A 57,671-nucleotide genomic window follows, 5' to 3' on the forward strand; every position below is an offset into this window, starting at 1 on the left:
ACTCAGCAAAGGTACTGGGCCGGTTTTATGACGGCATTGAGTTCAGGGGATTTGCCCACAGCACGGTGGAAACCCTGGCAGCCCATGCGGGGGTGCCGGTGTGGAACGGCCTGACAGATGACTACCATCCCACGCAGATCCTGGCAGACTTTCTCACCATTCAGGAAAAACTGAAAAAGCCACTGAACCAGGTGAGTTTTGCATATGTGGGAGATGCCCGCAACAATATGGCCAATTCTCTCATGATTGGGGCCGCCAAAATGGGCATGGATTTCCGGGCGGTGGCACCCGCCAGCCTGTTTCCTGAAGCCGGCCTGGTGGCAGAAATGAAAGCGGTGGCAGCAGAAACCGGCGGCAGCATTTCCCTCATTGAAGATCCCCTTGAAGGCGTAAAGGGGGCCGATGTGGTCTACACCGACGTGTGGGTTTCCATGGGAGAAGAAGATCAGTTTGCCCAACGTATTGAACAGCTGCTGCCTTATCAGGTGAATGCAGCCCTTATGGCAGCCACTGGAAAACCGGAAAGCCTGTTCATGCACTGCCTGCCGGCTTTTCACGACCTGGAAACCCAGGTGGCCAAAGACGTTTACGAAGCCCATGGATTAAAAGAGCTGGAAGTCACCGACGAAGTGTTCCGCAGCCCGCAGTCAGTGGTCTTCGATGAAGCCGAGAACCGGTTGCATACCATTAAAGCCCTCATGGTGGCCACCCTGGGACCGGTGGTGGAAGAATAACAGAAAGAAAAAGGAGCGATGGTTTCATGGAAGGCATTATTTATTTTGAAGACGGAACCCTGTATCGGGGAAAAGGATTTGGCCGGGGAGGCACCGCTGTGGGTGAAATGGTGTTCAACACCGCCATCACCGGTTACCAGGAAATTCTCACCGATCCCTCCTATGCGGGGCAGATCATCACCATGACCTATCCCCTCATCGGTAACTATGGCGTGAATATGTCGGAATCAGAGTCTGACAGCATTTATGCCCGTGGAATGGTGGTGCGGTCCATCTCCAGCCACCCTTCCAATTATAAGAGTGAATCCACTCTGGCAGAGATGATGCAAAAACTGGGTATTCCCGGCGTTTCCGACGTGGATACCCGCAGCATCACCCGAAAAATACGCTCTGAAGGAGCCTTGAAAGGGGTTATCTCCACCGAAATCACCGATGTACAGGGCTTGGAACAGTTATTGAAGGCCACCCAGCTGAAGGAAGACTGGATGAAGGTGGTGGGAGTGCGAAAGGCCAAACATCTCCACGGCGAAGGCTGCCGCGTGGCCCTGCTGGATCTGGGCGTAAAGGGAAACATGGTTCGAGAACTGCAGAAACGGGAATGCGACATTATGATGTTCCCCTATGGTACCAGTCTGGAAGTGATTGAGGCGTATCAACCCCACGGCCTGCTGGTGAGTAACGGCCCCGGCAACCCTGAAACAGCGGTGGAAGGCATTGAGCTGATTCGCGGATTGATGGAAAAACTCCCCATTTTTGGTATCTGCATGGGGCACCAGCTGCTGGCCCATGCGGTGGGAGGCAGTACCTATAAAATGAAATATGGTCATCGGGGAGGCAATCACGGCGTCTACGACAGTCAGCTGGACCGGGCCTACATCACTTCCCAAAACCATGGCTTTGCGGTGGATGCCGCCAGTGTGGAAGCCAAAGGCATGGTGATTACCCACACCAATTTAAATGATCACACCGTGGAAGGCATGGAGCACAAAGAGCTGCCCATTTTTTCCGTTCAGTTTCATCCGGAGGGAGCTCCCGGCCCCACAGACACCGAATATTTATTTGACCGATTTGTGACTCTTATGAAGGAGCGAAACCAATGCCTTTAAATCCAGCACTTAAAAAAATACTGATTCTGGGCTCTGGACCCATTGTTATTGGCCAGGCTGCCGAGTTTGATTACTCCGGCACCCAGGCCTGCAAGGCCATCAAGGAAGAGGGCATTGAAACGGTGCTTCTCAACAGCAATCCGGCCACCATCATGACCGATACCCACATTGCTGACCGGGTGTACATTGAACCCATGACCATGGAAAGCATTCGCCAGATTCTGGAAAAGGAAAAGCCCGACGGGATCTTGGCGGGTTTTGGCGGGCAGACGGCACTGAACCTGGCCATGACCCTGCAGGAACAGGGGGTGCTGGCAGAGATGGGCACCCAGCTGCTGGGCGCCGAGTCGGAAACCATCCGAAAGGCAGAAGACCGGGAAGCCTTTAAAGAGCTGATGGAAGAGATTGGAGAACCGGTGGCCCTCAGTATCATTGCCACCAATCTGGAAACCTGCGAAGCCTTTGTGAAAGAGGCGGGACTGCCGGTGATCATTCGGCCTGCCTACACCCTGGGAGGAACAGGGGGCGGCATTGCCACCACCTGGGAAGAAATGCTGGAAATCTGCCAGCGGGGGATGAAAGCCAGCCCCATCGGTCAAATTCTGCTGGAGCAGAGCGTGGCCGGCTGGAAAGAAATTGAATATGAGGTCATTCGTGATCATAAGGATAACTGCATCATCATCTGCAATATGGAAAACATGGACCCGGTGGGGGTGCACACCGGCGACAGCATTGTCATTGCGCCCTCCCAGACCCTGCGGGACCGGGAATACCAGATGCTCCGCCAGGCTTCCATTAAAATCATCCGCAGCCTGAAGGTGGCGGGGGGCTGTAACATTCAATTTGCCCTGAACCCGGAAAGCAGCGAATACGTGGTCATTGAGGTGAATCCCCGGGTAAGCCGTTCCAGTGCCCTGGCTTCCAAGGCGGTGGGTTATCCCATTGCCAAAATTGCTGCCAAAATTGCCATTGGCTATTCCCTCAACGAACTGAAAAACACCGTCACCGAAGGTTCCAGTGCCTTCTTTGAGCCGGTGCTGGATTATGTGGTGATTAAGTTCCCCAAGTGGCCCTTTGAAAAATTCCGGTCTGCCAAACGCACCCTGGGCACTCAGATGAAGGCCACCGGAGAAGTGATGGCCATTGCCCGCACCTTTGAAAGCGCACTGCTGAAAGCCATCACCTCCCTTGAAGGCAACTTCACCGGTCTGCGTCTGGCCCAGATGTCTGCTCTATCCCAAGAGGCGCTCATGGAAAAAATCATGGCCTGCGACGATGAAAGAACCTTCGCCCTGGCAGATGCCCTGCGACGGGGCATTACCATCGGGGAGCTTCATGACATGACCAAAATGGACCCCTGGTTTTTGCAGGGACTGCAGCATATTGTGGACATGGAAAAGCGTTTGGCCCAGGAAAACATGACCCCCACCCTCCTTCATGAGGCAGAGGCCATGGGCTTCATTGATGAAGAAATCATGGACCTGTCCAGCATTGACGGCCAGGAACTGCAGCAATACCGGGACGCCCACGGCATCTTCCCGGTGTTTAAAATGGTGGACACTTGCAGCGGTGAGTTTGAGGCCGCCACCCCGTATTACTACTCCTGTTATGAGGCAGAAAACGAAAATCGGATCAGTGACGGGAAGAAAGTGCTGGTCATCGGTTCCGGCCCCATTCGCATCGGCCAGGGAATTGAGTTCGACTATTGCTGCGTTCACGGTGTCTGGGCACTGGAGGAAGCCGGCTACCAGTCCATTATGATGAACAACAATCCGGAGACGGTGAGCACTGACTTCGACACCGCCGACAAACTGTATTTTGAAACCCTCCATGTGGATGATGTGATGAACGTAATTCGCCAGGAAAACCCGGACGGTGTGATTCTTCAACTGGGGGGGCAGACTTCTGTCAACCTGGCACCGGCTCTTTATCAGCGGGGTGTCACCATACTGGGAACTTCTTTTCCCTCCATGGATCTGGCAGAAGACCGGATGAAATGCAACCAGTTTCTCCAGCGGTATGGCTTGGCCACCCCTGTGGGAGCCACAGCCCACACCGCATCGGAAGCTGCGGAAAAAGCGCAGGCCCTTGGATTCCCTGTGATTGTACGTCCTTCCTATGTGATTGGCGGCCGGGGAATGCAGATCATCAGCAATGAAAATGAGCTGGCAGTTTACCTGTCGGAAATGGCCGCCCTGAACATGCAGTATCCCCTTTTTGTGGACCAGTATCTGTCAGGCACAGAGGTGGAAGTGGATGCGGTGGCCGACGGTGAATCGGTGCTGATTCCCGGCATCATGGAACATATTGAAAAGACCGGTGTTCACTCCGGTGACAGTATTTCCGTTTATCCCACCCGCAGCCTGACCCCGGAAGTGCTGGCCAAGCTCCAGGCCATGACAGAAACCATTGTAAGAGAAATGAAAGTGGTGGGACTGGTGAACGTTCAGTACGTGGTTCGGGATCAGCAGCCCTATGTGATTGAAATCAATCCCCGGGCTTCCCGCACCGTTCCCATTCTCAGCAAGATCACCGGTGTTCCCATGGTGAAGCTGGCAGTGGAGGCCATGCTGGGGAAAAAACTGAGCCAGATGGGCTGGGGAACAGGCATTCTTCCGGTGAAACACTATCATGCGGTGAAGGTGCCCGTGTTCTCCGCAGAAAAGCTGACAGATGTGGATATGGCTCTGGGGCCTGAAATGAAATCCACCGGTGAGGTGCTGGGCCTCGATCCCGTCTATGAAATTGCTTTGCTGAAAGGATTTCTGGCGTCGGGCATTCGCATGCAGGAGACCGGCGGAATCTATTTCTCTCTGAGCCAGCGGGAAAAAGAAGACGGCATGAAGCTGGCCCGCAGCTGGCAGGCCATGGGATTCACCTGCTATGGTTCCAATGGAACCGCGGCCTATCTTCAGTCCCAGGGAATCCACTGCACCCCCCTGCCGGAAGAAGAACTGCTGGGTGCCATTCAGGATGAAACCATTCAGATGATCATCAACACCCCCACCCAGGGGCAGATGGCCGGCAGCCGGGGGTTCCAGGTGCGCAAGCTGGGTATCCTGTACAAGCTGCCCACCTTCACTTCACTGGATACAGCGGCGGCCTACCTGCAGGCCATGAAGGTCTACCACAGGCTGCCCACCCTGCAGTACCGGCGCCTCAACGAGTATCTGGAAATGAAACCGGTTTGAAGCGCATAGCCTCATGAACAGGACTCCTGCTCGTCACGTTGTTTCTCATCATCTCTCACCGCCTGCCGGCGATTCCGGCGGGCGGTGGTTTTTTTGTGACTGTTGTTGTACAATAAGAGGAATGAATACACAGTGAGCTGCCAGTGAAGCAGTCAACCGTGAAACGGGAGGCAACCCCCTTGTCCAAAGTCATTGCCGTAGGTTGTGGCCGTTACGACCTGGCCGCCGTCACCATTAAACTGGAAGCTGCCCTGGAAGCCCTTGGCGGCATCCATCACCTGATTCCCCGGGGAAGCCGTGTTTTTCTGAAGGTGAATCTTCTCACAGGGCGTCCGCCGGAAGAAGCGGTGACCACCCACCCGGTGGTGGTACAGGCGGTGGCGGCCCTGCTGAAAGACGCGGGCATGGAAGTGGTCATTGGTGACAGTCCTGCCGGCCCTTTTACAGCTGCCCGCATGAAACAGATTTACCGGGTGACGGGAATGGAAGCGGCGGCCGCCGCTGCAGGCGTGTCTCTCAATGAGAACCTGGAAGCGGCCATGATTTCTCATCCTCAGGCCCATCGCTTAAAGCAGTTTGAAATGATGACTGCGGTGCAGGAAGCCGACACCGTGATATCCCTGTGCAAAATGAAAACCCACAGCATGACTTTGATGACCGGAGCAGTGAAAAATCTCTTTGGAGTGATGCCTGGTTTAACAAAGGCGGCTCTGCATTTTCGCTTTCCCCAGCTGGCAGATTTTGCCCATGCCATGGTGGATATTTGCGAGAAAGTCAATCCGGTGCTTTCCATCATGGACGGCATTGAAGGAATGGAAGGGGCCGGCCCCTCAGCGGGAACGGTTACCCCGGCAGGCGTGCTGCTTCTTTCCACCAACCCCCACCAGCTTGACCTGGCCGCCGCCAGGTGGATGGGCATTTCCCCCGACCAGGTACCGCTGCTGGCGGCTGCACGGGAACGGGGTCTCTATCACCCCGGTGATGCAGCATCTGTTCCTCCCGGTGGCGCGATGACAACCCAGTGGGTGAGCCTGACACCGGAAGCAGCGGCGGTGAAACCCTTTCAGACCCCTGTTATCCATGAGCCGGACTTTCTGCGGCGGTATCAGCAGGTGCCCCTGTTGGGGCCGGGGCTGGCGGCCGTCAGCAACCGGTGGCTGCGCCCCAGACCCGTTGTCATCCCTGAAAAATGCATCAGTTGCAGTGAATGCAAGATTATTTGTCCGGCAGCGGCCATCACCATGGTTAACCGCCGGCCTGAATTCGATCTGACCAAATGTATTCGATGCTTCTGCTGTCAGGAAATTTGTCCTGCAAAAGCCATTGAAATCTACCGGTCAGCTTTGCTGAAGAAGATGGCCCCCTGACCAACTACCCAAGGAGAACCGCCATGACAAACGAATCACACGGCCCGACACTCACCCTGCAGGCCCATGCTAAAATCAACCTTTCGCTGGACGTCCTTCATAAACGGCGTGATGGATACCATCACCTGTGCATGATCATGCAGGAAATCAGCCTCCATGATGAAGTGCACCTGAGGCTGACACCTGAGCCGGGAATCCGGCTGACCACCAACGCCGGTTTTCTGCCCGTTGATCAGGGCAACATTGCCTGGAAGGCGGCGGAAAGACTGGCCCGGGGAGCCGGTGTATCACTGGAAAGCCAAGGAGTGGCCATCCACATCGACAAACAGATACCGGTCGCTGCGGGACTGGCCGGCGGCAGCGCCGATGCCGCGGCAGTGTTGAAAGGGCTGAATGCCCTCTGGCGGCTGGGACTCAGCCTGGAAGAACTGCAACTGATCAGCCTGCCTCTGGGGGCAGACATTCCCTACTGCCTCATGGGTGGCACGGCCCTGGCCGAAGGCATCGGTGAACGGCTGACACCCCTCACCCTGGCAAAACCTTTTTGGGTGGTGCTGGTGAAACCACCGGTGTCTGTTTCTACCCGGGAAGTTTATGAAGCCCTGAAACTGGATGAAATTGAAGAGCGGCCAGACACCCTGGCCCTTATTGAAGCCCTGGCCCAGGCGGACAGCCTGACCATGGCGGGTGCCATGGCCAATGTACTGGAAACAGTCACCATTCCCCAGGTGCCGGAAATCGGCGAGTTAAAACGCCGGCTGCTGGCCTTGAACGCCACAGCCAGTCTTATGAGCGGCAGCGGGCCCACTGTTTTTGGACTTTTCAAAGATCAGGAAAAGGCCCGGTCTGCCGGGGAAAAGCTGAAACGACTGTACCGGGAAGTGCATGTGGTGCATACTCTCAGGCGGTCACAATGAACAGGGCCACAGGATCATGGCCAGGGGAGGTAACCATGACAAAAAAACACATTCTCGTTCTCTTCGGCGGTGCTTCTTCCGAGCATGAAGTGTCGCTGATGTCGGCGGCTTCAGTGCTGCGGGCCATGGATCGCAGCCGCTATGAAGTGCTGGCGGCGGGCATTACCCCGGAAGGCTTGTTTGAGCTTTATGAAGATCAGGCAGGTATCAATACGAATCACTGGGAAGGATTTCCCTACCGGCGTTTTGTGCACGATCCCCGGCGGCCCCGGTTGCTCTTTTCTCCGGGAGACGGCGGTGTTTATCTGCAAAATGAAGGGCGCGTCCAGCCGCTGACGGTGGATGTGATATTTCCTGTTCTCCACGGCCCCTTCGGCGAAGACGGCCGGTTACAGGGCCTGCTGGAAATGTGCGGTATTCCCTATGTGGGCGCCGGCGTGTTGTCGTCGGCAGTGGCCATGGATAAAGGCATCGCCAAACGCCTCTTTCATCAGGCGGGGATCCCCCAGACACCCCATGTGGAAATACGCCTTGACCCCCGGCAGCCGGCGATTCATGAGGCAGTGAACATGGTGGAAAGTCGACTGGATTATCCGGTTTTTGTGAAGCCGGCCAACCTGGGTTCCAGTGTGGGCATCAGCAAGGCAGTCTCCCGGGATGAACTGGAGAATGCCCTGCGACTGGCAGCTGCCTATGACCCCAAGGTGCTGGTGGAACAGGCGGTGGACGCCCGGGAAATCGAGTGCGCCGTGCTGGGCAGTCGGAATCCGGTGGTCTCTGTACCGGCAGAAGTATTGCCCTCCCATGATTTTTATGATTACGAAGATAAATATTTTTCCGGCACCAGCCAGACCCAGGTACCGGCAAACCTGACACGGGAGATGACGGAGCGGGTGCAGCAGATGGCACTGCAGGTTTATCAGCTGCTGGAATGCGAAGGCCTGGCCAGGGTAGACCTGTTTCTGGAGCGGAACACTGACAGACTGCTGGTGAATGAGATCAACACCATGCCCGGATTCACCCACATCAGCCTTTACCCCAAAATGTGCGAAGCTTCCGGCATCCCCTACTCCCAGTTGATACACCGCCTCATTGAAGACGCTCTGGAAAAAGAGAGTGCTGTGGCGGTCAGTCCAATAGGCTGTCATCCAGCAGCAACGCCAACGAACTGAAGTCCGGTGGTGGCAGCAGCGATACGCTCCGGGTATCGTTCTGGTATGCACTATTAATTTTTTGACTGGAGGACATTCTATGACCGACCGAAAAAAAGTGATTCTATCCGATGTGTCCCTGCTGCTGGTGGCGGCCATGTGGGGCGGCGGTTTTTCCTTTACCAAAAATATTCTTCAGTACCTCACGCCGCTGTACTTTCTGTCGGCCCGTTTCACGCTGGCAGCACTGGTACTGGCGGTAATCTTTTTTCCAAAAGTGAAACAGGCCACCCGGCAGGATGTGAAAAACAGCCTTTTTGTAGGGGTTTTCCTCACAGTTGCCTTTGTGGCCCAGACGGTGGGACTGCTCTTTACCACCCCGGGCAAGCAGGCCTTCATTACCAGTGCCTATGTGGTGATGGTGCCTTTTCTCAGCTACCTGGTAAGCCGGCGCAAACCCCTTCGAAAGGAACTGGCAGGTGCTTTTCTCTGCATGGTGGGTCTGGCCATGCTCTCCCTCACCCGGGACATGCAGGTGAACCTGGGAGATGTGCTGACACTCATTTCGGCAGTGGGCTTTGCCGGTCATATCGTGGTCATTGGTGTGTTTGCCAACCGGGTGGATACCGTTGTGATGAACGTGTATCAGTTTCTTTTGGCAGGAATCAGCTGTCTGGTGCTGGCATTGGTACTGGAGCCCTTTCCCACCAGCTTTGGATTCCCGGCCCTGTATTCACTGGCCTATCTGGTACTCTTCTCCAGCATCGGTGCCTTTATGATTCAGGTGACAGCCCAGAAATACACGTATCCCACCCATGCCGGCATTATTCTCAGCATGGAAGCCGTTTTTGGCGCCCTCTTTGCGTTCATTTTCTGGCAGGAAATCTTCACACCGGTGATGCTGGCCGGGTGTGCCGTGATCATGATCGCCATCTTGATTACTGAAGTGGATCTGAAGAAAAAACCGACCGAATTACCGACAGAAATGCCGGTGATGAAGGAAGGCGGGTGATTCCGGTGAAATCAGTGAGTTACGTAAATCTGGGAACCATGTCTTATCAGCCGGCCTTTGAACTCCAGGGAGCTGTCAACCGCTACCTGCAGGCCCATCCCGAAGAAACCGGGTTCCTCTTTATGGTGGAGCATCCTCCAGTGTTTACCCTGGGGCGCAACGGCCAGACAGAAGACTTTCTTTTTCCCATCGCAATGGTCAAACAGCAGGGATTCGAAGTGGTGGAAAGTAACCGGGGCGGCAACGTCACCTACCACGGGCCCGGCCAGCTGGTGGGCTACCTGCTCATCAATCTGGAGCAGTTTAAAAAAGATGTCCAGTGGTATGTCTGGTCCCTTGAAGAATGGGTGATTCAGACTCTGGCCCGCCTGGGAATTGCGGCGGATCGGAAGCCGGCCTACCGGGGCGTCTGGGTGGGTGATGAAAAAATATGTGCCCTGGGAGTGGCCATCAAGCGATGGCGTACCATGCATGGCTTTGCCCTGAACCATAAGACCAACATGGATCACTTTGCACTAATTAACCCCTGCGGAATCACCGAGTATGGCGTGACATCCCTTGATAAACAGGGAATTGTCATCGACCGGGAACAACTGGTGCAGGAGATGCTGCAGATTTTCGAAGATCTTTTCCAGTGCACCCTGGAAAACACAACCCTTGAAGAGGTGAAAGCCCGTGTCAACATTACGGAAGCCTGAATGGCTGAAGAAAAAAATGCCCAATAAAAAAAGCCTGGACAGCATGCAGGAAATGGTGCGTCATCTGCGCCTTCACACTGTTTGCGAAGAGGCCAACTGCCCCAATGTGGGAGAATGTTTTGGCAACAAAACCGCCACCTTTATGATTCTGGGAGAAACCTGCACCCGGGGATGCCGCTTTTGTGCCGTTGGCAAAGGGGCAGTACTGCCCCCCGACCCGGAAGAGCCCCGCCATCTGGCGGAAGCTGTGAAAGAGCTGGGGCTGAAACATGCAGTGATCACTTCCGTCACCCGGGATGACTTGCCCGACGGTGGCGCGGCCCACTTTGCCGCAGCCATTGAGGAGGTGCGCCGCCTGAACCCCCACACCACCATTGAAGTCCTCATTCCCGATCTTCAGGGAGATGAAAAAGCCCTGCAGGTGGTGCTGGATGCCAAGCCGGAGATTCTTAACCACAACATTGAAACTGTCCCGTCGCTCTATGCCAAGGTGCGGCCGGAAGCCAGCTTTGACCGGTCGGTGGAACTGCTGCGAAGGGTGAAGGCTTACAACCCTGCCATTTTGTCCAAAACCGGTATCATGGTGGGGCTGGGAGAAACGCCGGCAGAAATGACCACTGTCATGGAACGTTTGGTGGCCGTGGGCTGTGATATTTTCACCATCGGCCAGTACCTGCAGCCTTCCAAGGAACATTTACCGGTGGAAGCATATGTGACACCGGAACAGTTTGAAGCCTACAAAGAGGAAGGCCTGGCCCTGGGCCTGGCTTTCGTGGAAAGCGGCCCCTTTATTCGCAGCTCCTACAACGCCGTTCGGGCGCTGGATGCCGTCAGGCAAAAAACCTCCCAACTAAAATGAAGCACGTCACAATCAAAAAGTGCCTCTCCATTAAAATCAGGAGAGGCACTTTTTAATATTGGTTATTCAGCGGTTTCTTCGGTATCAGCAGCCGCTTCTTTGTGAGTGCCGCAGCAGCCGGAAAAATCCATTTTTTCCAGAATGTCCGGCACCAGGTCCACCAGCTTTTCCAGGCCGCCCCGGTTGTTGATGGGGAGCACTTCCACCTGGCCGTCACGAATGACCAGTACAGCGGTGGGAATGGCCCGGGCGCCGACGCCGCTTCCGCCGCCGGTTCCTTTGTTGCCTTTTTCATCGGTGCCGTCGCCGCCGCCCAGGCCCAGGCCGAAGGAGATGTTCAGCAGGGGAATAAGGGTGACACTGCCCACTTGCATGGGTTCGCCCACAACAGTCTTGGAGGTGAAGAATTTCTCCAGCTTTTCAAAAAGAACAGATGCATTTTCACTTAAATTAATGGACATGGGTGTTCCTCCTTTTTCTTGGTGGTTCATTTTGGTAGTTGGTAGTTGGTTAGTGGTTGTTGTTGACGGGTGATGGTGACTGTCTTGCACTATGATGATGAAGCTCCATGTGATGCGGCGGAGGCTTCTGATGTCCTGGAACCGGACTTGTTGCGGTGTTTTCTCAGCAGCGGCCACCAGATCCGGCGTACCGGTTTCGCCAGAATCAACTGCAGGGCGGCGGCGAGAAAGGCGATGGGAACCAGAGAACCCTTGATGTTGCCGGATACATCCACCAGGCTGTCATGAAAGACAGGTTGCAGTTGAAGGGTCTGGTGGGGCCAGACGGCAAAGAGGGCCATGAGAAAGTTGTTGATCACGGCGGTCTGGTAGGGGTCGGGAAGTCCATACACCACTTTGATGCGAAAGATCTGGGGTCGCAGGGCTTTCCAGATTTTTTGAAGAAAGCGCCGGATGGCGGCAAACAGGTCCCGGGTGAGGGCCTCCCGCAGGTGATCCAGTGCCTCTGAAAAGCTGAGGGCAGGTTTCTTCCGGGGCGATTCTGAGGACACGGATGGTGCACCTGTTGCCCCGGTGGCTGTCTGGTTGTTGGTGCCATCTTTCGGTGCTTTCTCTTTTTTGGCAGCCGTCATGGATATTTTTTTAGAAATACCGGCAACTGTCACAGTTGTCTCAAGGTGCCTGAAATCATTGGTGAAAACCTTCAGACGAAGCAGTCCCCAGAAAAGGGAAACCTGCCCCTTGCCTTCCTTCGTATCCTCAGCATATCGGCCTGACGCCTGGTAGCCAATGGGAGCCACCAGCACCAGCAGGATCAAGGCCAGTACAATCAATAACAGCCATAACAGTATTTTCAGTAAAATCATCAGCATCACCTGGCCAGGAGGGCCTTCCCTTTCTGGCGGAGAAACCGGCCGGTTTTTTGTTTGATCTGGTTCACCATAAAGCGGGTGGTCTTTTCAGTGATTTTCGCTCCCAGTGACAGACCAGGGAGCCACTGCACATATCGGGTGGTGTTACGGGCAATGTGTTTTTGAAGTTTTAACAGGGTGCCGGGAGTCAGGGTGCTGTTCCCGCTTTTCAGGTAATCTGTCAGCCACTGCTCCTGGAGTAACATCAGGGCCGGAGGAATCGCCGGAGGTTCATCGCTGCTCAGGGCCGTGAAAAGATGACGAAAGACAGTGACGGCGGCGCGGCAGTGAGGGCACTGTTCCAGATGACCTTCATAAAGAAGTTGCTCCGCGGGAGAGAGGGCTTCATCCAGATAACTTTGTGCCCAACGTTCCTGCAAACGGCAGCATGCGTGGGGTGATGGTTTCATCCTGCTCCCTCCTTTGGATTGTAGTGAGTTCCTTTGTCATTTTCCTGCTGCTGCAGAGCGGCCCGCAGTGCCTGTCTTCCCCGGTGGAGGTAGGTTTTTACCGTTCCCAGAGGTTCCTGCATCTCCTGGGCAATGGCTTCATAGCTGAACCCTTCTCCGTGGCGCAGATGTATGGCGGTGCGCATCTTTTCCGGCAATTGAAGGAGGGTGTGGCGCAGCAGCTGGCGGGTTTCTTTTAGAAGGATCTGGTCTTCCACCTGTTGGGGATCAGGCAGCAAATCCTCCAGCGTGCTTTCGGTTTCATCGGTGACCCACTGCAGTGAAAGGGACGGGGCAGGCTTTTGCCGCAGGTACGAGACGCAGGTATTGGCAGCGATGCGGCGCAGCCAGGGGGCCAGGGGACGGCTGGCATCAAAGGTGTGGATGCCACGAAAAACTTTCAGCCAGGTTTCCTGCATCAAATCCAGTGTATCTTCACGGGATTGGGTATAATAAAAGCAGGTACGATAAACCAACGGGCCGTAAGAGTGCATCAGTGCCCGAAATCCTTCCGGATCATTGGCCTGGCATTTTTGTATCATCATGTGTTCAGTCATACTCACGTGCAGCAGCCCCGCTTTCCCTGACGGCACCCGGGTGCGAAAGGTCCCTTTACCATCCTATACAAGGATGTGTCAAAAAAGTTTCGTTGATGATGGAAAAAAATAAAATTTATTTTGTCGATGAGTTGAAGTTTGAAGGAGGCCGGTTCAAATGGGAAATGAAACACTGGTTGTTGCCGGTGGCGTTGCCGCCGGAATGAGTGCGGCGGCAAAAGCGAAACGGGAAAATCAGAATCTGACAGTCCGGGTGTATGAAAGAGGGCCCCATGTAGCCTATGGACAGTGTGGCCTGCCCTATTACCTGGCGGGGCATCTGGAAAGGGCAGAAGAGCTGGTGGTGAGACAGCCGGCAGTTTTTCGGGAACAGGGAGTGGCAGTTCACCTGTTTCACGAAGCACTGGAACTGGATACAAAGAACCAGCGAATAGTGGTGGCCAATCGCATCAGCGGCAGGCAGGAAAAAGTGGCCTATGACCATCTGGTGATTGCCACGGGAGCAGACCCGGTGATGCCCGCTATGCCGGGCACGCATCTGCCGGGTGTGCTGCCTCTGAAAACCATTCCCGATGCCGAGGCCATTCAACAATTCCTTTCAGACCCGCAGGTGAAGCAGGTGGTGCTGGTGGGGGGCGGGTACATCAATGTGGAGATGGCAGAGGCCGCCCTGGCAAGGGGGAAAAAAGTGCGCCTGATTCAGCGGCCGGGGCAGGTGCTGAACCATATGGATGAAGATTTTGGCAAGGCAGCGGGAGAAGTGCTGGAACGACACGGGGTTCGGCTGCATTTGAAGGAAACGGTGCAGGCACTGGAAGGGACTACCCGGGTGAGCCAGGTGGTGACTGATCAGGGTACCTACCCGGCTGATCTGGTGATCATTGCCCTGGGAGTGAGACCCAACACCCGCTGGCTGCCGGCAAATGAATTTCATCAGTTGTCCAACGGAGCCCTGGTGACAGATGCTTTCAGCCGCACCAACCGGGATCACCACTTTGCCGCCGGCGACTGTGCCGGTGTGTATCACCGGATTCGAAAAGAACAGGTTTACCTGCCGCTGGGAACCACCGCCAACAAGCAGGGGATGATCGCCGGTGCCTGTATTGCAGGTAAACCGCAGCCTTTTGGAGGAATACTGGGTACGGCCATTGTGAAAGTGATGGACCGAACATTTGGCAAAACCGGCATCTCGGAAAAAGAAGCCCGGGCATTACACCTTCCTTTTGAAACAGTGACAGTTACTGGTGCCAGCCATGCCGGCTCTTACCCGGGAGCCGGGAAAATCACCATTAAACTGATCTACCATCAGCACTACCGAACACTTTTGGGAGCTCAGCTGAGAGGGCCGGTGGAAGGCGCCAAACGGTTGGATGTGCTGGCCGTAGCCCTGCAGCAGGAGATGACGGTGGAAGAACTGGCAATGACAGATCTGTCTTATGCACCTCCCTACGCCACCGTCTGGGATGTGGTGCAGGTGGCGGCAAGAGCGGCCAAATAGAGGAGGCGGGACAGATGGCAACCATTGAAACATTGATTCAGCGGATGAAAGACAGGGGCATTCTTCAGACCCCGGCACTGGAAGAAGCTTTCCGACAGGTGGACCGGTGTTCGTATGTACCGGAGCATCTGAAGGCTCAGTGCTACGCCGACCACCCCCTGGCCATCGGCGTCGGGCAGACGATTTCTCAACCATCCACTGTGGCGCTCATGCTGGAAATGCTCCAGGTGGAGCCAGGAAACCGGATTTTGGATGTGGGTTCCGGTTCCTGCTGGACAACGGCACTGCTGGCCTGCCTCACCGGTGCAGAAGGCCGGGTCATCGCCCTGGAACGGATTGGTGCCCTGGCGGATTTTGGGCGAAGAAACCTGGCAAAGGGTCACTGGCCCCAGGCGGTGGTGCATCATGCCAATGGATGGCACGGCTGGGAAGAAGAAGCCCCTTATCACCGCATTCTGGTGAGTGCGGCTGCTCCCCGGGTACCGGAGGCACTGATCCGGCAGCTGATGCCGGAAGGGATACTGGTGATGCCCCTCAGTGACTGGGGAGGCAGCATGCTGCGGCTCATACGACAAAAGGACGGCACCCTGACCCGGGAAACCCAGGGAGGTTTTGCCTTCGTGCCCTTTGTGGAAACCGACGAAATCAACTAATCAACTGTGTGAGGAGACTGATGATGAACGAAACAACACTCTTTGAAACCATTGGCAAGCGGAAATCTGTTCGAAAATACGACATGAATCCCCTGCCGGAGAATCTTCAACAGCAGATTCGGGATGCTGCAGGAGAGCTGTGCCCTCTTAACCCGGGGATCAAAACAGAGATTCACTTTCTTTCAGAGGGAGCTGTGAAAGGCTTGCTAACCATCAAAGCCCCCCACTACCTTCTTTTTTTCTCGGAGGAATCACCGGAATCCCTCCTCAATGCCGGTTTCATGCTGCAGCAGATGGACCTGCATCTGTCATCCCTGGAGCTGGGAGCCTGCTGGCTGGGGATGGCAAAACCAACTAAAGGCTTTACCGACGTTTCCGCCCTGCCCTTTGTCATTGCTTTGAGCGTGGGTATGCCAGCTGAACAGGTGCACCGCCAGCATCAAACAGATTTTCAGAGAAAACCGCTGGCAGACATGGTGACAGGCAGTGATCACGAGGCGCTGGTGGCGGCGGCCCGGCTGGCTCCTTCTGCGACCAACAGCCAACCCTGGCGGTTCCAGACCACGCCGGATGCCATACATGTTTTCCGCATGAAACCGGGAATGATGAAAGCCTGGCTATATGATCGCATGAACCAGGTGGATATTGGAATCGCTTTGTGTCATCTGTGGTTGGCGGCAAAGGCAGAGGGATACCAGCCCCGGTTGGTGAATGAAGATGATATGGCTATACCGGAAGGACAGCTGTATGTGAAAACAGTGAAGTTGGAAGCGGTTGATTCTCCTGTGTTGAATGTATAGCCTGCGGACAGGCAGCGAAAACGGCAGGCAGATGCCAATGGGAACAATGACAGATTCTGATTCCTGGTGCTGTTGCAAAGAAGCGGTCGATGAGTTGCCCGGGATTCTGCAGTCAACCAGCTGGTGAAGGCAACCGCACAAACGTTGGAAATGCAATCCTTTTCCTCAAATTATAGCTGTTTGAACGATTGTCAGAGACGCTGGGGTCTGTTAAAATGAGTTCATGACTCAAAAAGAAGGGCGTCCTGCACATGAACCAAGTGATTACTCAAATGATTCCCGTTATTCTGCTCATGGCCATTGGAAAATGGATGGGAACAAGAAATCTTTTTTCCACAAAGGCCATTGAAGATCTGAAAGGCTTTGTCATGAATGTGACACTGCCCGCAGTACTGTTTCTTTCCTTTTTAAAGTTGGAATTTCGCCGGGAGTACCTGTTGCTGATTCTCCTGATGATTGGCATACAATTTTTGTTTTTTGCCGCAGGACATGGGGCTGCGCGCCTTCCTGGAGTGTCTCATCCCCTCATTCCCTTTTTATCCAGTGGTGCCGCTTTTGGATTTATTGGCATTCCTTTTTTTCTGGCAGTGTACGGTATTGAAGAGCTGGGAAAATACTCGATTTTGGGAGTGGGACACGAACTGTTCATTTGGTTCTTTCTCTTTCCATGGATGCGGATGCAGGCAGGGGCCAAGGGTTTTACTCCCAAAGAAATTTTACAGGTGGCCAAATCGCCCACCATTCTCAGCATTGTGGTGGGTATTCTGATGAACCAGCTGCAGCTGGCGCGCTGGGCCGAAAGCAGCAGCCTGCTGTCGGGGATGCTGCTGACCATTGATTATCTGGCGGGGCTCACCACTCCTCTGATTATGTTGATGGTGGGATACAGCATCACCTTTCACGGGTACCTTATGAAAGACAGCCTTAAACTGGTACTGGTGCGCATGGGAATTATCTTCGCCATAGGCTATGGCGTGAAGTGGTTACTGATCGACAGGTTTATTCCGGCAGATCCGGTGTTTGACCATGCTTACTTCACCTTTTTAGTGTTGCCGCCACCTCTGGTGGTGCCCATGTTTATAGATCTTTTTGGCAATAAACGGCACACGGAGATTGTCAGCAACACACTGATGCTCCATATTGTCGCCAGTGTAGGCGTGTATTTGCTGGTGGTGCTGCTGTAAGTAGCAATTATACAGAAAAGCCGTTGTCAGACGGCCTTGGGGTTGAAAACAAAGGGCTTTGGCCAGGGCAACTGACTCCAATCCTTTACCAAATTCCTTGCCGCCATCGTATTTTGTCTTCAGTCTGAAAGCCGTCGCTAGGCGGCTTTTTTTGTTTGAAATTAGCAACGAAGAAGGACATTCACTTGGCAAAGAATTGTGCAATTATATCAACGAATTCAGAAAAAACTTTTATTTAAACGAGATCATAAAATTTGTCAATATTACGTTTGAACAATTACAAAAATGGTATAATAGTACTAGTTAAATCACTCAAATAAAGAAAGTCGAAATAAAGCACGGAGGAGGTGGCTGCATCTGTCAACGGCAAGGGGCTATTGATGAGATAGCGATAGCGATAGTGAATTGAAGGAAGAGAGAACCATAGATAAAGAACACTTTTGCGACGGAAGCGGATTTGTTGAGATTATCAGTGGCAGTTCACTCACCAGTCAACCCTCTCGCAGTAACAGCAGAGAAGAAGCAATCGACACATGCCAAATCATATCAAATCAAATCAAATGACAAACGTCGCAGGAGGAAAAAAATTGAAATCAATTAAAAGCAGACTAATCTTATCATTTGCAGCAATCATTTTAGTCATCTCAACCACCATGGGACTCATCGCTATTCGCATCACATCGGAGACGGTTATACAAGATGCCTATGATACACTGATGAACACCGCAAGACAGGAAGCAAAGTATATCGAAGCCGTCCGGGACGGGGAGCTTCAGTATATTGCCGGACTTGCCCAGAATTCCATCATTACGGATGAAACTGTTTCTGAAGCAGACCGGGTGGCCTTTATGGTAAGTGAAGCCCATCGGGCCGGATACATCTCTTTCGCATTGACTGACCGGCAGGGGGGAAGTGTCTCCCTTGACGGATCCGGAGCCACGACCGATGTGGGTGACCGTGACTATTTTAAGGGAGCGATGCAGGGAACACCGACGGCTTCAGACATCTTGATCAGCCGTGTGACCAACTCGCCCATTGTCATTTTCGCCGCACCTATTCACAGGAACGGTGAGCAGATTGGTGTTTTTTTTGGGGCTAAAGATGCCATGTTCATGAGTGAACTGGCCAAGGCGATTTCTTTTGGAGAGACCGGGTACGGTTACATGGTTAATGATCAGGGAACCATTGTGGCCCACTCCAACATTGAGTACGTGCTTAATCAGGAAAACTTCATTGAAAGAGCTAAAACTGAACCCGAATTGAAAGAGATAGCAGATGTGCTGGGAGGCAAAGTGATTAACCGTATTCCCGGTAATGGCGAATACGACCTTGACGGAATAGGGCGAAGAGTTGGATTCTTCCCGGTGGAAGGAAGCCCGTGGAATGTCGTTGTAGGAGTGGAAACCGACGAAATCTTAGCTGAAGTCAACGCATTGCGAAATATCTTGGTCATCGTGGTGCTGGCAGCACTGCTCATCGGTGTTGCGGTGGTGTATGTGGTCAGCAACAATATCGCCAAGCCCATTCTGGCAGTGACAGGCACCATACAAAAACAGGAACAGCTGGATTTTCGGATTGACGAACATTCTCCCACCATGCGTTACCTGGAGCGGGCCGATGAAATCGGAATCATCACCAGGGCCATCAAAGCCATGGAGGATAATGTGCGCAGTTTCATTGTCAAAACGGCAGGTGCTGCAGAGCAGGTGGCGGCATCATCGGAAGAGCTTTCGGCCACCTCCGCCCAGTCGGCAACAGCTTCTGATGAAGTGGCCAAAACCATCGAAGAGATCGCCCGTGGGGCCAGTGAACAGGCAAAAGACACAGAGATTTCAGCGGAGAATGTGGATAAAATGGGACGTATGCTGGACCAGAATCAGCAACTGATGCTGGAGCTGAATCAGGCAGTGGGAGAAATTGAAAAAAATAAGGAAGAAGGATTTATCATTCTGAAAGATCTTGTGGCCAAAACAGCCCAAAGCAACGAAGCCAACGAGACAGTGGCTGACATTATCAACAGTAACCATCAGAGTGCAGAGCGAATTGAACAGGCCAGTGCCATGATTCAGAGCATCTCTGATCAGACAAACCTGCTGGCATTGAATGCAGCCATTGAAGCGGCACGGGCCGGCGAAGCCGGCCGGGGATTTGCGGTGGTGGCCGATGAAATCCGTAAACTGGCAGAGCAATCCAAAAGCTTTAATGATGAAATCAAAATGGTGATCGATGAGCTGCGAAATAAGTCCACCAATGCTGTCGGCACGATGCAGCAGGTGAAAGAAATCGTGTCATCTCAAACCAAGAGTGTTCATGAGACTGAAGTTCGTTTCAATACCATTGCCAGTTCCATTGACACCAGCCAACAGGTGATGGCAAAGCTGAATGAAACCACTGAAAACATGAATACCAGTCTGGCTAAGCTGGTGCAGCTGATGCAAAACCTGTCGGCCATTGCCGAAGAAAATGCGGCAGGCACCGAAGAAGCATCGGCTTCGGTGGAAGAACAGTCTGCGTCTATGGCAGAAATTGCCAATGCCAGTGATGGACTAACCCAGATTGCCGAAGAACTTCAGGAAATCATCAGCAAGTTCCAGGTCTAAACACACCTTCTGGGTGGTGTGTATTAGCCGAAGAAAAAGAAGCCGCCAGTTGTTGGGGGCTTCTTTTTTCAAATGGGGACAGGCCCCTTGTTTCAAAGACTTCAAGGGTTTTGCAAACCCGCAAATATTTGCAAAATCTCACTTCTTGATTTATAATGAAAAAAATCCCGAAAAAATGAATAAGGAGTTGGTTTTTTGTATTTAGAAGAAGCATCGAAGCTACCCCGAAAAGTGGTTGAAAATCTGGACGGTGATATTGGAAATCTGAAAGTTTATTTGGTTCAGGATTACAATGTTAACTTGCTGAAACGCATGGTCAATTTTGGCTTGGATATATTTGGCGATTTGGGAATGGATGAATGGGGGCTGGTACCGCAAATTCGTCACGGAAACGTTTTTGTGTTGCGTGAAGAAGACAAGAAGCGGATCATCGGGCTGGCCATTCTTATGCGTGATTGGGAAGACCTTCAAAAATGTTACCTGTTTGATTATGCCATTTCGGAAGAGTTACAGGGCCAGGGATTGGGATACCATTTTCTCGCGGCCATTATTCGCAATCTGGAAGACCAGGGCTTCTCCAAAATGGGCCTGACAGTGGACGTGGAGAATGCACCGGCCATTCGCCTTTATAAAGAAAAGATCGGATTTGAAATTACCGGTGAAAATGAGGATGAGTATGGCGAAGGCCATCACCGCTATATCATGGAACTGCATTTTGACAAGCTGCTGCCGCCCAAATAGAACACAGAAATACGAAACGGCCTCCCGAAAGGGAGGTCGTTTGAGTGTCGGCGATATCATTATGCGTTTTTACAGATGGCAATACTGGGGTCATCAGCAATGGCTGCAATACGGTTAACTTCCGGCTGGTATTCCGGCAGGGTTTCCAGAGGCTGACGAAGAAAATCGGTAAAACCGGTGATCCAGGCTTCAAAAACCGCTTCTTTCAGAGAGTAAACCGCCCGCTGGCCCTCCTTCTGCATGTTCAACAGCCCTGCCTGTTTTAGGATGCGCAGATGCTGAGAAATTCTGGGCTGACTCATTTCAAGCACTGACTCCAGTTCGCAGACATACATAGGTTTGATGGAAAGCAGTTTGACGATTTTAATCCGGGTGCCTTCCCCCAGTGCTTTAAAAATGGTTTCATAATCCAAAGAAAACGCCTCCTTGCCGGTGGTTAGTATTCCCATTATACCACATTGAAAAACAAGAGTTCCACTGGGAGATAACAGGATGGCCGACAGAATCCTGGAGACAAAATGGTGTGATGTTCATCGACGCGATGCAACCACTGACAGGGCCGCAGCAGAAAAAGATTAACAGCAGCCAGCGGCATCCCGTAGAGTTGAATCCACTTGCGGAAGGCCGTCGAAGCCTTGTTGAAGATCCTCATCCGAAGGGATGTAGTCGGTCATGGTGCCCTCGTTATATTGCTGATAAGCCTTCATGTCAAAATAGCCGGTGCCGGTGAGGCCAAAAAGAATGGTTTTGGCTTCGCCGCTTTCTTTGCAGGCCAGTGCTTCCTGAATAGCTCCGTAAATGGCGTGAGCTGATTCGGGTGCCGGGAGAATCTGCTCGGTGCGGGCAAAAAGAACAGCGGCTTCAAAGGCTTTGGTCTGTGTCACAGAGACCGCTTCCATTTCCCCGTCATGATACAGCTTAGAAAGCACGGGCGACATACCATGGTACCGCAGGCCGCCGGCATGATTGGGGGCAGGCATGAAATCGCTGCCCAGGGTATACATTTTGGCAAGGGGTGTGATGCGGCCGGTGTCGCAGAAATCGTAGGCATAACGTCCCCGGGTAAGGGAGGGGCAGGAAGCTGGCTCCACTGCCACAAAACGGGTGAGGGACTTGCCTTCCAGCCGCTCTTTCATGTATGGCGTAATCAGACCGCCCAGGTTGGAGCCGCCGCCGGCGCAGCCCACCACCACGTCCGGGTATTCTTCCAGCTGGTCCATGGCCAGCTTGGTTTCCAGCCCGATGATGGACTGGTGCAAAAGCACCTGGTTCAGCACGGAACCAAGGGCATAACGGCTCTGGTCACTGCGCATGGAGGCTTCGATGGCTTCGGAAATGGCGCAGCCCAGGCTGCCGTTGGTGTCGGGGGTTTTGGCCAAAATGGCCTGCCCCACCTGGGTGGTGGTGGAGGGGCTGGGAGTAATGCCGGCACCGAAGGTTTCCATGACTGCTTTGCGGAAAGGCTTTTGCTCATAGGAAATCTTCACCATGTACACATCCAGGTTTAATCCGAAATGGGCGCAGGCGGTGGAAAGAGCGGTGCCCCACTGGCCGGCCCCGGTTTCTGTGGTGAGGGAGGTCAGCCCCTGGGCTTTGGCGTAATAAGCCATGGCAGCAGCGGCGTTTAGCTTGTGACTGCCGGAGGTATTGTTGCCCTCAAACTTAAAGTAGATTTTGGCCGGGGTTCCCAGCTTCTTTTCCAGTTCGTAGGCCCGAACCAAAGGAGAGGGCCGGTACATGCGGTAAAAAGCCTGTACCGGTTCGGGAATATCCACCATGAGGGTGGTGGTATCCAGTTCCTGACGGCATAGTTCCTCGCAGAACACGGGTGTCAGATCTTCAAGTCCCAGGGGTTGCAGGGTTCCCGGATGAAGAAAGGGATCATGCTGTTCCTTCATGGCGGCTCGCAGGTTCATCCATTGGGAAGGCATCTGGTCTTCAGTGAGGTAAGTTTTGTAGGGGATGTGTTTGCTTGTCATGGAAAAGCTCCTTTCGGTGGCCGTCATTTTACCGGCCGGTTCGTGGGTTTATGAGGGGGTTCACATAACTGGGAACGACTCAGATACTGGACGTGACAGAGGTTTTTTCCGTTGGCGGGCATACAAAAAGCCCCTTGTCCCTATTCTGGGACAAGAGGCCTGATCAGCTTCCTGCGGTACCACCCGGATTGGTCTTTTAAAAAAGACCCGCTCGGTTCACGCACCATCATGCGTGCTCCCTGGATAACGGGCGGAGATCCCGTCGGCCGCTACTGCAATATCATCCTTAGGGGAGATACTGGTTGGCGCCCGCCCTCACCGGTCCATTCATCCTGTCTTTAACCTGCTGCAATTTCACCGTCTGCAGCTCTCTGGGAAGTTCAGTGATCAGGGTTACTTCTCCGGTTCATCGGTTTCATATGTTCTGTCAATCATACGCGCAGTGGTCAAAATTGTCAATACCTTTTGCAACTTAGCCAAAAAAGTGGCTGCATGATGCGATTTTTAGAAAAGGATTATCCTGGACAGATCCGGCCCTTTCGCTGCAACCGGTGGGGACCCGGCCGAAGCAACCGGGTAAAATCCCCCGCAAGTACAGCAAGATGTGGAAAGCGTGTCGTGCAAACATGAACTACAATGATTGTAAGAGCTGTACTTTCTTTAAAGGGGGGATTTTTATGAAACGCGAAGAACAAGGGTCATTCAAGATCACCAATGATACCATGTATCATCTGTCAGGCTTTTTACTCATGATTTCGGGAGCTATTTACATGATTGTTCAATTGATTCATCCTGATGGTCAATTGGAAAACGCAGGAACGCGCATGTGGTTCACGGTTGCATTGTTATCAATGGTCATGTCACTTTTTATTTTTATAGGATTAGTTGGGATTTACGTCAGACAAGTAAAAGAATCTGGTGTGTTGGGGCTGCTGGGAATACTGCTAACCGGACTATTCTGGCTGTTGTCCATGACATTTGCATTTATTGAAGCCTTTGTATTGCCGCTGATAGCATCCAGTTCACCGGAGTTTGTCAGTGGCATGATGGGGTTATTTGATGCAACTCCAGATGAAACAAACCTGGGGGTATTTCCTTTCATTGTGGGGATAGCAGGTTTTTTATATGTGTTCGGTGGATTTGCTTTTGGTTTCGCAACAGCTCGCGCAAGGGTGTTTCCCAAAGCACCCGCCATGACCTTTGCTTTTGCTGCATTGTTTACCGTTTTCGCTTCATTTGTACCCTATCCGGTTAACAGAATCTTTGCAGTCCCCATGGCTTTTGCCTTATGCTGGCTTGGCTGGGCTCAAGTATTCATGAAACCGGAGCAAAAGAAGAATTAATCATCACTGCATCCATGCGATAACTAAGTGAGCTTGCCAAAACAGATAAAGTTTTCAAAGAGATTGACGGGCGGTGGTCATAAGGTGTCTTCCTTGATGGGAACCAGAATGTGGTAATGATTCATGATATGGGCGATTGTCTCAAATTCCTGTATCAACTCGATATCAGTTTCAGGGATCTCTAATCTGGAAATACGAGCTGTTTTGGCAAAATCAGTTTTAAAGACATCGCCAATTTCCAAAAGATCACCGGCATAGACAAATCGTGCACAATACATGCGTGGAAGTTTCGCCGGGTGGATATTTGAAAACCGGCGCTTCAGTTGCTGGATCTGATCAGGGTTGAAGAGATCTATAGGAATACCAAAGAGGACTCGAAACTTTGATGAATTGGGTTGACAATTTGAATACACAAGATAGCTTTTTGTGGTTATCGGCATGCTGGTTGCGTGGATAAGTTCCTTGACATAACTGCGTATCTTTGTTTTATAATCATCGGATGACAAGTCGATTTCAAACGCGAGTCCCAGAAGTGAAATACCTTCAAATGCAGCAATGTTGAACTCGGTGATGAGGGTTCCGTTTAAATTCTTGAAAGGTCGCCGGATAATTTGGGGGATATCCATGGGTTGAAAACTAATGGATTTAAGCCTGGCGTGACTTGGCGGGTATCCATAATACCTTTTAAACGCTCTTGTAAAAGAGGCCTGGGTCCCAAAGCCCAGTGCATAGGCGATATCAGTAAGTGAATCATTTTCTTTGAGGATCATTTGAAGAGATGCGTTCAGTCTTCTCGAAAGGATGTAGTGATTGAGAGAAGTCCCCATAACGGCAGAAAAAATTCTGTGGAAATAAAACCTGGATACATTAAGTTTGTTTGAAACAGATTCCAGATCCAGCGGTTTGTCCAGGTTTTCTTCGATATAGGATAATGAGTCTTCGACTAAATCGTAATAGTCCATGATATCCTCCAGTTTCTGGATTGCCAGTGTTTTTTTCATGAGTAAATATACCCGTGAAATTGATGAAGCAACAATCATTCCTGATCCATGCTTACATGCGTGTTAATTCTCCGGCGGCCCTTCACCATATTCCTTGTTTTCACCGTGCTTTGTCAACAGGCAAACAGCTTCTCCTCAATGACGTGGAGAAGCTGTTTGCCTGTTGGAGATCGAAATGAACTTATCGAAACGGCTGCTTATGCGTCAATTAATTTGCCCGGGAACCGACTCATATTCTGGAAAAATCGGCGGGGCGGGAACGGCCTTCCACCAAACGGGCCAATCGAATGACCAACCGGTCTTCAGCCATTGGAATGCAGGCCCAGGCCAATTTCATTGCAACAACGGACTCACTCCCCTTCTGGTAGATGCGAGCAAAGGCGTTTTTTGATATCCCAATTCTTCTGAAGCCCCTATTAAATAATGGTTTATCAATCGTGTTGTGGCTTCAACTCATCACCTCAGCAAGCGCTTCAAGGGCCTCTCTATCAAACGCAAAGCCCTTTTTTTCTTTTTTAATCAACCCTTCTGCTTTCATTTGAGAGAGGGTATGGAGAAAATGCCTATAACTCACTGCAAGGTACTCCGCGCTTTGTGTATGTTTTTCATTGTAAATGCCATCGCACTCACAAAGCAAAATGTATGCGGCCAAACGGTATTTCAGCTCATAATGCTGTTGTTTCGCATTAAACCAAGTACGCTCAATTAACTTTGTACCAATATAACGGCTCATGTCAAGCATAAACTGAGCATCTTTAATCAGCGTTGACTTCGCAACGTCCATTGGAACCGATAAACATAGGGAGGTTCCTATTGAAATAACATCTTTTGGACGATCCTCTATGTCTATTAACGAAAGTTCGCCAATCAGTTCATTGGGTTTTACGAAATAAACAATAGAGCTGCCGCCGTCTTCATGAGTAACTGAAATTTTAGCTTTTCCTTTCATCAATAAATAGAGCCTTGGAACAAGCCTATTTGCATAAATGATATGGTCTTTATTTTCAAAAACATTAACCTGTACGTATTCAGAAATAGACCAAAATAATCTCATATGTGGCGTTGCATCAAAACCAAGCTCGGATTCCGCTTCATCCAGTGTAAAATTTTTCATAACTGCTCCTTGGTGTGAGATATCTCATATTTTATGCCATTATACATCATTTATACTATTTTTAACAAGGAGGCGTTCTATTGGGTATTCTTTCGCGAAAGATCCACCAGTGTGACGAATTAGAGCCACGTTGTGCATGAAACAGAGCCAGCCTGGTCATCGTTGAGAGCCACCAGGGTATATTGATGAGAAGCACTCAATAGTGCTAATTATCAATAGGAGGTCGATCACATGACCAAGTACACAGAAATCCTTCGGCTTCACAGCCAAGGTGTGAGTGGACGCGGCATTGCTGCAAGTTGTAGCTGCTCACGCAACACTGTCAGTAACGTACTGGAAAGAGCCAAACATCATGAAATACACTGGCCTTTCGAGAAAGATCTGACAGATCAAGACCTGGAAGACCTTCTTTTTCCAGAGAAAAAGCTTAAGTCGAGCAGGAAAATACCGGACTCAGAGTACATCCACAAAGAACTGGCAAAAAGCGGCGTCACCCTCAGCTTGTTATGGAATGAGTACTGCGAAAAGACAAGACTGAGTGGCGAAATCCCATTAATGTACAGCCAGTTTTGCCGGTATTACCGGGAGTATGCCCACAAAACCAAAGCCACCATGCGGATCAAACGCAAACCTGGAGAACTCATGGAAGTGGACTGGGCAGGCGATCCTGCTTACCTGAAAGATTACCTGACTGGTGAAGCTATTCCTGTTCCTGTCTTTGTGGCTGTACTTGCCTGTAGTCAATACGCTTATGTGGAAGCCTGTAGGGATATGAAGATGGAAAGCTGGATCAACGCCCATGTGAATGCGTTCAATTACTTTGGTGGTGTCGCCCGGATTCTGGTGCCGGATAACTTAAAGACAGGTGTTGACAACGCTCACCGCACGGAACTGAAAATCAACCGCACCTACCATGAACTGGCAGAACATTATGGTACCGCTGTCATACCTGCCAGGGTGAAGAAACCCCGGGACAAGCCGTTAGCGGAGGGCACTGTAGGGATCATCTCCACCTGGATTGTTGCTTCTTTACGTCATCAACAATTTTTCAGCCTCCAGGAGCTGAACGAAGCCATCCGAAAAAAGTTGGCAGAGTTTAACGAAAAACCCTTTCAAAAGAAACCGGGAAGCAGGATGAGTGCCTTTCATCAAGAAGAAAAAGCACATTTACTACCATTACCCACTTCCCCATACGAACTTGCCACCTGGTCGGATGAGCTCGTACAGGTTAATTATCACATAAACGTGGACAAAAATCATTATTCAGTCCCTTACGAGTACATTCGGCAACTTGTGAATGTGCGCCTCACCAGCCGGATGGTGGAAATCTTCTACCACCATCACCGAATTGCATCACACCGAAGAGTGCGTGGGATGGAAGGCGAATGGGTCACCCTGTCAGAACACATGCCGGAAAATCATCGCCAGTACCTGACCCAGAACAGTGACTACTTCAGAAAATGGGCAGTTGATGTGGGGCCAAGCACCGCCATCGTAGTGGAAGGTTTGCTGGGTAACCATAAAGTTGAGAAACAAGGCTATCGTGCCTGTACATCCCTGATGAAGTTAGGTGACAAGTACTCCCTGGTTCGCTTGGAACAGGCCTGTCAAAGGGGTTTAAGTTACACACCCAGTCCCAGTGTCAAAAGCATCCAAACCATTTTAACCACAGGCCAAGACAAGGTGCCATCTGATAAGCCGCCAAAGCCTATGTCGTCCCAAGGTTTTGTCCGGGGAGCAGCCTACTTTGGAGGTGATGATCAATGAATCACACCACCATTGAAAAACTGATCCAGATGCGCCTGACAAAGATGGCAGAATCCTTTCGCCATCAGATAACAGATCCCCAGTTTCAGGAACTTTCCTTTGAAGACAGGTTTGGCCTATTGGTGGATCACGAATGGTCAAGAAGGCGGCACAACAAGCTGGATCGCTTAATCATAAGCGCTAAATTCAGGTATCCCCAGGCTTGCATTGAAGACATTGACTATCACGGGGACAGAAAACTGGATAAAGATCAAATTCACAGGTTGGCGAGCTGTAGTTACATTGAAGAGCGGCACAACCTGATCATCATGGGGGCAGCCGGTAACGGCAAATCTTACCTGGGATGTGCCTTCGGCATGGCAGCTTGCAGAAATTACTATTCGGTCAGGTACATCCGGTTACCCGAACTGTTGGACGACCTGGCCATTGCCCGAGGTGAAGGGGTTTACAAAAAAGTGATGCGACAATACAAGAAAATCCGACTTTTGATCCTGGATGAATGGTTGCTTTCTCCCCTAACAGATACCCAGGCAAGGGAACTACTGGAACTCATTGAAGCCAGGTATCAAAATGCCTCCACTGTCTTTTGCAGTCAGTTTCCGCCCAAAGAATGGTATGACCGTATTGGCGAGATGACCTTGGCAGATGCAATTCTGGATAGGATTGTACATGACTCCCATACCATTTTCATCGATGGTCAGGTTTCCATGCGGGAACGGCTGGGGATCGGCAAGAAAAAGGTTAAAACCGCGGGCTTTTAAGGGCGCGATGTAGGTGAAGTGGTTGTTCAGGCTGCTGTGTCCGCGAAAGGCCTTTCAGCTAAATCGAACTGCTGCAAAAGGCGGGCAACGGCCCCAAAGTGCGGGGCCTCTATGCGAGCCGGGTGCCTTGTAAAGGCAAAGCAAAGTGCGCTTTGCCGGCACCCTCTCGCATTTGGCCATTTGAAAGTGGCTCCCATCATCACCAGGGTGGCTCTTATTCATGCACAAGGTGGCTCAAAAACATCGTTTTGCTGGCTCTTTTTGATCGCTGTAAGCATCTATGAATCTATATAAAAAACTCATAAAATCATATATCTTTTACATGGTTTCTGCATTCGGCATTGGCATCACCATAAAAGCAGCCATAGGTGTAAGTAGTTTTAACGCCATGAATATCGCATTTGCAAATGCATTTGACATTAAAGTAGGCACCATCACCATGGCAATCAACGTTTTATTCCTCTACATCTACATCTACATGACACGATTTAAGCTTAAGAAAAAATACCTTCTCCAATTTTTCTCTGTGGTATTGTTCGGTTTTTTCATTAACTTTTTTACTTATACGATTTTAGGAGGATGGGTTATTGAGCGCTATTTGGTACGTGTAATTGCTTTAATCGTTGGAACACTAATTGGGGGATCGGCAGTTGGAATGATCGTCAGTTTAAACGCTATCACGTTTCCTATTGAAAGCGTCTGCCTGCTGCTCTCAGAAAAAACACGGTACAGCTTTACTCAACTGCGCTATGCGGTAGATGTGTTTTCTGTAGCCGTTTCGCTCTCAATTTCATTTGTGTTTGTGCTACCACTATACGTTAGAGAAGGAACGCTCCTGAGCTTGATGCTCTTTTCATTTACCATGGGCGAAGTAAAAAAACGTTACTCCAGACACTTATTGTAAAAAGCCTATGAAAGGGAAAGCATTTTTGATCAAATTTGAGACAGAAGACACAGTGACAAGATTTCCAAGGCTGTTCTTCGTCAGAGTAATTGTTCTTATCGCATCATGTCGACAGTTTGAGACTGTCATGCAGCAGCCTGTTGGTACAAAAATGGTACCGGCAGGCTGTTTGTGTTGTGGTGGAGGTGGCGCCACTTAAAGCATTGAAACATTTATAGATTGACATACGAATAGATTGCCGATAAAATGATTTTAATATAAAATAATTTGAAAATAAACTTAAACAACCGAGAGAAGAAGGTTCTGGCGGAGAAACTCAAGGGGAACATCAAGGAGGATACCGATGGAAGATATGAAAAACAGGGATCAAGATATTTCACTGGACAGCCAGGGTGAAGGTGCCCGGCAGCAGATTGAGCCGTCTACCCGTACCAGTGCTGAAGGTGAAGGGCAGGCTAGAAGGCTCATGACCTTGTTGAGTACCCTGTCACTCTTCACCAGAAAAACACTTTTGGAATGGCTGCCGCTTTTATCATCTGAAATGGGCATCACTGAAGAACGTTTCATGGTGATGTATGAGCTGGACCTGCAACCAAGTATCAGCCTGAAGGAACTGGCCACCAGCCTGGTGGTGTCATCCTCCAGCATGTCCATTATGGTGAACTCGCTGGTGGAGCAGGGCGTGGTGGACAGGGTGCAGGATACTGGTGACCGCCGCAGAGTCGTGCTGCGGCTGACAAAAGAAGGAGAAAAGCAGCTTCGATTGGCGGAAAAAAGCCTGCTGAAAAACTTTGAAGCATACTTGGACACCTTGCCGGAAACAGACCGTCAAGCGCTGGATGACGCAACGGGTAGCTTACTATCAGTGATGGCTCGCCTGTTATAACGCTGCACACCATGCCAATATCCTTGGACCCTTGAGGCTGAGCACTTGAAAAGACCTGTGCTGGGGTTGGCTTATGGGTGTTGAAGTGATGGAAGATAAGCGGTGAAAGAGAATCAGAAACGGTGACAGTGAAAGTGACAGTGAAGGAATCTTGAAAAGGAGTTAGAATGATGCAGGAAAAAGCAACAGTAAACGTGACTAAGAATAATAGCGAAGGAAAACAGATGAGTAGCGAAGAGCAGGGATTTTTGACGGCTCCTCTGGGAAAGCTGATTGCCAGGAATGCAACACCGGCAGTGGCATCCATGTTGTTCATGGCCTTTTACCAGATTGTGGATGGTATGATGGTAGGGCGCCGATTGGGGCCTGAAGCGCTGGCCTCGGTCAATGTGCTGTACCCCATATTGGCACTGCTGGTGGGTTTTGGCGTTATGATTGGGGTGGGCGGCAATGCCCGAATCGCGGTGCTTTTGGGCGGGAGCCAAAACCGGGAGGCCGGAAGGGTGCTGGGCCTGGTGGTGCTGCTGGCAGTGGGAATTGGCCTGGTGGGTACCGTTGCGGTGCTGCTGCTGATGCCTGTGATTCTAACCATGCTGGGCACCTCCGGCTCCTTGGGCCTTTATGCCGCCGACTACCTGAAAGGGATGCTGCCCTTTTTCGTTTTTCTCATCCTGTTTTTTGTCCTGGAGCAGTCGCTGCGAAACGACGGACAGGCCAATCTGGCAAGTGGTGTCATGGCTTTTTGCTCTGTGCTGAACATTGCTCTGGACTACCTTTTCTTATACGTGCTAAACTTGGGCATTATGGGAGCCTCTTTGGCATCAGGAATGTCACAAACTCTGGGTGTCTTCATTTTTGTGGGATATTTTGTTCAAAAGCACTTTCGCAACAAGGGGGGCTTGCGCATTCGAAAGCCCGGGTTTCAATTGAGCACTGTGGGGGCAATCGCTGTCAATGGATCTTCGGAAATGCTCAACAGCCTGGCCATGGGGATTACCACTTTCTTTCTGAACCGGGCATTGCTGTCACATATCGGTTCACTGGGAGTGGCGGCGTTCACGCTGGTACAGTATCTGCTGATGCTGGGAGGAATGGTGATCATGGGAATCGGCAACGGTACCCAGCCTATTTTAAGCTATAATTACGGGGCGGGGCAGGATGATCGTGTGCAAGGCACCTTTTGGCGGGTGATGGGGATGTCATTGTTGATGGGCGGCGTGTTTTTCGGGATCATGACCCGGGGAATGGCAACACTCACCATGTGGTTTGTCGATGGTCACCGGGAGACGCTGGCACTCACCCTGGAGGCGTCTCAGACCATGCGGTGGTCACTGCTGCTGAAGCCTGTGGCCATGATGGCTTCCATCTATTTTACAGCGTTGGAACAGGCCCGGTGGTCTCTGGTCATTGCTTTGTGCCATAGCCTGATGCTTCCCCTGATGGGGCTGGCCCTGTTTCCCCGTTGGTGGGGGGCCTCGGGAATCTGGACAGCCCTGGTATTTGCCGATGGCATGGCAGTGCTGGTGGCTGCCGGTTGTCTGGCTGTCTGGTGGAGACGAACTGAGACAGAAAAAGTGACCAGGCTGGAACAACTGAGATCGCCTTCATAAATCATCAAAAAAGCACCGGCAATCATCAAAAAAGCACGGCAATCATCAAAAAAGCACCGTCAGGTATGCTTGGCGCATGTCTGACGGTGCTTTTGCGGTTTTTTTTATGCCACGGTGATGTCCTGGCTGTTTTCCCAGACGCCGTGGATATTACAGTAACTTTGGGCATACAATGTGCCGGATTTACTCAGCTTGACAGTGGTAAGACCGGTGGGCTCAGTGAAGTTTTCGCCTTCTCCATGGGCGGCAAAGGTGAAGGTGGCCAGTTCAACGGGGAACTTTTCACCGTCGCCATGGAAGAACACCTTAAACCAGGTAATGTGATGTTCCAGAGTGTTGGGATGACCAATGGCATCGCCGATGGAAATCTTCAGGTCAAAGGCTTCGCCTGCTTTCACTGTTTCAGGGGCATGAATCACGGGAACGTGTTTTTCGCCCTTCCAGTCACCGGTTTGCAAAAATTGTCCAAAACTTTTCATATAAACGCCTCCTTGGATCATGTGAATGGGTTGACAATCATTCTGATACATAGATAACCCAAATCATGAAGGCTTAAACAGTTACGTTGGAATCAGGAGGACAACAGCGCCTCCCGGTGTTGTTTCACATAGGTTTCCAGCTGGGTGACACACTCCGGCAGATTCTGTCGGCCGAAGCCAATACGAAAATGACTGTCGCCATGGTGGAAGTAGACGCTGGGAATCAGCAGAACCCCTTGCTTTTCCACCAGATCCACGCAAAACTGTTCTGCACCGGCAGTTCCCAGAAAACGGGGGAAGGCAATGGAGCCGGCCCGGGGAGCCTGCCATTCAAACAAGTCTGGATACTCTTTGAAAAATTGGTCCAGTACTGTCAGGTTCGTTTCAACAATGGCCAAGTTTCTGTCAATGAGTTGCTGCTGGTTACGAAGCCCGATGAGGGCCAGGTATTCACTGGGAGCACTGTTGCAAATGGAGGTGTAGTCTTTAAAAGTGGCCATTTCCCTGAAAATGGTTTTGTTTCTGGTGGCGATCCAGCCAATGCGCAGACCGGCCAGTCCGTAGGTTTTCGACATGACACCCAGTGAAACGGCATTTTCATAAAGATCGCAGGCGGCTGGAAGCCGCAGGGCCGGGTCGTGCTCCAGGCAGCGGTACACTTCGTCAGAGAAAAGAAGCAGGTCCCGTTCCTTCAGCATCCAAATAAGCTGGGCCTGCTCTTCACGGCTCATCAAATACCCGGTGGGGTTATGGGGCTGGTTGATGATAACCGCCTTTGTATTGGGTTTGATGAGATCTTTCAGTGTCTCCAGGTTCCAGTGCCAGTCGGGCTGGTTTTCCGGAAACCAGCGGGTCACCTGGCAGCCCAGGTCACTGGCAATCTGAAAGAGAGACTGGTAGCAGGGGGACTGGACCACCACATGATCTCCCGGCTGCAGCATCACATTCATAAAAATGAAGATCGCCTCTTCGGCGCCGCTGTGAACCAGCACTTCATCAGCACTGCATTCACTGTAAAGATGGGCGATTTCTTCCCGCAGCAAAGGGTGCCCCATGGATTCGGTGTATCCCAGCCAGCATTTTTGGAAGCCCTTTTCACTGCCGGGTTCAAGGGCCAGCAGGTCTTCAATGTTCATGGCTTCGCAATCTGAGCTTCCCAACAGGTAAGGTGCCGAGAACTCATACTTGGCAAAAAAACGTTCCAGTTCAAAAGCATTGATACGCATGTGCATACCTCCCAGAGAGATTAATGGTTTAACCTCAGTATATCATGGAAGCGGTGTGGCGTGGTCGAAGAATTGATAGCATTCTGGAATGGAATTTCTTCGACACAAATGTTTAAAATACGTTTTGGCCGGGTAGGTAATTACTTGCGAATATGAATAGTGCTGATGAGTCAGTACTGATTAATCACCCCACACTGAAGGAGGCGGATTGCATGTCAAACTATCATGAGCCCATGGAGCTGCTGGATGAAAAGACCCGAAATATCTCCAGAGCTCTGAACAGCCTGAAAGAAGAAATTGAAGCTGTCGACTGGTATAATCAGAGGGTCGTTGCTTCAGCTGACCCAGAGCTGGCTAAAATCATGGCCCATAACCGGGATGAAGAGATTGAACATGCCTGCATGACCCTGGAATGGCTGCGGCGTAATATGGATGGCTGGGACGAAGAGTTGCGCACCTATCTTTTCACCGAAGGTGACCTCACTTCTCTGGAAGAGGGCGATGCTGAAGGCGGCGGAAAGCTCGACGGCAGCGGCAGCCTGAAAATTGGTGATCTGAAGTAACGGCTAAAAAAACGACTGACGATTAATGACTGACGATTAATGACTGACGATTATTGGAAGAACTGACCACGCCAATGGCATGTTGACTAAAGGAGGAATCGATCATGGATCTGTTGAAACGTGAGCTGGCACCCCTGGCCCAGGAAACCTGGCAGGAAATTGATGAACGGGCAGTGGATGTTCTGAAAACCCATTTGTCAGCCCGCAAGGTGGTTCGAGTGCAAGGACCCAAGGGTTGGAACTACACGTCCATTCCCGAAGGGCGTCTGACCATTCTGGATGGTGATAAAAACGGAGTCAAATCCGGGCAATATAAAGTGAAACCCCTGGTGGAAACCCGCATCTCCTTTACGCTGAGCCGCTGGGAAATGGATGACATCATTCGCGGTGCCCGGGATGTGAAGCTGGATGCCCTTGAGGAAGCCATGGAAAAAATGGCTGTGTTTGAAGAGGATGCCGTCTACAACGGATATGAACCCGGTGGCATTCAAGGACTTTTTGGAAGCGCTGAGCAGGAACACCGTCCCTTTGGTGAAAAGGGCAGCGAGATCATGGATTCCCTTTCAAAGGCAGTGTTACTTATGAAAGAAGCTTACCAGGAAGCTCCCTTCACCCTGGTGGTGGGAGAAGAAGGCTGGAAGCGTGTGAACACAGAAGTTCAGGGATATCCTCTGATCAAACGCATCAAGGATATCATCGGCGGCGATGTGGTGTTCAGCCGTGTGGTGGAGGGGGCCCTGCTGGTGCCTTATGACCATGAAGATCTGGAGCTGGTCATCGGCGGCGATTTCTCCATCGGATACGAATCGCACGATGCAGAAAATGTAAATCTTTTTGTGGCAGAGTCTTTCACCTTCCGTGTGTTGGATCCAGCTATCATCGTGCCCTTTAAACTGTAAAGGACAGGCTGAAGCATGCTGGTGCTCAGCTTGTCGGATAAACAGATACAGCAAATCCCCGTTGGAAGAGAAGTTGCTTTCTCTCCTTCGGGGTTTTTTGGTTTTGCTAAAAGATTCATGGTATTACGGAGAATTCTCAGATAAAGAGGCAACAATCAAAAGACAGTCATGGTAAATTCAAAGACTGCCGGGTATAATAGAATCATTAAGACAATGAAAAGAGAAGGGATTTTTTCTTTGCTCAAAGGTACTGAGAGTGAATGTAAGCGGCAGATGAGAGAAGGGGACGGCTGTAAAGCCAAAGAGAAAGAGAGGCGTGAACCATGCTGGAAAACTATACGGAAAAGCTGGTGCGTGAAGTACTGAAGGAATACAAGTCCAAGGATCCTGTGTGTGATTGCGATAACTGTGAAGATGATGTGGTGGCAACGGTGCTGAATCAGATGCCGCCCAAATATTTTTTATCGGATGCCCCCCAGGGTGAACGGGTGGCGTATGTGCTGAGTAAAAAACTGCGGTTTGATGCGCTGATTAAAATATCAGAGGCGGTTCCTCAAGTTCTGAAACAAAATCATCCGGAAGCATAAGCCGCCAAAAGGAGCAGAACTGACCCATGAAATGGAGCATGATTCCACTGGTGGCATTGTTGCTGGCCATCTATACTGCCTTAAACTATTACATTGGCCTTCGGGGGGTCCAGGCCTTTGGCCATTTACTGGGACCCCGGGGCCTGCGGATGGCATGGACCCTCTACTGGCTGGTAGTTTATCTGTACATGGCCGTCCGGCTGTTGGGAGACAGGCTTCCTTCACCGGTGAAGCGCCGTCTGATTCATGCCGGCGCCTACTGGATGGCCGCCATGGTTTACTTGTTGATGTTCTTGATTCTCATTGATCTGATCCGGGTGGCCGCCGCCTTCATTCCGCTGACTTTTAACCAGCCAGCACTACTGCGGTACCATGTGGGACTTTTGGTGGTGGGACTGGTGCTGGGAATCCTGGTCTACGGCACATGGAATGCCCGGAATCCCCGGCAGGTGGGCTATCAGGTGGCATTTTTTAATCCACCGGCACAGGAGGCTGCTACCGCCACTGATGGGGAGATTCAATCTTCGCTCCGGGTGGCCCTGGTATCAGACATCCATCTGGGAACCATTGTGGGAAGCAGGCGCCTGGAAAAACTGGTTGATCAGTTGAATGAAATGGACCCTGACATGATTCTTTTCGCCGGAGACATCATCGATGAAAATGTGAATCACTTCATCGATGACCGAATGGATGAAATCTTCAGCCGTCTGAACCCTCCCCTGGGAGCCTATGCGGTGCTGGGAAACCATGAATATTACGGCGGCCATCTGGAAGATATCGTGCACCATTTACAGGCCGCAGGCATTCGGGTGCTACGTGACGAGGGGCTCCACATTGAAGGCAGTTTCTATCTTGTCGGGCGTGAAGATTTGGCATCAGAACGCTTAACCGGGAAACCGCGAAAACCGTTGAGAGATATTCTGGACGGAATTGACTCGGATACAACACCGGTGCTGCTCATGGACCATCAGCCCAAAGACTGGCAGGAAGCCAAGGCAGCAGGCGTTCGGCTGCAGGTATCCGGTCATACCCATCGGGGGCAGCTGTTCCCCTTTGGGTTCATAACCGAACGTTTGTTTGATGAAGACTGGGGAAAACTGGAGGAAGGGGATCAAACCCTCATTGTTTCTTCTGGTTACGGTACATGGGGGCCGCCAATACGCACCGGCAACCGGCCTGAAATCGTCATGATCACTCTTGTTGAGTGACGCTGTTTCGGCAGAAGGGAGGCGACCATATGGATCGAATCGAGACCGGCACCATTCTTCGGCGTTTGGAGGATGGCACGGAAGAAAAAACCTATGAGATGATCTTTTTGGATCATTCCCATCTTGATCAGGTGATGGCATTGCAACAGGAGATTTATGACACCATCGACAACCAGGAGAAATTTGTGCCGGACCCCCGGGAATTTTACGATGAAATTGCTCTGACGGAAGGCCGGGGAAAGATGATTGGCGTTTTTGTGGAAGGGGAAATGGTTGCCGCAAGAAGCATCAGCTTTCCCGGGCTTTCCTATGAGAATCTGGCGTGGGATCTGAATCTGCCGGAGGAAGAAATGCTTCGGGTCTGCCATTTGGAGGCTTCTATGGTGCGGCCGGACTACCGGGGCAACCGGCTTCAGGCACTAATGATGCGGCCATCGTTGAATTACGCCAGACACAGAGGCTGCGGCATGGTGTTGTGCACCGTTTCGCCCTTCAACTATCCCAGCCTGAAAAATGTGATGGAAGCAGGCCTTTTGGTGAGGGATGTGAAGGTGCGGGAAGGGGTTTACGGAGGCAAACTGCGTTTTCTGCTGGCTATGAACTTGCGGCGACAGGTGGAACCGGCTTTCCTTGAGAACTGCTTGGTGATGAACACGGCCATCGAAGTGCAAAAAGGCCTGTTGGAAGCAGGCTATGCAGGCTACCGGTTGGAGAAGCTGCCGGGGGAGCCTCCCTATTTTGCATTGCGGTATGGCAAACCTTATCCTGCACTGGTGGGACGGTTGGATGCCACGCTGCTCTCCACCAGTTGACGATAATAGAGGTTGGTTTTCATCAGGGAAGCATGGTCGCCGCAGGCGGACAGCTTCCCTTTTTCGAGCACACAGATACGATCCAGCTGTTTCAGAGTGCTGAGGCGGTGGGCAATGATCAATGCCGACCGGTTTTCCAGCAGTTTTGAAAGAGAAGCCTGCACCTGGCTTTCCAGGGTAACATCCATGCTGGCAGTGGCTTCATCCAATACAAGCAGAGGCGCATCCTTCAGCAGTGCCCGGGCAAAGGCGATGAGCTGTCGCTGGCCGCCGGAAAGACCGGCTCCCTCTTCTCCCAGCCGGGTGTCATACCCTTCCGGCAGGCTCATGATCATGTCGTGGGCCATGGCTTGCCGGGCAGCGGTCTCAACCGCCTCCTGTGAAGCACCGGGACGGCCAAAAGCAATGTTTTCAGCTACGGTGGCAGAGAAAAGAAATACCTGCTGTGGCACCACCGCCATGAACCGGTGAAGCTGTTCCGGTGGAATCTGAGGCAGGGGGACGCCGTCCAGGGTGATGCTTCCGGTGTCGGGGTCCCGCAGGCGCATCAGAAGGGCGGCTAAAGTGCTTTTCCCCGCACCGGTGGCCCCGGCGATGCCCACCCGCTCACCGGGACGCAGTACCAGTGACAGGTTATCCAGCACGTTGGCCTGATTTTCATCGTAGGCAAAAGACACCTGATGAAAGATCACTTCTCCCCGAAGGGGTTCCGGGAGAGGGGGGAGGGTGTCTTTGACAGCCAGGGGATTGGGCGTTTCAAGCACAGACATGATTCTGTCCAGGGAAGCCAGTGCTGCCAGATAGGTATTGTACAGATCGCTCAGATTGCGCAGGGGTTGATAGACTTTTCGAAGATAGGTCAGAAAGGCCACAAAAATTCCCAGTGTTATGGTTTCTGTCATCACCTGTACTCCGCCGTACCACAGTAGCAGAGCAGTACCGGTTCCTGTGGTCAGGGAGGTGAGGGGGAAAACCAGTGCCAGCAGCACCATGGCTTTCAACCCTGCCTGAAGATTCCCCTCGCTCACATCCAGAAAATCCTGTTCCTGTTGTTGCTGAACACCCAGGGACTGGACAACCCGAATGCCGGCAAAATTTTCTTCCACCTGGGTATTCAGTGCCGCCATCTTTTCCCGTACTTCCCGGAAGGCCTGGCGAATATGCCGCCCCAGCAGCGCCATGGCCAGCAGCACCACCGGCAGGGTGGCCAGCAGCCACAGGGTCAGGCCGGGGTGAAGGCGGTACATGATCCAGATCATGAGCAGCAGTGTGGCAGTATCACTGATGAACCCCACAATGCCGTCGGTAACGGCAGCGGAAAGGGCGCCCACATCGTTCATCACCAGCGATGTGAGGGCGCCTTTTTGCTGTTTTTCATGGAAAGCCATGGGTAGATGGAGCAGTTTGTGAAAAAGCTGCTGACGCACGTCGGCAACGGCCCGCTGCCCGATGGTCTGGGTCATCAGGCGCTGATGATAGGCAAAAAACCAGGCGCCGCCCTGAAGCAGGAAAAACAGGATTGCCCACCACAGCATGCCCTCCCGGATTCCCGGCAGAATGTGATGATCAATCATCTGCTGGGCCACCAGGGGCGGCATTAATCCCATAATGGTGTGTAAGAGCGTGACCACCAGTGCAATGGCCAGGGCTTTTCGCTGGGAAATCACCAGTTGGGCATAAAAATGAAGATTTTTGCGAGTCAGCAACGAAGACTGCCAGGCGCCTTCATGCTCCCGGCTGAACTTGCTGTAAAAGCCGCCCCTCATGCTACACACCTCCCCTGCCGGCTATGTCGCCGGATGCTTCAATAAACCCACGGTAGCCGGCGTGGCTGGTCACCAGTTCATGGTGTGTCCCCAAACCGGTGATGCGGCCGTCTTCCAGAAAGAGAATCCGATGAGCGCTGCGCAGTGTGGCCAGCCGGTGGGCAATCACCAGCAGGGTTTTGCCTGCCATGAGAGATGATACAGATTCCATGATATGGGCATCGGTGAGATGGTCCACGCTGGCGGTGGGCTCATCCAGCACCAGAATTTCCGGCTGACGCAGCAAAACCCGGGCCAGGGCCAGGCGCTGGGCCTGGCCGCCAGAGAGGCGCACGCCCCGTTCGCCGATGGGCGTGTCGTATCCCTGGGGCAGGGCTTTGATAAAGGAGTCCAGGCTGGCCAGTCTGGCGGCCTGCTGAATATCGGCCAAAGTGGCATCGGGGGTTCCCAGGGCGATGTTGTCCCGCAGAGTGCCGTCAAACAGAAAGGGATGCTGCATCACCAACCCAATCTTCTCCCGCAGACTCTCCACCGTGTACCTTTCAATGGGACGGTCATCCAGCAAAATTTCACCTGCCGAAGGCGCGTAAAAGCGCAGCAGCAAGTGTACCAGGGTGGTTTTGCCGGCACCGCTGGGGCCTACGATGGCAAGGGTTTCGCCTGCCTTGATCTTAAACGTGACATGTTGCAGCACCGGTTGAGCATCATAGGCAAAGGAGACGCCCTGCATGGAGAGGGAATCGGTGAGACGGGTGAAGGGCTGGGCACCGGGATGATTTTGAATGGCACTTTCCTGGTCCAACAGGTGGTGGATGCGTTCGGCCGCTGTGTCAGCCTGTTGAAAAAGGCTGAGAAGAAAACCGGTCTGCCGGATGGGGCGGTTCAGCAGGTTGACATAGGCCATGAAACCCACCAGAGATCCGGCGGTGATTCGCCCGGTGGTCACCAGCCAGCCGCCGGCCAGGAGCACCAGACCGGCAAAAAAACCCAACAGAACTTCTGAATAGGGAAGCCAGAACGCTCCCAGGCGGGCAGCCTCCACCTGGTACTGAAGATATTCCTGGTTTTCCTGTTGAAACTGATTTTCCTCATGGGTTTCATTGCCAAAAAGCTTGATCACTTCAATGCCCGCCAGACGCTCCCGTGTGAAGGAGGTGAGGCGGCCGGTGGTTTGACGGATGCGGCGGAAGGCGGGACGCACCCGAAAGCTGTAAGTCCACATGGCATGAACCATAAAGGGAATCATGAGCAAAAACAGGAAGCCCATCCAGGGACTCCACATCATCAGGCTGACGAAAATCCAGAGCAGCACCAGCCCGTTGGTAACCACCTTCAGCAAACCGAAGGCGATGAACCGCTTCAGGGTGTCTGTGTCAGAGACCACCCGGGAAATGAGATCGCCCACCTGGGTGCGGTCGAAAAAAGAAAAGGAAAGCTGATTCAGATGATGAAACAACTGATTTCGTATCTGAAAAATAACCCGTTGACTGACCCACTCACTCAGTACCTGCTGGGTAAAGCTGAAAAGGCCTTCCATTAAAGACAGCAGCAAAATACCGCCCCCCAGCCAGAGCAGCCAGGTGGTGTCGCCAGTGGGGAACACCTCATCAATGGCATATTGAATCAGCCACGGGGGCAGGGTGGTGAGCAGGGCAATGAGCATTAACAGAATCCCCACCAGCATGAACCACCATCGGTAAGGTTTGAGAAAGGGGAGCAGCCGTAACATGGGTTCACTCCTTTGCGAACATCAATCTGTCAGTCTCTCCCATTATACCCGAAAACAGCAGTATTTTTCATGAAAGCCTGGTGAAAAGAAACGGTGGGTGGTCAAAAAAGGATAAAGTGGCTCAAGATGAGAATAATCAGAATCGACGGTTTTTTTTGTTTTTTTGCCTGTTTTTTATTGACACAGGAAAATGATTCCAGTATGATTAAACAGAACGGTGTTCTAATATTTTGATTTAACCGACCGTTGCTGGAAAAAACCAGGTGTCATTTCGGGAGATATTGCCGATAAAACAATGCCTGAGTGCAACAAAAGACCCCAAATCAACCGAATATCTTCTTCGGAGATGGATGCAACTGCTAAAAAAGCAATAATATTGGAAAGGTGTTCTGTAATTCGGAGGCAGGTGTGATAGGTGTGATAGGTGTGATAGGTGTGATAGGTGTGATAGGTGTTAAAGTGTCGAAGTGTTAATCAAAGTATTCAGGTGAAGAACGAGAAAAGGAGGAAAAGGAAATGGCAAAGAAGAAAAGCATTCTGGATCTGATGAAAATGAAAAAAGAAGGGGAACAGGTGGCTTGGGTAACGGCATATGATTTTCCCACGGCCATGTTTGTGGAGCAGGCCGGAATGGATATGATTCTCGTGGGTGATTCACTGGGAATGGTGACGCTGGGATACAAAGGCACCATACCGGTCACCATGGAAGACTGTATCTCCCATTGCCAGGCAGTGCGCAGAGGGGCTCCCAACACCTGGATCATCGGCGACATGCCTTTTGGCTCTTACCAGTCTTCCGACGAACAGGCAGTGGACAATGCGGTGCGGTTTATGAAAGAGGCAGATGTGGACTGCATTAAGCTGGAAGGCGGCGTTCGGGTAAAAACCAGGATCAAAGCTATTTCTGACGCCGGCATTCCTGTCATCGGCCACATTGGGCTGACACCCCAGAGTTCCGGTCAGCTGGGTGGATTCAAAGCCCAGGGGCGAGACGTGAAGAATGCCCGGGGGGTCATTGAAGATGCCCTGGCAGTGCAGGAATCCGGCGCTTTTGCCATTCTGGTGGAAGCTGTTCCACCAGAACTGACAGCCTTCATCACCCAAAAATTGGATATTCCCGTTTATTCCATCGGAGCCGGTGCCTGCGACGGCCAACTGCTGATCAGCAGTGACATGCTGGGCAAATTCCAAGCCTTTACTCCCAAATTCGTCAAAGTCTATGCCAATGTGGCAGAGGTGGAAATCAATGCCTTCAAGGAATATGTGAAAGATGTGAAAGAAGGCGTATTCCCATCCGACGATTATGTGTATCACATCACTGACCCCATTGAAGAATTTGAAAAACTCTTTAAAGAGTACGCATAAACCATAGAATCAAAGGAGGAAACCACCCATGTCCATGAAAGAAATTGAGAAGTTCATCACAGAAAAAACCAGCTTTCCGCTGAAAGATCGCCACGATCTGCCTTCTTCCACCACCACTTTTGAAGGCGGTGCTCATTATCGGATGGAAGTGCCTGGCATTGAAAATGCCGCCAACTTTGAAACACTGGTGAAAGAGGCTGAAAAACAGCAAGTGCCCATTCACCGGGTGATTGGAACCGTGGGAGGATCAGCTTATCTGGATAAGGCAGAACTGAAATACTATGCCCAGATTGGTGCCGACGCCAAAATGGAAACCCTGGTGAATCCCATGGCCACCAGGGGATGGGACACGGGTCGGCAATATTTGACACCGGAAGGTTATGTATCCGGCATGCGTGTCAGAGGACAGGACAACCTGTATCTGTGGCTGAAAGAAGTCAACCGGTGCATTGAGGCTGGTATTCGTGGATTCCTGATTCCTGACGAAGGCTTACTGTATATTGCCAGCAAAATGCGGGCAGAAGGCGTGCTGCCGGCAGACGTGAAGTTTAAGGTTTCTGTCTTTGCAGGTCACGGCAATGCAGTGGGAGCCAAAATGCTGGAAGAACTGGGAGCCGACAGCTTCAATCCCCTGGCCGATCTTTCGCTGGCCATGTTTGCAGCCATCAGGAGCGTCACCAATATTCCCATGGACGTATACATGAGTATCGTTGATTCCATGGGTGGCAACCAGCGTCACGTGGAAGCTGATGAAATCGCCCGCATCTGTGCACCGGTGTACTTCAAGTTTGAGCCGGGCAAAAATGAATGTGATCTGTACAACTCCTGGCATGACGATGCTCACCTGAACCATCTGGTGAAAGTGAAGGTGCGCATGGCGAAGGTCTGTAAAGAATGGTGCGATGAAAGTGACACCAAGCTGGTTTTCAATGACTACACAGACGATTTGGCTGTCCCAAAGCCATGACACAAAGCGACGTGAAGACAGAGAAAAGACGGGAGGAGTTTGATGAGTAAGAATCCTTTTGAAACAGCCCTGGCAACCCTGGCTGAAGCCAGTGAACTGGCAGGGATTGAACCAAATGTTGTCAAGATGCTCAGTCAGCCCAAACGGGTTTTCGAATTTGCCATCCCCATGAAAATGGATAATGGGGAACTGGAAATTTTCACGGCTTACCGGGTACATTATAACGATGCCCTGGGGCAGGTGAAGAATGGCCTGCGGTTTGTCCCCAATCTGGATTTGGATACAGTGAAAGCCCTGGGTTTCTGGATGACCATTAAACATGCAGTGGGAGGCATTCCTGCCGGCGGCGGTAAAGGTGGCGTGCGGGTGGACCCCTCCAAGCTAAGCGAAGGTGAACTGGAACGACTTTCCAGGGCTTACATCCGCAAACTCCCCATGAAGGGGGCCTGGGTGGATGTACCGGGAGCCGACATTGGCACCAGTGCCAAAACCATGGCCTGGATGCTGGATGAGTACGAAGAAATCAACGGATTCCACAGCCCGGCAGCCATCAACGACAAGCCGGCGGAAACCAGCGGTACGGTGGGCAGTATGGAAGCCACCGGCACCGGGGCCTTCTTTGTCACCATGGAAGTGATTAAAGATCTGGGAATTCCCAAGGGAGCCACCGTTGCCCTTCAGGGGTACGGGAATGTGGGGCGCATTGCAGCCCGGCTCCTGCATCAGGAAGGCTACAAAATCATCGCCGTGGCAGATATTCATGGCGGCATTCATAATCCTGAGGGACTGGACATGCCTGAGCTGGAAGCCTATGTGGATGAAACCCGTTCAGTCGTTGATTTTCCAGGCACCACTCCCATTACCAATGAAGCTCTTTTTGCCCTTGAGTGTGATATTTTGATGCCTGCAGCCGTCCAGAGTGTGATTCATGAAGACAACGCCCGTCAGGTGAAGGCCAGGGTGATCATGGAGTGCGCCAATGGGCCGGTGACTCCGGAAGGTGAAAAAATACTGCAGGAAAAACAGGTGCATATTGTCCCCGACGTCCTGACAAACTGTGGCAGTGCCATTGTGTGTGCTTTTGAGCGCACCCAGGGTCTGACAGACTCTTACTGGGATCTGGAAACAGTCAATGCCAGGTTAAAGGAACGCATTGTGAAGGCCTATCGTGAAACAAAGGCAACGGCAGAGGCGAAACACACATCGCTGCGCAATGCTGCCTGGATCAATGCGCTGACAAAAGTCAGCAAATCCATGAAAGCGCGGGGCTGGATCTAATCTCTGGTGGGTTTTCCGGTCTTAATGGAAAACCCATTTTCCCTCACTTGTTTCCCTTCCGGTATGAATTGTTCCCATCTGTCTGCTATACTGGGAAGAAAAAGTGAAAGTCAGGTGTATCAATCATGGAAAAAACAGAAAAAACCACTCAGTCGAAAGAAGTCAAAATTCCCAAATACCCGGTGCAAACCGTTGAAAAAGCATTGGAAGTCTTTGATTTGCTTTCCGGAGACAACTATCGGGAAGGGATCAGCATCAGTGAGCTGAGCAAAGAAATGAAGCTGGGAAAAAGCACGGTGCATCGCATCATGGAAACCATGGTTGCCAAAAACTACATCGAGCAAAATGAAGAAAGCAAGCGTTACCAGCTGGGCTGGAAGCTCTTTGAGGTGGGGAATGTGATTCCCCGTCAGCGCAATCTTTATAACGTTGACAAGCAGATTCTTCAGGAGCTCTGCGACCGCTGTGAGGAAACGGTGAACCTGGGGGTTCGGGTGAAGGACAGCGTGGTGACCATTTCCAAAATAAGTCCCAAAACCTCCCTGATAGCCAATTTGCAGATTGGCGCCCGGGAATCCCTTCATGCCACTGCCATGGGAAAAGTACTGCTTTCGGAAATGACCCGGGAAGAAGTGATCCTCATTTTTGGAGATACACCCTTTGAAGCTTACACCTCCAACACCCTCACCAACATGGACGATCTGATGACCGAGCTGGAGAAAATCAGACACCAGGGCTACAGTATTGACGATGAAGAATTCTGCGCGGGGCTTACCTGTGTGGCCATGCCGGTGAGAGACTACAAGAACGAAATTGTGGCGGCCGTGAGTGTCAGCGGTGCCAGTATTCGCATGACTTTCAACAAAATCAGCCAGATTCAGGCAGGGCTGAAGGATGCCACCAACAGACTGTCAGTCTTTCTGGGCTGGCAGGGATAAAGGAGGGGATCAATGCCTCATGGATGCCATTCGGCAACAGATTGAAGAACTGGAAGAGGAACTCATTGCCCTGCGCCGGGATTTTCATGCCCATCCGGAAGTGGGGTTTGAAGAACACCGAACAGCGGCAGCGGTGGAAGCCTACCTGGGGCAACTGGGAATTGCCACCTGTCGCATGACTGGAACCGGTGTGGTGGGCATTATACAAGGAACACAACTGGAGCCGGTGCTGATGCTGCGGGCCGACATGGACGCCCTGCCGGTGCAGGAAGAAACCGGCCTTCCCTACCAATCACAAAACGAAGGCGTCATGCATGCCTGTGCCCACGATGCCCATACGGCCATACTGCTGGTGGCAGCCAAGGTACTGATGCAACACCGGGAACAACTGAAGGGGACCATCAAGCTGGTGTTTCAGCCCAATGAAGAGAATGCAGGGGCACTCCCCATGATTGATGATGGCGTGCTGGAAAACCCAAAAGTGAACGCGGCGCTGGGCCTGCATGTCTGGACGCCTCTGAAAAGCGGTACTGTAGGGTTGTCTTCAGGCGGTGTCATGGCAGGCCTGGATATCTTCAGGATCACCATCAGGGGTGCCGGCGGACATACCGGCTACCCGGAAACCGCCAGAGATCCGGTGATAGCTGCTGCCGACCTGATTCAAACGGCCCAGCGCATTCAAACCCGGGAAATCAGTCTGATGAAGCCCACGGTGATCATGTTCGGCAAAATCAGCGGCGGCACCAAAGCCAATATCATTCCCGACACAATGACCCTGGAAGGCTCCATACGCACGCTGTATGATGACCGGGAGGACAGGCCGGTGGAACGGCTGCGCCGTCTGGCGGAACAGGTGGCCGCCACCCATGGCTGCACCTGTGAAATGACGTGGTTTCGGGAGAACATTCCCCTCATCAATCACCCGGCAATGACCCGCTTAATGACAGAAACGGCAGCCCGTGTGATGGGAGACGACGCGTGCATCCTGCCTTATGCCAGCATGGCCAGTGAAGATTTTTCGGAGTTCACTGCCCGGGTGCCCGGTGCTTTCGCTTTTCTGGGAGCCGGGGATGAAGAGAAGAAAACCCATTACCCCCACCATCACCCCAAGTTCGACATAGATGAATCGGTGCTGGTGAAAGGTGTGGAGCTGTTGGTGAAGGCGGCAACAGCTTACTTTGAAGCACCCGAGGGATAGCCGTTCAACTGGCAGGAACCGGGGATCGTTGCCGGATCTATTTACTGATTATTCGAAAGATTGCCAAGGATATACCAATCCCGCCTGTGCTGAAACCTGGAAGCAATGCAGCCAATAAGCGCAGAAAGGGATGGTTAATCGAACATCGAGCCATAAAAGGAGGAGAAATAATGAAAAAAAGCACGGCGACCATGAAGAAACTGACGGTGTTACTGCTGCTGATCACACTGGTGGGCACCCTGGCACTGGCAGGCTGCGGCAGTCCGGCCCCGGCTCCCGCAGAACCTGCTGAACCGGCTGAACCGGCAGCGTCATCTGAACCTGCAGCTCCGGGAGAAGCACCCGGTGGATTGGTACTGGACCGTCAACTGGAGCCGAAATTTGCCTCTGAAGAAATTGAAGGCGACTTCATGACCGTGTGGGCTGAGCATTATGCCGATCACATGCGGGAAGTCACCGATGGCATGTATGATGTCACTGTCTACCCTTATGGAACCCTGGGAGACACCCGCGATATCAATGAACTGGCTCAGTTGGGAGTGGTGGAGTACGTGTTCACCGACTTTGCCTGGATCAGTGCCTTTGTTCCTGAAGCCCAGGTACTGGCCCTGCATTATCTGTGGCCTGATGAGCGGATTGGGGAAGCCATGGACTGGGTGGTGCGCAACGGTGATTTCATGGACGTTCTTGAAGAAGCCTTCCGCCGTAACGGGCTGGTTCCTTTGAGTCTCATGTACGAAGGCTGGCAGACCATCACCTCCAATCGTCCTATTCAGACGGTGGATGACATGCGTGGACTGAAAGTGCGGGTCATGGGTTCAGCTTTGTTGGTGGAAGACTATCTGGCTTACAGCGCAGCTCCCACACCAATGAACTACGGAGAAATTTATGGCGGCCTGCAGACCAACCTCATTGACGGACAGGTGAATCCCATCTTTGCCATCCGCAGCATGAACTTCTATGAAGTGCAGGACTACCTCACTGAAATATATGCAGAACCCTTCACCGGGATTCCCACGGTGAACATGCAGTTCTTTGATTCACTGCCGCCGGAAGTGCAGCAGGAAATGCGAGACTGGTGGATTGATGCCATTATTCCGGCAGCCGAATGGATTGAAGCCCGCCATGAAGAGGATCTGGCGGCCATGATGGCTGAGCGGCCTGAAATTGTGTATCACGAAATCAGAGGCGAAGAGCAGGAAGCTTTTAGAGAACTGGCCATGCCTGTCTACGACAAGTTCCTGGAAATCGGCGGACCACAGGCAGAAGAAATTCTGGAAGCCCTGCTCAATGACATCGAAAATGCCAAGGCAGCCCTGGGAATTGACTAACCACTAATACAGCTACTTTTCTCCGGCAAACCGATGGATGGTTTGCCGGAGAACTCTGAAAGGAGCGTCGCCATGGAAGCAGAAAATAAGATGAGTTTCTCCTTTCTCTTTAAAGTTTTCGGTCGTGCTTTTGACTGGTTTGAGGTGATTGTCCTGTCGCTGGGTGTTTTTTGCCTGGCCACGCTGGTGATTGTCAATGTGTTTGCCAGGACCTTTTTTATCAGCATCTATTTTGTGGAAGAACTGACAGAACTGCTGGTGGTCCTCATCACCTTTGTGGGGGTCAGCTACGGCGTCCGAAAAGCGCGGCACATTCGAATGGGTGCGTTTTTTGACGCTATGAACCCCAAAATGCAAAAAGTGATGATCATTATCATCTGCACTATCAGTGCCGTGGTCATGTTTCTGCTGTCCAGCTATGCCTTTAGCTACATGAGCACTGCCCGAACCATGTCCCACCGCACGCCGGCTTTGCGGCTGCCCTACTGGACTTTTCTGGCCATTATCCCCCTGGGCTTCTTCTCTGCCGGGGTTCAGTATGTGCGAACCATCATTAAAAATCTGTCGGTGCCTGAGGTGTGGCTGTCTCCGGAACAACAGGGTGAATATGAGGCGGAGGAACTGCAGCAGCTGGCAGAAAAGTTTGAAGATATGGCGGAGGAAATGGTGGAGGAAATGAAGGAACACGAGGAAAATGCCGACAAATCAAGCCAGCATCCGCCCATGGCTTAAGAGAGAGGTGAGAACATGCTATTACTGGTAGGTACCATGATTACCAAACTGCTGTTGGGATTTCCCTTCATGGTTGTTTTGCTGGGATCTCTCATTCTCTATATTTACGTCAACATGCCCACTTTCAACATGAACGTCATCATTCAGCAGGTGGTCACCGGAATGATTCCGCCGTCACTGGTGGCGGTGCCCATGTTTATTCTGGCGGCCAATATCATTACAGCAGGACAGGCAGCCAAACGGCTGATTCGCATGGTGAAAGCTTTTTTGGGGCATATTCCCGGTGGGCTGGCCATTACCACCAATGCCGCCTGCACCCTCTTTGGAGCCGTATCCGGATCAACCCAGGCCACTGTGGCAGCCATCGGCGGCACCATGCGGCCCATGCTGCTGGAAGCTGGTTACTCCAGTCCCTTCACTCTGGGACTCATCATCAATTCCAGTGATATTGCCTTCCTGATTCCCCCCAGCATAGGATTTATTGTCTACGGAGTTGTCACAGGCACCTCGGTGGGCAAATTGTTTCTGGCGGGAGTGGGGCCAGGACTGCTGATCTTTTTCATGTTTTCCATTTACTGTGTCTATTACTCCAAGAAAAACAACATCGGCGGTATTCCCAAGGCCGATCTCAAAGAGCGAAAGGATGCAGTGAAGGGCGGCATTCTGGTCATGGGATTTCCGGTGATTATCATTGGCGGTATCTATGGCGGCTTTTTCAGCCCCACAGAAGCGGCGGCTGTTTCGGTGCTGTACGCACTGATCCTTGAGGGAATCATCTACCGCACCATTCGTTTTGGAGATCTCATCGATCATTTTCTGCAAACGGGTGTGGTCACAGGAGTGGTGTTCATCCTGGTGGGGGCCGGCAGTGCCTTTTCATGGCTTCTCAGTTTTCTGCGTATCCCTCAAACATACCTGCCCCTGCTTTTTGGTGAAGATCCCTCATACCTCTACGTGATCTTCATTGTGGTGGCGGCCTACTTCATTGCCTGCATGTTTGTGGATCCCATTGTGGCCATTTATGTGCTGAGCCCCATCTTTGCACCTTATGTTATTCAGACCGGGGTCGATCCCATTCTGCTGGGAGTGCTGGTGGTACTGCAGTGTGCCATTGGTTCGGCAACGCCCCCCTTTGGGTGCGATATTTTCACCGCTCAGCTGATTTTCAGAAGACCCTATTTGGAAATTATTCGCAACACACCACCGTTTATTGCCATTCTCATGCTGGCAACAGTCCTTTTGGTGCTTTTTCCTCAAATTGCCCTGTTCCTGCCCAACTCGGCACTCTTTTAAGCGGCGGGAGGCGATGAGATGATCTATCGAAAAAAACCGGGTCAGGTGAGCTACGGCGAAGCCATTGGCATTTTATTACTGGACAGTGAAGCCCCTTTCATTCCCGGAGATGTGGCCAATGCCACCACCTATCCTTTTCCCGTTCGCTTTCAACGGGTGCCGGGATTAACGGTGAAGCGCATTTTAAGCCATGATCTCTCGGCACTTGATGAGGTGATGGCAGCAGCCAGAGAGCTGAAACGGGAAGGGGTGAGGGCGATTACCAGCGACTGCGGGTTCATGGCCCTCTACCAGCAGGCGTTGCGGGAAGAGCTGGATCTGCCGGTCTTTCTCTCCAGCCTGCTGCAGGTTCCCTTTCTGGCACACCTGATTCCGGACCAACATAAAATTGGTATTTTAACGGTTGACTCCAATGCGTTAACCTCGGCAGTGCTGGCTCTTTGCGGTGCCAACCTGGGTGAACGCATCTGTATGAAAGGCTTACAGCAGGCGCCTGCTTTTTCATCGGCCTTCATTGAAGAAACCGGTTTGCTGGATGTCAAGCGGGTGGAAGAAGAGGTGGCGGCGGCTGCTGTGGCGCTGGTGAAAGAAGACCCGGCAGTGAAAATAATTCTCCTGGAATGCAGCGTACTGCCCCCCTATGCACCGGCGGTGCAGCGGGCGGTGGGACTGCCGGTTTTCGATTTTGTCACCATGATTCACTACGTTTTTTCGGCAGTGGTACGTGAAGCAGACGGCAGATTTTTGTAGAAAAGCGGATGGCAGTGACTACCAATAAGGAGGGAACAGAGGATGGCGGTTTTTTCAAAAGAGGAGTATATGGAACGGGTGCGCCGGACCAAGGAAAAAATGAACGAATGGGGTATCGACCTGTTGTTCATTTCTCAGCCGGCCAATATGAACTATCTGTCAGGATACGACGGTTGGAGCTTCTATGTGCACCAATGCCTGTTGGTTTCCCTGGAACAGGAGGAGCCGGTGTGGATCGGCCGGGGCATGGATGCCAATGCGGCGCGGCTCAACAGTATCCTGTCCCATGACAACATTCTGGAGTATGCAGATGATTATGTCCAGTCCACGGTGAAGCATCCCATGCATTACATGGCAGATGTGATTAAAAAGCGGGGCTGGGACAAAGGGCGCATCGGGGTGGAAATGGACCAGTTTTATTTCACCCACCGGGCCTATGTGGAGCTGGAAAAATCCCTTCCCGACGCCACCTTTAAAGATGCCAATACCCTGGTGAACTGGGTGCGGGTGATCAAATCGGATGCAGAGATCGGGTTTATGAAAATTGCCGGTGAAATTGCCCACAATGTGATGACCGCCGCCCAGGAAGTCATCGCACCCGGTGTGCGGGAATGTGATGCCGCTTCGGCCATTGCAGCCGTTCAGTATCGGGGCACCGCACAGCACAGCGGCGATTACCCGGCCATCGTGCCGCTGATGATGGCAGGAGAAGGAACCAAAACCCCCCACCTCACCTGGACAGAAAAACGATACGAGAATGAAGAAGCAGTGTTGCTGGAACTCTGCGGTGTTTACAAGCACTATCATGTTCCCATTGCCCGCACCATGTATCTGGGCCAGGAACCTCCGGCCCTGATGCGGGATACGGGAAAGACCGTGCTGGAAGGGCTGAGTGCTGCCCTGGACATGATTAAGCCTGGCGTAACCGCCGAAGAAATCGAAGCCACCTGGCGCAGGACCATCGAGAAAACAGGTCTGGTGAAAGAATCCCGCATCGGCTATTCCATCGGAGTGAATTATCCGCCAGACTGGGGCGAGCAAACCATCAGTGTCAGACCCGGTGATAAAACCGTTGTGCAGAAAAACATGGCCCTGCACCTGATTCCCGGGATCTGGCTGGATGATGTGGGCTTTGAGGTGGATGCCTCTTTCTATGTGACAGACACGGGCATTCAGCATTTCTTTGATTATCCCCTGGAAATCTGCGTGAAGCGGTGACGCCATGACTGTGCTTAAAAATACCCTGTTAAACTGGCGGTCATTGGAGTTGCAGCATGTACTGGCGGCACAGCGGCGTATCAGGGGAATCGTGTGGCAGACACCCCTGATTCCTGCACCACAGCTGACACAATCAGTGGAAGCGTTATCCATCCACTTAAAACTGGAATCCCTGCAATACACCGGGGCTTTCAAGTTGCGGGGCGCTGCCAATAAAATCATGGGACTCACGGAGGCTGAAAAACAGCGGGGCGTAATTACCTTCTCCACGGGAAACCATGGCCGTGCAGTGGCTTATGCGGCCCGGGAAGCCGGGGTAAAGGCAGTGGTATGCCTTTCGGAACATGTGCCGAAAAACCGGGTGGCCCTGGTGGAACAGCTGGGGGCAGTTGCAGAAGTCATGGGAAAATCCCAGGATGAGGCTGAAACCCATTATGAGCATCTGATCAGGGAAAGAGGCTATGTGGCGGTGCCTCCTTTTGACGATCCGGCAGTCATTGCCGGCCAGGGCACGGTGGCGCTGGAAATGCTGACAGAACAACCGGAGCTGGATACTCTTCTGGTACCCCTGTCCGGCGGCGGTTTACTGGCGGGAACAGCCCTGGCGGCAAAAGCCATTAATCCCCAGATTCACATCGTCGGTGTTTCCATTGACCGGTCACCGGCCATGCTGAAAAGTCTGAAGGCAGAAAAGCCGGTGGCCATTGAAGAACAGGAAACCCTGGCCGGATCACTGTTGGGAGGCATCGGCAGAGAAAATCACTACACCCTGCCGCTGATCCGCAAACTGGTGGATCAGCATGTGGTGGTGAAGGAAGAAGCCATTGCCGCCGGCATGCGGTTTGCCCTCGAACATCACAGCCTGGTGATTGAAGGGGCGGCGGCTGTGGGAGTGGCGGCATTGCAACAGGGCCAGGTGGAAACCGCCGGCAGACGCATTGGCATCATTCTCAGCGGCAGCTGTGTGGAGCCTGAACAATACCTGGCACTGATGAAAGAAAACTTCAAGAAAATTTAAAAGCATTTTCAGGACAATTTAAAAGCATTTCATGTAAGAAAGGGGCTTTTCATGAACAAAAAAGCGATTCATCCATCAACGGCACCCCTGCCGGCAGGACCATACAACCATGCCATCATCGCCAACGGCTTTGTGTTTGTCAGCGGTCAGACACCGGAATATCCGGGAACTGATGAAGTGGTGCCCGGCGGCATCAAAGAGCAGACCCATCAGGTAATGAAAAATATTCAGGCCATTCTTGAGGCGGCCGGCAGCACCATGGCCGACATCGTAAAAGTCGATGTGCATTTGAAAGATCTGGCTGATTTTACGGAGTTCAACCAAGTCTACGGCCAGTACGTCTCTGAGCCCTATCCGGCCCGAATCACCGTGCAGAGCGTTCTTTTTGAAGATGTGCTGCTGGAGGTCAGTGTGACCGCTCTGGCCGGCGAATGATTTCACCTCCCCGGAAATCTCTTTCCGGGGAGTACCCTTCTCTGGGAACGGGGATGAACAATGATGCTGTCTGAAGAAAATAAAGGGTATCTGATGGTGGCGGCTGCCAGTGTGTTGTGGGGCACCATGGGAGTCAATGCCCAGTTTTTGTATGACAGAGGACTGGCAGCCAGCCACATCGTCTTTTGGAAGCTGGCCTTCGCCTTTCTCATCACAGCCGTCTGGATGATCTTCCGGCAGCCGGGTCTTATGGTCATCAGCCGCCGGGGACTGCTCATCACCATGTTTATGGGATTTTACGGCCAGGCATGTTATAATGTCTTTATTTTCAACGCCATCGAATACACCGGCGTGGCCACGGCCACCATTCTGCTGTATACTTCTCCTGCATTTGTCATTCTCATGTCCCGGCTGCTGTTCAAAGAACTGCTGACCCCCCTGAAGCTGACGGCCCTGGTTCTCTGCACTGTCGGCACGGTGGTCACCGTGACAGAGGGGCGGCTGGATCTTCTTGAAATCAACCGATACGGTGTTATGATGGGATTACTGGCAGGCTTCACTTTTGCCGTTAACACGGTGGCGGTGAAACACCTCACCCGCCGGTACAACCGCTGGACCCTGGGACTTTACTTTTTTGGATTCGGGGCGCTCTTTGCCATTCCTTTGTCTGACCCCCTGGGGGTGTTTGCCGTCAATCCGGAACCGGTGGTCTGGCTGGGATTGTTTCTTCAGGGTTTGCTTCCCACAGCCATGGGGTATGGGCTTTATATCCGCGCCTTTTCCCACGGTATTGAGGCCTCCAGGGCAGGGATCCTCACCACCCTTGAAATCATTGTGGCCGTAGGTGCGGCAGCGCTGCTGCTGGGTGACCGCCTGGGAGGCATGAAGCTTCTGGGAATTATAATGGTGTTTTCGTCAGTGGTGATGGTACAGCCCAATCAGGCGCTTTGGAGTCGGTGGAAACGGCCGGCTGCCTGAAGTATGCATGATGGATGGTTGACATGTGATGCACGGGAAGGGAAGGAGCGAAAAAATTTATGACACAAGCAGTGGTGGAAAATCAACATATCCGCCTCAGACAAACAGCGCCAGAAGACCTTGACTGGGTCATTGCAACAGAGCAGCACCCGGATAACCGGGAGTACGTGTATAACTGGCCACGAGAACGTCACCTGGCCGGCATCGCCTCAGAGGATGAAAAACATTTCATGATCATGCGGGTGGAAGATGACTGCCCCGTTGGGTATGTCATTCTCTCGGGATTGGCCAGTGAGCATCAGGTGATTTCCTTCGATCGAATTACCATTGCAGAAAAAGGCAGAGGTTATGGACGTCAAACCGTTCGACTGATTAAGCAGCTTTGCTTTGAAACCTACAAATGCCACCGGTTGTGGTTGGATGTGTTTGATTTCAACCCCCGGGCCCGCCGGCTCTACGAATCGGAGGGATTTGTTTTTGAGGGAACCCTGCGGGAATGTAAGAAAAAAGGCGATGATTTTCTTTCCATGCACGTGTTGTCCATGTTGGAACGGGAGTATAGAGAATGGACACCTGTCGACGATTTTGCGACGGAGAGGTGATAGGATCACTTTGGCCGACAAAAGCATGCTTCTGTCAAAAAAGCACAACGATTAAGATCGGGAAACATGAGACGTCGGCTGGCGAAAAACGCGGGACGCTCTTGTTCCCGCCTGATGTCCGGAATGGATTGTGCTTTTTCTTTGGCAAAAGTGTCGAATTTTAAAAGTTTAGCTTGTGGCATTTTGACAATTGACAAGGGACAACGGGTATACTATGCTAATGATTGAATTGGTGTTCTGAATATTATAAAAAAGCTTCTTCAGCCATTTTCACCAATAACCGCAGGCATGCGGATCATTGTAAAACGTTTACAAAAAAGGAGGATGTATGATGAAAAGCGACATTCAGATTGCCCAGGAAGCAGTGCCAAAGGATATCCGGGAAATTGCGGGTAAACTGGGGTTGACGGAAGACCAGATTGACTTATACGGAAAGTACAAAGCCAAGGTGCACACTGATTTTCTGCAGGGTGAAACCAACGAAAAAAGCGCCAAGTTGATTTTAACCACTGCCATCAACCCCACACCGGCAGGTGAAGGTAAAACCACCACCACCATTGGGGTGGCTGATGCCTTGGCACGACTGGGCAAAAACACCATCGTCGCACTGAGAGAACCCTCACTGGGCCCTGTTTTCGGAGTTAAGGGCGGTGCCGCCGGCGGCGGATACGCTCAGGTGATTCCAATGGAAGACATCAACCTTCATTTCACCGGTGATCTTCATGCCATTGGTACAGCCAATAACCTGCTGGCTGCCATGATCGACAACCACATTCAGCAAGGCAATGCCCTGGGCATTGACAACCGTAAAATCACCTGGAAACGGGCCATGGATATGAACGACCGGCAGCTGCGAAGCATGGTCAACGGCATGGGCGGCAAAGGAAACGGCGTGCCCCGTGAAGACGGCTTCGACATCACCGTTGCTTCTGAAGTCATGGCAGCCTTCTGCCTGGCCTCCACCCTCACAGACCTGAAAGAGCGCATCAGCCGTATGGTCATTGGTTATACCCGTGATGACAGACCCATCACTGCCGGCGACCTGAAAGCCGCAGGAGCCCTGACAGCCCTGCTGAAAGACGCCATCAAACCCAACCTGGTACAAACCCTGGAAGGCACTCCCGCCTTCATTCATGGCGGCCCCTTCGCCAACATCGCCCACGGCTGCAACTCTCTGATGGCCACCCGTACCGCTATGCATTTTGCCGATTACGTGGTGACAGAAGCCGGTTTCGGAGCCGACCTGGGAGCTGAAAAATTCATTGATATCAAGTGCCGCATGGCCAATATCAAGCCAGACGCTGTCATCATCGTGGCCACCGTTCGTGCCCTGAAATCCCACGGCGGCGTGGCAAAGGCCGACCTGAACGAAGAAAATCTGGAAGCGCTTCAAAAAGGCCTGCCTAATCTGATGAAGCACGTGGAAAACATCACCCAGGTCTTTGGTCTGCCTGCCGTGGTAGCCATTAACCGGTTCCCCCTTGATACAGAAGCTGAGCTGGCAATGGTGCGGGAAGCCTGCAATGCTGCCGGCGTCAACGTGGCCCTTTCTGAAGTGTGGGCAAAAGGCGGCGAAGGCGGGGAAGAAGTAGCCAAAGAACTCCTCCGCCTCATGGAAGAAAATGATGGCAGCAACTTCAGCTATGCCTACGAAGTGGACCAGCCCATCATGAAAAAAATCGAAGCCATTGCCACCCGCGTTTATGGTGCCAAAGACGTTGCCTTCTCAGGTGCTGCTGAAAAGGAAATTAAAAAACTGGAGAAACTGGGCTTCGGAAACCTGCCCATCTGCATGGCCAAAACCCAGTACTCCCTGTCAGATGAACCCACCCTCATCGGCCGGCCGGAAGGCTTCACAGTCACCGTGCGCTCCATAAAAGTATCTGCCGGTGCCGGATTCCTGGTAGCCCTGACAGGCGATATCATGACCATGCCCGGACTGCCAAAGGTACCTTCTGCAGAGCATATCGATGTGGATGAAACCGGCAAAATTTCAGGCTTGTTCTAAGCAATCGGAAATGAAAATGTAAAGCGGAGACACCAGT

Annotated in this window: 53 protein-coding genes and 1 other annotated feature (1 of these 54 only partly in view); of the genes, 41 read left to right on the top strand and 12 right to left on the bottom strand. The window is 51.9% G+C overall.

What is annotated here, in order from left to right; genetic code table 11:
* The 9 genes from argF to lipA all read left to right on the top strand — a co-directional run.
* Window positions 1–734, top strand: the 3' portion of a protein-coding gene (argF, locus tag QOL74_RS11065; protein ID WP_283409543.1) for an ornithine carbamoyltransferase. Its footprint begins 355 nt before the window's first position; only the last 734 of its 1,089 coding nucleotides appear in the window; the start codon falls outside the window, past its left edge; the stop codon is at window positions 732–734.
* Between the two features lie 26 nt (window positions 735–760).
* Entirely contained in the window at window positions 761–1,840 is a 1,080-nt protein-coding gene (carA, locus tag QOL74_RS11070; protein ID WP_283409544.1) for a glutamine-hydrolyzing carbamoyl-phosphate synthase small subunit, read from the top strand.
* The gene (carB, locus tag QOL74_RS11075) at window positions 1,831–5,031 is read left to right on the top strand and encodes a carbamoyl-phosphate synthase large subunit (RefSeq protein ID WP_283409545.1); all 3,201 of its coding nucleotides are present in this window, start codon (window positions 1,831–1,833) and stop codon (window positions 5,029–5,031) included. The genes carA and carB overlap by 10 nt, the downstream gene beginning before the upstream one ends.
* A gap of 179 nt (window positions 5,032–5,210) precedes the next feature.
* Complete coding sequence (locus tag QOL74_RS11080) at window positions 5,211–6,398, top strand: DUF362 domain-containing protein (RefSeq protein WP_283409546.1); 1,188 nt, start codon at window positions 5,211–5,213, stop codon at window positions 6,396–6,398.
* Between the two features lie 23 nt (window positions 6,399–6,421).
* Window positions 6,422–7,315: a 4-(cytidine 5'-diphospho)-2-C-methyl-D-erythritol kinase gene (gene ispE / locus QOL74_RS11085; RefSeq protein WP_283409547.1), complete on the top strand. Its 894-nt coding sequence runs from the start codon at window positions 6,422–6,424 to the stop codon at window positions 7,313–7,315.
* 35 nt (window positions 7,316–7,350) lie between these two features.
* Entirely contained in the window at window positions 7,351–8,487 is a 1,137-nt protein-coding gene (locus tag QOL74_RS11090; protein ID WP_283409548.1) for a D-alanine--D-alanine ligase family protein, read from the top strand.
* A gap of 79 nt (window positions 8,488–8,566) precedes the next feature.
* Window positions 8,567–9,478, top strand: a complete 912-nt coding sequence (locus QOL74_RS11095; protein ID WP_283409549.1) for a DMT family transporter — start codon at window positions 8,567–8,569, stop codon at window positions 9,476–9,478.
* A gap of 5 nt (window positions 9,479–9,483) precedes the next feature.
* Window positions 9,484–10,176, top strand: a complete 693-nt coding sequence (gene lipB / locus QOL74_RS11100; protein WP_283409550.1) for a lipoyl(octanoyl) transferase LipB — start codon at window positions 9,484–9,486, stop codon at window positions 10,174–10,176.
* 16 nt (window positions 10,177–10,192) lie between these two features.
* Window positions 10,193–11,035: a lipoyl synthase gene (gene lipA / locus QOL74_RS11105; protein ID WP_283409655.1), complete on the top strand. Its 843-nt coding sequence runs from the start codon at window positions 10,193–10,195 to the stop codon at window positions 11,033–11,035.
* 62 nt (window positions 11,036–11,097) lie between these two features.
* On the opposite strand, the gene QOL74_RS11110 is transcribed toward lipA, so the two are convergent.
* The 4 genes from QOL74_RS11110 to QOL74_RS11125 form a co-directional block, all read right to left on the bottom strand.
* Window positions 11,098–11,496: a GerW family sporulation protein gene (locus QOL74_RS11110; RefSeq protein WP_283409551.1), complete on the bottom strand. Its 399-nt coding sequence runs from the start codon at window positions 11,494–11,496 to the stop codon at window positions 11,098–11,100.
* Between the two features lie 89 nt (window positions 11,497–11,585).
* Complete coding sequence (locus QOL74_RS11115; RefSeq protein ID WP_283409552.1) at window positions 11,586–12,362, bottom strand: hypothetical protein; 777 nt, start codon at window positions 12,360–12,362, stop codon at window positions 11,586–11,588.
* A gap of 5 nt (window positions 12,363–12,367) precedes the next feature.
* A complete protein-coding gene (locus QOL74_RS11120) occupies window positions 12,368–12,817 on the bottom strand; it encodes an anti-sigma factor family protein (RefSeq protein ID WP_283409553.1) in 450 nt (149 codons plus the stop codon).
* Entirely contained in the window at window positions 12,814–13,413 is a 600-nt protein-coding gene (locus QOL74_RS11125) for an RNA polymerase sigma factor (protein ID WP_283409656.1), read from the bottom strand. Before QOL74_RS11125 ends, QOL74_RS11120 begins: the two co-directional genes overlap by 4 nt.
* Before the next feature lie 157 nt (window positions 13,414–13,570).
* Between QOL74_RS11125 and QOL74_RS11130 the strand changes: the two genes are divergently transcribed.
* The 6 genes from QOL74_RS11130 (at window position 13,571) to QOL74_RS11155 (ending at window position 20,889) form a co-directional block, all read left to right on the top strand.
* Window positions 13,571–14,911: a CoA-disulfide reductase gene (locus tag QOL74_RS11130; RefSeq protein WP_283409554.1), complete on the top strand. Its 1,341-nt coding sequence runs from the start codon at window positions 13,571–13,573 to the stop codon at window positions 14,909–14,911.
* Window positions 14,912–14,925: 14 nt separating this feature from the next.
* Entirely contained in the window at window positions 14,926–15,564 is a 639-nt protein-coding gene (locus QOL74_RS11135) for a protein-L-isoaspartate(D-aspartate) O-methyltransferase (protein ID WP_283409555.1), read from the top strand.
* Window positions 15,565–15,587: 23 nt separating this feature from the next.
* A complete protein-coding gene (locus tag QOL74_RS11140) occupies window positions 15,588–16,364 on the top strand; it encodes a nitroreductase family protein (RefSeq protein WP_283409556.1) in 777 nt (258 codons plus the stop codon).
* A 251-nt stretch (window positions 16,365–16,615) separates the two neighbouring features.
* The gene (locus QOL74_RS11145; RefSeq protein ID WP_283409557.1) at window positions 16,616–17,548 is read left to right on the top strand and encodes an AEC family transporter; all 933 of its coding nucleotides are present in this window, start codon (window positions 16,616–16,618) and stop codon (window positions 17,546–17,548) included.
* A gap of 587 nt (window positions 17,549–18,135) precedes the next feature.
* Window positions 18,136–20,148 (top strand): methyl-accepting chemotaxis protein, encoded by a 2,013-nt coding sequence (locus tag QOL74_RS11150; protein WP_283409558.1) that lies wholly within the window; start codon window positions 18,136–18,138, stop codon window positions 20,146–20,148.
* Between the two features lie 195 nt (window positions 20,149–20,343).
* Window positions 20,344–20,889 (top strand): GNAT family N-acetyltransferase, encoded by a 546-nt coding sequence (locus QOL74_RS11155; RefSeq protein ID WP_283409559.1) that lies wholly within the window; start codon window positions 20,344–20,346, stop codon window positions 20,887–20,889.
* Between the two features lie 59 nt (window positions 20,890–20,948).
* Here QOL74_RS11155 and QOL74_RS11160 read toward each other — a convergent pair whose 3' ends face one another.
* Together QOL74_RS11160 and QOL74_RS11165 are read right to left on the bottom strand one after the other, a co-directional pair.
* Window positions 20,949–21,302, bottom strand: coding sequence for an ArsR/SmtB family transcription factor (locus QOL74_RS11160; protein ID WP_283409560.1), 354 nt, complete (start codon window positions 21,300–21,302; stop codon window positions 20,949–20,951).
* A 162-nt stretch (window positions 21,303–21,464) separates the two neighbouring features.
* Complete coding sequence (locus tag QOL74_RS11165; RefSeq protein WP_283409561.1) at window positions 21,465–22,868, bottom strand: TrpB-like pyridoxal phosphate-dependent enzyme; 1,404 nt, start codon at window positions 22,866–22,868, stop codon at window positions 21,465–21,467.
* 143 nt (window positions 22,869–23,011) lie between these two features.
* Window positions 23,012–23,287, bottom strand: a binding site (T-box leader).
* A 207-nt stretch (window positions 23,288–23,494) separates the two neighbouring features.
* On the opposite strand from QOL74_RS11165, the gene QOL74_RS11170 reads away from it, so the two are divergent.
* Window positions 23,495–24,211 (top strand): hypothetical protein, encoded by a 717-nt coding sequence (locus tag QOL74_RS11170; protein WP_283409562.1) that lies wholly within the window; start codon window positions 23,495–23,497, stop codon window positions 24,209–24,211.
* A 77-nt stretch (window positions 24,212–24,288) separates the two neighbouring features.
* On the opposite strand, the gene QOL74_RS11175 is transcribed toward QOL74_RS11170, so the two are convergent.
* Both QOL74_RS11175 and QOL74_RS11180 read right to left on the bottom strand, forming a co-directional pair.
* The gene (locus QOL74_RS11175; protein ID WP_346771746.1) at window positions 24,289–25,251 is read right to left on the bottom strand and encodes a helix-turn-helix transcriptional regulator; all 963 of its coding nucleotides are present in this window, start codon (window positions 25,249–25,251) and stop codon (window positions 24,289–24,291) included.
* A gap of 409 nt (window positions 25,252–25,660) precedes the next feature.
* Window positions 25,661–26,326: a cyclic nucleotide-binding domain-containing protein gene (locus QOL74_RS11180; RefSeq protein ID WP_283409563.1), complete on the bottom strand. Its 666-nt coding sequence runs from the start codon at window positions 26,324–26,326 to the stop codon at window positions 25,661–25,663.
* A gap of 231 nt (window positions 26,327–26,557) precedes the next feature.
* Between QOL74_RS11180 and istA the strand changes: the two genes are divergently transcribed.
* The 5 genes from istA to QOL74_RS11205 all read left to right on the top strand — a co-directional run bounded on the left by istA (window position 26,558) and on the right by QOL74_RS11205 (window position 32,254).
* Entirely contained in the window at window positions 26,558–28,093 is a 1,536-nt protein-coding gene (istA, locus tag QOL74_RS11185) for an IS21 family transposase (protein ID WP_283409564.1), read from the top strand.
* Window positions 28,090–28,854, top strand: a complete 765-nt coding sequence (gene istB / locus QOL74_RS11190) for an IS21-like element helper ATPase IstB (RefSeq protein WP_283409565.1) — start codon at window positions 28,090–28,092, stop codon at window positions 28,852–28,854. Before istA ends, istB begins: the two co-directional genes overlap by 4 nt.
* Window positions 28,855–29,134: 280 nt before the next feature.
* Window positions 29,135–29,758 (top strand): YczE/YyaS/YitT family protein, encoded by a 624-nt coding sequence (locus tag QOL74_RS11195; RefSeq protein WP_283409566.1) that lies wholly within the window; start codon window positions 29,135–29,137, stop codon window positions 29,756–29,758.
* Window positions 29,759–30,101: 343 nt separating this feature from the next.
* Complete coding sequence (locus tag QOL74_RS11200; RefSeq protein ID WP_283409567.1) at window positions 30,102–30,644, top strand: MarR family winged helix-turn-helix transcriptional regulator; 543 nt, start codon at window positions 30,102–30,104, stop codon at window positions 30,642–30,644.
* A 170-nt stretch (window positions 30,645–30,814) separates the two neighbouring features.
* On the top strand, window positions 30,815–32,254 hold the full coding sequence (locus QOL74_RS11205; RefSeq protein ID WP_283409568.1) for an MATE family efflux transporter: 1,440 nt from the start codon (window positions 30,815–30,817) through the stop codon (window positions 32,252–32,254).
* A 104-nt stretch (window positions 32,255–32,358) separates the two neighbouring features.
* Here the strand turns inward: QOL74_RS11205 and QOL74_RS11210 are convergent, their stop codons facing one another.
* Window positions 32,359–32,733, bottom strand: coding sequence for a class II SORL domain-containing protein (locus tag QOL74_RS11210; RefSeq protein ID WP_283409569.1), 375 nt, complete (start codon window positions 32,731–32,733; stop codon window positions 32,359–32,361).
* A 92-nt stretch (window positions 32,734–32,825) separates the two neighbouring features.
* Window positions 32,826–33,959, bottom strand: a complete 1,134-nt coding sequence (locus QOL74_RS11215; protein ID WP_283409570.1) for an aminotransferase class I/II-fold pyridoxal phosphate-dependent enzyme — start codon at window positions 33,957–33,959, stop codon at window positions 32,826–32,828.
* A gap of 212 nt (window positions 33,960–34,171) precedes the next feature.
* Between QOL74_RS11215 and QOL74_RS11220 the strand changes: the two genes are divergently transcribed.
* The 5 genes from QOL74_RS11220 to QOL74_RS11240 all read left to right on the top strand — a co-directional run bounded on the left by QOL74_RS11220 (window position 34,172) and on the right by QOL74_RS11240 (window position 38,028).
* Window positions 34,172–34,522 carry an encapsulin-associated ferritin-like protein gene (locus QOL74_RS11220; RefSeq protein WP_283409571.1) on the top strand — a complete coding sequence of 117 codons (351 nt, stop codon included), beginning with the start codon at window positions 34,172–34,174 and terminating at the stop codon, window positions 34,520–34,522.
* Between the two features lie 104 nt (window positions 34,523–34,626).
* Entirely contained in the window at window positions 34,627–35,421 is a 795-nt protein-coding gene (locus QOL74_RS11225) for a family 1 encapsulin nanocompartment shell protein (protein ID WP_283409572.1), read from the top strand.
* 323 nt (window positions 35,422–35,744) lie between these two features.
* A complete protein-coding gene (locus QOL74_RS11230) occupies window positions 35,745–36,008 on the top strand; it encodes a late competence development ComFB family protein (RefSeq protein WP_283409573.1) in 264 nt (87 codons plus the stop codon).
* A 26-nt stretch (window positions 36,009–36,034) separates the two neighbouring features.
* Window positions 36,035–37,216 (top strand): metallophosphoesterase, encoded by a 1,182-nt coding sequence (locus QOL74_RS11235; RefSeq protein ID WP_283409574.1) that lies wholly within the window; start codon window positions 36,035–36,037, stop codon window positions 37,214–37,216.
* A gap of 29 nt (window positions 37,217–37,245) precedes the next feature.
* Window positions 37,246–38,028 (top strand): GNAT family N-acetyltransferase, encoded by a 783-nt coding sequence (locus QOL74_RS11240; protein ID WP_283409575.1) that lies wholly within the window; start codon window positions 37,246–37,248, stop codon window positions 38,026–38,028.
* Here QOL74_RS11240 and QOL74_RS11245 read toward each other — a convergent pair.
* Both QOL74_RS11245 and QOL74_RS11250 read right to left on the bottom strand, forming a co-directional pair.
* Entirely contained in the window at window positions 37,977–39,794 is a 1,818-nt protein-coding gene (locus QOL74_RS11245; protein WP_283409576.1) for an ABC transporter ATP-binding protein, read from the bottom strand. The two genes, QOL74_RS11240 and QOL74_RS11245, sit on opposite strands and share 52 nt — an antisense overlap.
* A gap of 1 nt (window position 39,795) precedes the next feature.
* Window positions 39,796–41,523 carry an ABC transporter ATP-binding protein gene (locus tag QOL74_RS11250; RefSeq protein ID WP_283409577.1) on the bottom strand — a complete coding sequence of 576 codons (1,728 nt, stop codon included), beginning with the start codon at window positions 41,521–41,523 and terminating at the stop codon, window positions 39,796–39,798.
* Window positions 41,524–42,039: 516 nt separating this feature from the next.
* On the opposite strand from QOL74_RS11250, the gene panB reads away from it, so the two are divergent.
* The 15 genes from panB to QOL74_RS11325 all read left to right on the top strand — a co-directional run bounded on the left by panB (window position 42,040) and on the right by QOL74_RS11325 (window position 57,634).
* On the top strand, window positions 42,040–42,888 hold the full coding sequence (gene panB / locus QOL74_RS11255) for a 3-methyl-2-oxobutanoate hydroxymethyltransferase (RefSeq protein ID WP_283409578.1): 849 nt from the start codon (window positions 42,040–42,042) through the stop codon (window positions 42,886–42,888).
* A 28-nt stretch (window positions 42,889–42,916) separates the two neighbouring features.
* Window positions 42,917–43,855 carry a hypothetical protein gene (locus tag QOL74_RS11260; protein ID WP_283409579.1) on the top strand — a complete coding sequence of 313 codons (939 nt, stop codon included), beginning with the start codon at window positions 42,917–42,919 and terminating at the stop codon, window positions 43,853–43,855.
* A gap of 42 nt (window positions 43,856–43,897) precedes the next feature.
* Window positions 43,898–45,133: a Glu/Leu/Phe/Val family dehydrogenase gene (locus QOL74_RS11265; protein ID WP_283409580.1), complete on the top strand. Its 1,236-nt coding sequence runs from the start codon at window positions 43,898–43,900 to the stop codon at window positions 45,131–45,133.
* Window positions 45,134–45,258: 125 nt separating this feature from the next.
* Entirely contained in the window at window positions 45,259–46,071 is an 813-nt protein-coding gene (locus QOL74_RS11270) for an IclR family transcriptional regulator (protein ID WP_283409581.1), read from the top strand.
* Window positions 46,028–47,269 carry a M20 metallopeptidase family protein gene (locus tag QOL74_RS11275; RefSeq protein ID WP_283409582.1) on the top strand — a complete coding sequence of 414 codons (1,242 nt, stop codon included), beginning with the start codon at window positions 46,028–46,030 and terminating at the stop codon, window positions 47,267–47,269. The genes QOL74_RS11270 and QOL74_RS11275 overlap by 44 nt, the downstream gene beginning before the upstream one ends.
* A gap of 170 nt (window positions 47,270–47,439) precedes the next feature.
* Entirely contained in the window at window positions 47,440–48,600 is a 1,161-nt protein-coding gene (locus tag QOL74_RS11280) for a TRAP transporter substrate-binding protein (protein WP_283409583.1), read from the top strand.
* A gap of 72 nt (window positions 48,601–48,672) precedes the next feature.
* A complete protein-coding gene (locus tag QOL74_RS11285) occupies window positions 48,673–49,332 on the top strand; it encodes a TRAP transporter small permease (RefSeq protein WP_283409584.1) in 660 nt (219 codons plus the stop codon).
* A 15-nt stretch (window positions 49,333–49,347) separates the two neighbouring features.
* Entirely contained in the window at window positions 49,348–50,625 is a 1,278-nt protein-coding gene (locus QOL74_RS11290) for a TRAP transporter large permease (protein ID WP_283409585.1), read from the top strand.
* 18 nt (window positions 50,626–50,643) lie between these two features.
* Window positions 50,644–51,375: an aspartate/glutamate racemase family protein gene (locus QOL74_RS11295; protein WP_283409586.1), complete on the top strand. Its 732-nt coding sequence runs from the start codon at window positions 50,644–50,646 to the stop codon at window positions 51,373–51,375.
* A gap of 42 nt (window positions 51,376–51,417) precedes the next feature.
* On the top strand, window positions 51,418–52,593 hold the full coding sequence (locus tag QOL74_RS11300; RefSeq protein WP_283409587.1) for a M24 family metallopeptidase: 1,176 nt from the start codon (window positions 51,418–51,420) through the stop codon (window positions 52,591–52,593).
* Between the two features lie 4 nt (window positions 52,594–52,597).
* Window positions 52,598–53,611 (top strand): hydroxyectoine utilization dehydratase EutB, encoded by a 1,014-nt coding sequence (gene eutB, locus QOL74_RS11305; protein WP_283409588.1) that lies wholly within the window; start codon window positions 52,598–52,600, stop codon window positions 53,609–53,611.
* A gap of 51 nt (window positions 53,612–53,662) precedes the next feature.
* The gene (locus tag QOL74_RS11310; protein ID WP_283409589.1) at window positions 53,663–54,046 is read left to right on the top strand and encodes a Rid family detoxifying hydrolase; all 384 of its coding nucleotides are present in this window, start codon (window positions 53,663–53,665) and stop codon (window positions 54,044–54,046) included.
* Between the two features lie 63 nt (window positions 54,047–54,109).
* On the top strand, window positions 54,110–55,024 hold the full coding sequence (locus tag QOL74_RS11315; protein ID WP_283409590.1) for a DMT family transporter: 915 nt from the start codon (window positions 54,110–54,112) through the stop codon (window positions 55,022–55,024).
* A 59-nt stretch (window positions 55,025–55,083) separates the two neighbouring features.
* Entirely contained in the window at window positions 55,084–55,626 is a 543-nt protein-coding gene (locus QOL74_RS11320) for a GNAT family N-acetyltransferase (protein ID WP_283409591.1), read from the top strand.
* Between the two features lie 331 nt (window positions 55,627–55,957).
* Complete coding sequence (locus tag QOL74_RS11325; protein WP_283409592.1) at window positions 55,958–57,634, top strand: formate--tetrahydrofolate ligase; 1,677 nt, start codon at window positions 55,958–55,960, stop codon at window positions 57,632–57,634.
* The last annotated feature ends 37 nt before the right edge of the window (window positions 57,635–57,671 follow it).

Source organism: Anoxynatronum buryatiense (assembly GCF_900182905.1).
Classification (GTDB): Bacteria; Bacillota; Clostridia; order Peptostreptococcales; family Tindalliaceae; genus Anoxynatronum; species Anoxynatronum buryatiense.

Bases quoted from the DNA above. Each gene is read 5' to 3' on its own strand.
- QOL74_RS11095 (WP_283409549.1), top strand. From the start codon at position 8,567: ATGACCGACCGAAAAAAAGTGATTCTATCCGATGTGTCCCTGCTGCTG.
- carB (WP_283409545.1), top strand. From the start codon at position 1,831: ATGCCTTTAAATCCAGCACTTAAAAAAATACTGATTCTGGGCTCTGGA.
- QOL74_RS11250 (WP_283409577.1), bottom strand. From the start codon at position 41,523: ATGTTACGGCTGCTCCCCTTTCTCAAACCTTACCGATGGTGGTTCATG.
- QOL74_RS11120 (WP_283409553.1), bottom strand. From the start codon at position 12,817: ATGAAACCATCACCCCACGCATGCTGCCGTTTGCAGGAACGTTGGGCA.
- lipA (WP_283409655.1), top strand. From the start codon at position 10,193: ATGCCCAATAAAAAAAGCCTGGACAGCATGCAGGAAATGGTGCGTCAT.
- eutB (WP_283409588.1), top strand. From the start codon at position 52,598: ATGACTGTGCTTAAAAATACCCTGTTAAACTGGCGGTCATTGGAGTTG.
- QOL74_RS11135 (WP_283409555.1), top strand. From the start codon at position 14,926: ATGGCAACCATTGAAACATTGATTCAGCGGATGAAAGACAGGGGCATT.
- QOL74_RS11285 (WP_283409584.1), top strand. From the start codon at position 48,673: ATGGAAGCAGAAAATAAGATGAGTTTCTCCTTTCTCTTTAAAGTTTTC.
- QOL74_RS11260 (WP_283409579.1), top strand. From the start codon at position 42,917: ATGTCCATGAAAGAAATTGAGAAGTTCATCACAGAAAAAACCAGCTTT.
- carA (WP_283409544.1), top strand. From the start codon at position 761: ATGGAAGGCATTATTTATTTTGAAGACGGAACCCTGTATCGGGGAAAA.
- QOL74_RS11180 (WP_283409563.1), bottom strand. From the start codon at position 26,326: ATGAAAAATTTTACACTGGATGAAGCGGAATCCGAGCTTGGTTTTGAT.
- QOL74_RS11300 (WP_283409587.1), top strand. From the start codon at position 51,418: ATGGCGGTTTTTTCAAAAGAGGAGTATATGGAACGGGTGCGCCGGACC.
- QOL74_RS11210 (WP_283409569.1), bottom strand. From the start codon at position 32,733: ATGAAAAGTTTTGGACAATTTTTGCAAACCGGTGACTGGAAGGGCGAA.
- QOL74_RS11295 (WP_283409586.1), top strand. From the start codon at position 50,644: ATGATCTATCGAAAAAAACCGGGTCAGGTGAGCTACGGCGAAGCCATT.
- QOL74_RS11230 (WP_283409573.1), top strand. From the start codon at position 35,745: ATGCTGGAAAACTATACGGAAAAGCTGGTGCGTGAAGTACTGAAGGAA.
- QOL74_RS11110 (WP_283409551.1), bottom strand. From the start codon at position 11,496: ATGTCCATTAATTTAAGTGAAAATGCATCTGTTCTTTTTGAAAAGCTG.
- QOL74_RS11115 (WP_283409552.1), bottom strand. From the start codon at position 12,362: ATGATTTTACTGAAAATACTGTTATGGCTGTTATTGATTGTACTGGCC.
- QOL74_RS11165 (WP_283409561.1), bottom strand. From the start codon at position 22,868: ATGACAAGCAAACACATCCCCTACAAAACTTACCTCACTGAAGACCAG.
- QOL74_RS11195 (WP_283409566.1), top strand. From the start codon at position 29,135: ATGAATCTATATAAAAAACTCATAAAATCATATATCTTTTACATGGTT.
- QOL74_RS11205 (WP_283409568.1), top strand. From the start codon at position 30,815: ATGCAGGAAAAAGCAACAGTAAACGTGACTAAGAATAATAGCGAAGGA.
- QOL74_RS11315 (WP_283409590.1), top strand. From the start codon at position 54,110: ATGCTGTCTGAAGAAAATAAAGGGTATCTGATGGTGGCGGCTGCCAGT.
- QOL74_RS11325 (WP_283409592.1), top strand. From the start codon at position 55,958: ATGAAAAGCGACATTCAGATTGCCCAGGAAGCAGTGCCAAAGGATATC.
- QOL74_RS11245 (WP_283409576.1), bottom strand. From the start codon at position 39,794: ATGAGGGGCGGCTTTTACAGCAAGTTCAGCCGGGAGCATGAAGGCGCC.
- panB (WP_283409578.1), top strand. From the start codon at position 42,040: ATGGCAAAGAAGAAAAGCATTCTGGATCTGATGAAAATGAAAAAAGAA.
- QOL74_RS11265 (WP_283409580.1), top strand. From the start codon at position 43,898: ATGAGTAAGAATCCTTTTGAAACAGCCCTGGCAACCCTGGCTGAAGCC.
- QOL74_RS11235 (WP_283409574.1), top strand. From the start codon at position 36,035: ATGAAATGGAGCATGATTCCACTGGTGGCATTGTTGCTGGCCATCTAT.
- QOL74_RS11090 (WP_283409548.1), top strand. From the start codon at position 7,351: ATGACAAAAAAACACATTCTCGTTCTCTTCGGCGGTGCTTCTTCCGAG.
- QOL74_RS11130 (WP_283409554.1), top strand. From the start codon at position 13,571: ATGGGAAATGAAACACTGGTTGTTGCCGGTGGCGTTGCCGCCGGAATG.
- istA (WP_283409564.1), top strand. From the start codon at position 26,558: ATGACCAAGTACACAGAAATCCTTCGGCTTCACAGCCAAGGTGTGAGT.
- QOL74_RS11320 (WP_283409591.1), top strand. From the start codon at position 55,084: ATGACACAAGCAGTGGTGGAAAATCAACATATCCGCCTCAGACAAACA.
- QOL74_RS11140 (WP_283409556.1), top strand. From the start codon at position 15,588: ATGAACGAAACAACACTCTTTGAAACCATTGGCAAGCGGAAATCTGTT.
- QOL74_RS11170 (WP_283409562.1), top strand. From the start codon at position 23,495: ATGAACTACAATGATTGTAAGAGCTGTACTTTCTTTAAAGGGGGGATT.
- QOL74_RS11200 (WP_283409567.1), top strand. From the start codon at position 30,102: ATGGAAGATATGAAAAACAGGGATCAAGATATTTCACTGGACAGCCAG.
- QOL74_RS11270 (WP_283409581.1), top strand. From the start codon at position 45,259: ATGGAAAAAACAGAAAAAACCACTCAGTCGAAAGAAGTCAAAATTCCC.
- QOL74_RS11145 (WP_283409557.1), top strand. From the start codon at position 16,616: ATGAACCAAGTGATTACTCAAATGATTCCCGTTATTCTGCTCATGGCC.
- ispE (WP_283409547.1), top strand. From the start codon at position 6,422: ATGACAAACGAATCACACGGCCCGACACTCACCCTGCAGGCCCATGCT.
- QOL74_RS11310 (WP_283409589.1), top strand. From the start codon at position 53,663: ATGAACAAAAAAGCGATTCATCCATCAACGGCACCCCTGCCGGCAGGA.
- QOL74_RS11275 (WP_283409582.1), top strand. From the start codon at position 46,028: ATGCCACCAACAGACTGTCAGTCTTTCTGGGCTGGCAGGGATAAAGGA.
- istB (WP_283409565.1), top strand. From the start codon at position 28,090: ATGAATCACACCACCATTGAAAAACTGATCCAGATGCGCCTGACAAAG.
- QOL74_RS11175 (WP_346771746.1), bottom strand. From the start codon at position 25,251: ATGATTGTTGCTTCATCAATTTCACGGGTATATTTACTCATGAAAAAA.
- QOL74_RS11215 (WP_283409570.1), bottom strand. From the start codon at position 33,959: ATGCGTATCAATGCTTTTGAACTGGAACGTTTTTTTGCCAAGTATGAG.
- QOL74_RS11220 (WP_283409571.1), top strand. From the start codon at position 34,172: ATGTCAAACTATCATGAGCCCATGGAGCTGCTGGATGAAAAGACCCGA.
- QOL74_RS11280 (WP_283409583.1), top strand. From the start codon at position 47,440: ATGAAAAAAAGCACGGCGACCATGAAGAAACTGACGGTGTTACTGCTG.
- QOL74_RS11125 (WP_283409656.1), bottom strand. From the start codon at position 13,413: ATGACTGAACACATGATGATACAAAAATGCCAGGCCAATGATCCGGAA.
- QOL74_RS11240 (WP_283409575.1), top strand. From the start codon at position 37,246: ATGGATCGAATCGAGACCGGCACCATTCTTCGGCGTTTGGAGGATGGC.
- QOL74_RS11290 (WP_283409585.1), top strand. From the start codon at position 49,348: ATGCTATTACTGGTAGGTACCATGATTACCAAACTGCTGTTGGGATTT.
- QOL74_RS11225 (WP_283409572.1), top strand. From the start codon at position 34,627: ATGGATCTGTTGAAACGTGAGCTGGCACCCCTGGCCCAGGAAACCTGG.